We start from the raw sequence: 54,602 nt of genomic DNA, 5'->3' as shown, positions 1-54,602 counted from the left end.
CGCGGAAGCCCTGGTGTCTCAAGTGTCTTCCAATCACGAGGTCTTCGGCAAAGCCAGTCAAATTCTTTCCGAAGCGGGCGTCCATCGGGTTTTGGTGGGCCCATTCACCAGCATCGATCAGGCCAATGAGGCCGCCATCGAACTCAGTGCCTTCGTTCAGGTTCAGCCGGTCATCAAACAAGACTTGATCTTGCCCTGATTGTCCCCATATCGGGAAATCGACGCACAAAGCGCAACACCCCAACCAAAGGATAGGCATGGAGCAATATCACGGCACCACCATATTGTCAGTACGCAGAGGTCAGCATGTCGCGCTGGGAGGCGACGGGCAGGTTACTCTCGGTCATATTGTGGTCAAAGGGTCAGCCCGCAAAGTCAGGCGTCTTCACCACAACAAAATTCTTGCAGGCTTCGCTGGCGGTACGGCCGATGCGTTCACCCTGTTCGAGCATTTTGAAGCCCAACTCGAGAAGCACCAGGGCCACCTTTTGCGCGCGGCCGTGGAGCTGGCCAAAGAATGGCGTACCGATCGCATGCTTCGCAGGCTTGAGGCCATGCTGGCCGTGGCCGATGAAAATCATTCCCTGATCATTACCGGCAATGGCGATGTACTGGAGCCCGAGCAAGGTTTGGTGGCAATCGGTAGTGGCGGTGCGTATGCGCATTCCGCGGCAAAGGCTTTGCTCGAAAACACCGAACTGTTACCAGAAGAGATCGTCAAGAAATCGCTGACCATTGCCGGCGAATTGTGTATTTACACCAATCAACATCACACCATTGAAGTGTTGGGTGCCCCCGAAGCATCTGGCAGCAAAGGTTAACGCCATGACTCAACTTACACCCTCAAATATTGTTGAAGAACTCAACAAGAACATTGTTGGCCAGGATGCTGCCAAGCGTGCTGTGGCGGTTGCACTTCGCAACCGCTGGCGTCGCATGCAGGTGCCCATGCCATTGCGCCAGGAAATTACGCCCAAAAATATTCTTATGATCGGCCCAACTGGCGTGGGTAAAACCGAAATCGCCCGTCGATTGGCCAAGCTGGCCAATGCGCCATTTATCAAGATCGAAGCCACCAAGTTCACCGAGGTCGGCTACGTGGGGCGCGATGTGGACACCATTATTCGTGATTTGATTGAAATCGCTTTGAAGCAGGTGCGCGAAGAAGCCCAACTTGGCGTGATCGAAGAGGCTAAAACTGCTGCCTTCGATCGTGTACTGGATGCTTTGCTACCGCCTGCCCGTGATTTTGGCTTCACCGAGAAAGCGCCAGAGCCCGATGAAAATCGAACCCGCATTCGTTTTCGCGAAAAGCTTTTTGCTGGCGAGCTCGATGACAAGGAAATCGAGATCGAAGTCGCTGCGGCCTCTCCGTCGCTGGATGTGGTCGGTCCTCCCGGCATGGAAGAGCTCACCGGGCAGTTGCAGTCCATGTTCCAGAACATGTCCGGTGGCAAGAAAAAGCTGCGCAAAATGAAAGTGTCCGAGGCGCTCAAGGCAATTCAGGACGAAGAAGCCGCCAAGCGTGTGAACGAAGAGGAAGTTCGAGCCAAAGCGATTTCAAGGGTCGAGCAAGACGGTATTGTGTTTCTTGATGAAATCGACAAAATTGCCACGAAAGCCGATGGGCGCGGCACCGATGTATCCCGGCAGGGGGTTCAACGTGATTTGCTCCCACTGGTCGAGGGCACAACCGTCAACACCAAATACGGCATGATTAAAACAGATCACATTCTGTTTGTGGCCAGCGGCGCTTTCCATTTGTCCCGTCCTTCCGACCTCATTCCTGAGTTACAGGGGCGTTTCCCCATTCGGGTTGAACTGGAATCGCTGACCGTTGAAGATTTCACGCGAATTCTGACCAGCACCGATGCCTGTCTTACCGAGCAGTACAAAGCCTTGCTGGTCACCGATGGTGTCGAGCTGGAATTCACGGACGAAGGGGTGCGCAGGCTGGCGGAAATCGCATTCACGGTGAATGAGAAAACCGAGAACATCGGCGCTCGCCGCTTGTACACCGTCATGGAGCGTCTGCTCGAAGAGGTGGCATTCGAGGCCAATGGTCAGGCCAGGCAGGTCAAAGTCACGGCAGAGTTTGTGGACTCCAGGCTGGGTGAAGCAGCCAAATCCGAGGATCTGGCCCAATTCATCCTCTAGAATCCGTCGATCGGCATTCTTGTCGTCTTTGTCCGGGTAGATTCGCTTTAAAATGCACTTTGTGCCCAGTTTCTACCCGGACAACTCATGACGACCGACATTCTTACCTCTGCAATCAAAGCCAAAGTTCTGTCCGAGGCTCTGCCCTACATTCGCCGTTTTCACGGCAAAACCGTGGTGGTCAAATACGGCGGCAACGCCATGACCGATGTCAATCTGCAAAAATCCTTCGCACACGACGTTGTATTGCTCAAGCTGGTGGGTATCAACCCAATCGTTGTTCACGGCGGCGGCCCACAAATTGACGAGGCATTGCGCCGCATTGGCAAGCAGGGAACTTTCATTCAAGGCATGCGCGTCACCGACGAGGAAACCATGGAAGTGGTTGAATGGGTATTGGGTGGACAGGTACAGCAAGACATCGTCATGATGATCAATGAGCATGGCGGCAAGGCGGTTGGTCTAACCGGCAAGGACGGCGGGCTGATTCAGGCCCGCAAAATGAAACTTGCTGACAAAAGCGAGCCGGGAAAATTGCACGACATCGGCTTTGTGGGCGAAATTGCGTCCATCGATCCGGCCATTGTGAAAGCCCTGCAAGACGATGCCTTCATCCCCGTTATTTCTCCGATTGGTTTTGGTGAAGACGGCATGGCCTACAACATCAACGCAGATCTTGTCGCCGGGAAAATTGCCGAAATCCTGAAGGCTGAAAAACTCATCATGATGACAAACACCCCCGGGGTGTTGGACAAAGATGGCAAGCTGCTCACCGGCCTTACTGCCAAGCGGATTGACGAACTGTTTGAAGATGGCACCATTTCAGGCGGAATGCTGCCCAAGTTGTCTTCCGCGATTGAGGCGGCAAAAAGCGGAGTAAACTCAGTTCACGTGGTAGACGGTCGTGTTCCTCACTGCCTTCTGCTTGAAATTCTGACAGACCAAGGCGTGGGAACCATGATTCGCAGTCACTGAAAAACTCAGCAGGGCAATCCGCGTCAAACGCAGGAGGAAGCATGTCGAACAAAAGAATACCCAATTTATCGGTTACCGATGGATTTGATTTCGTAAAGAAAATCTGGGGAAGTTTGCCGATCCCCAGCGTCATGAATCCGACCACCGATCTCGATGAGCTCGATAAGCGAATCTCCGATCTCAAAGCCGTCGAGCAATGGCTGAATGTCAACCTCAGCATGCTCCGCGCCACCATACAAGGGCTGGAGGTGCAGCGTGGCACCATCGCCACCATCAAGTCTTTCAGTTCAAATCTGGGTTTGGGTGGTGATCGCGCAAGCGACGTCAATCAGGCAGTCAACGAGGAGATTATCCGGAATGCCATGCAGGCCGCGGTGGCACCGCCGCCCGTTCCGCGTGTCGAGCCGGTAGCGCCGAAAACTCCAGCCCCCGAGCCTGCCGCTGCACCGTCTGCAAGCGACGCAGCCGCTCAGGAATCCTCGAAGGCCATGGTGACCAACGCCACAGCCTGGTGGGGTTTACTGCAGGATCAGTTCAACAAGGTGGTGGCCACAGCAGCCATGGCCGGCGCTGGCTCCGAAGCCAGTCCGGACGAGGCTGAGCCCGCCAAAAAGCCCGTTAAACCCAAAGCAAAGCGTGCAGCGACGCCTCGCAAAAAAACAGCAAGTAGCACCCGCCCCGCGCGCACAAGGACCTAGATGTTTCGTTTTGGCCATGCCACACACCCCAACTGGAGAGAAGCACTTGAACTCGTGTTGGTGCAGCTCGAAGGCCAAATGCAACTGGAGCAGTTCGCAAGCGACATCTCCCGACCTCAGAAATTGGGTTTGATTTATGCCACCGAGGCATTTGCTGACAACATGCCGCAAATTCTTCAGGGTTTGCGCCAGCGAACCGGCATCAAGGAATGGGTTGGTGGGCTGGCGCCTGGTGTGTGCAGTAGTGGGGTTGAGTACTATCAGGAACCTGCGCTGGCTGTCATGTTGATGGAATTTCCTGCAGATTCTGCCCGAGTGTTTTCTGGCAAATTGCCTTTGCCAAAGCCGGGTACTGTCACAGCCTCGGGGCGTGATGCAATGTACTCTGCGCTGATCCACATCGATCCGCTGACCGAGGACATCGATGACCTGCTTGATGATTTATCGCTTAAAGTCAGCACGCGTCAAATTTTCGGTGGTTTGGTGTGCGCAGGTGCCGCCAACACCCATATCGCGCTCGAGCCCTTGTCGGGTGGGGTCTCTGGTGTGGTGTTTGCCAGTGGTTTGCCGATCGAAGTCCGCATGACACAAGGTGTCCAAGTAGTCGGTGTCGAGCATGAAATCACCGGGCTGCGCGGTAATTTTGTTGAAGAGCTCGACGGGATGCCCGCGCTCGACGTGCTGCTTGCCGACTTGGGTCTGCAGCCCGATTCAGACGAAGGTGACCCGGCAAGTCAGGCCGCCGAGGTGCTGGCCAAGCGTTTCGCCCATGGCTTGTTTGTGGGTTTAACCGACCGAGCCCTGGCGGAGTCAATCGCACTAAAAGGTCTTACGGCGGGTCGCTCTGAAGCGCATCAGTTGAAAGTTCGCCCGGTAGTTGGCATGGATCCCAATAAAAAGTCCCTTGCTGTGGCAGAAGATTTCAAGCTGGGCGATCGTTTGGCATTTTGTACCCGCGATGAAAATTCTGCGCGGGTTGATCTCACCCGCATGTGTGCTGAATTGCGTGAAGACCTTGATGCACCTGCACCCAAATTAAACGAGCTACAGGCAGCCGGTTTTTCTGGAATCCATTCTCAGCGCAAACCGCGCGGCGCAGTGTACATTGCATGCAATGGACGGGGTGCAGCATTGTTCGGCCTTCAAGGCGTTGAGCAGCAAATCGTGCGTGAACAGTTGGGCGATATTCCCCTCATCGGTTTTTCGGCCAACGGTGAAATTTTCCGCGGTGCGTTGTACGGTTACACCGGTGTGCTGGCTTTGTTTTTCTAAATTTGAATACTGACATGAATATTTTGATACTTGCAGCGGGCAAAGGCACCCGCATGAAGTCCGCCTTGCCCAAGGTGTTGCACCCGGTGGGCGGACAATCCATGCTGGGGCGTGTGGCCAGCACGGCTTTCCAGTTTGACAATCCACATGTGGTGGTGGTGGTTGGGCACGGCGCCGAAGCGGTTCAAAGTCATTTGTCCGCACAGCCCCGCATTCAATTCGCCACTCAGTCAGAGCAACTGGGCACGGGCCACGCCGTTCAGTGCGCCAGTTCGGCACTGGTCGACCACGCAGTCACTTTGATTTTGTACGGGGATGTACCCCTTATTCAATTCGAATCCTTGCAACCTTTGGTTCAGGCCGCGCAGGCCGGGCAATTGGGTTTGATGACATTGAACATGCCCAATCCGCAAGGTTATGGCCGAATTCTTCGCGACATCGAAGGGGCGGTGGTTGGAATTGTTGAGCAAAAAGACGCTACGCCTGCACAACAGGCCATCACAGAGGTCAATACCGGCATTTTTGCCTGTCCCACTGCCCAATTGAAAAGCTGGGTCGGCAAACTAAGCAACAACAATGCGCAGGGCGAGTATTACCTCACCGACATCGTCGCGATGGCGCATGCAGAAGGCCTCTTGGTGCGCACTTGCCAACCAGGGCAAAGCTGGGAAGTGTCAGGTGTTAATTCCCGTGCTCAGCAGGCTGAGCTTGAGCGAATCTGGCAACAGCATCAGGCAGAAAAGCTCATGCTTGAAGGTGTTCAGCTACTCGATCCAGCCCGATTCGATTTGCGCGGCACGTTGCGTTGTGGCACGGATGTGTCCATCGACATCGGCTGTGTATTTCATGGCGAAGTCACTTTGGGCAATGGCGTATCCATCGGCCCCTATTGCATACTCAATAACGTCAACATCGCGGCAGGTACCCGCATCGAGGCTTATTCCCATCTCACTGATGCAACAGTGGGAGAAAATGCAGTCATCGGCCCCTATGCACGTTTGCGCCCCGGCGCCCGGCTGGGCAACGAAGTACACATCGGCAACTTTGTCGAGGTCAAAAATGCCAGCATTGCCAACCAGTCCAAAGCAAATCATCTCGCCTACATTGGCGATGCGCAAATTGGTGAAAGGGTAAATGTGGGTGCAGGAACCATCACCTGCAATTATGATGGTGCCAACAAACACCTCACCATCATTGAAGATGACGTTTTTATCGGTTCAGACACGCAGTTGGTTGCACCCGTTACCGTGAAGAAAGGGGCCACGCTTGGTGCGGGCACCACCCTCACCAAAGACGCACCTGAGAACGCACTCACCGTGTCACGTGCCAAACAAATCACGATCACGGGCTGGAAGCGCCCGGTCAAATCAACCAAAAAATAAAGGAATACCTCACACCATGTGCGGAATCGTCGGCGTACTTTCTAAAACCAACAGCGTGCCAGTGTTGATCGATGGCCTGAAAAAACTTGAATATCGCGGATATGACTCGGCCGGGTTGGCCATTCAGTCGGATACCGATCAATCCATTCACCGCGCACGCAGTGTCGGTCGCGTGGTTGAGCTCGATTCCAGCACCAAAACACTGAGTGCGCGTATGGGCATCGCTCACACCCGTTGGGCCACACATGGTGTGCCCAGCGAGCGCAATGCACACCCTCACATCAGTGAAGGGCAGGGAGTGTCAGTCAGTGTTGTGCACAATGGCATTATTGAAAATCACGAAGAAATTCGAAAGGCGCTCACCGCTGAAGGCTACGTGTTTCAATCCGACACGGATACCGAAGTGATTGCCCACCTTACCCACAAACACTTGGTGCAAGGGCTCGCGTTGCGGGCAGCTGTGCAGGCCACCGTGAAAAAGCTTCAAGGTGCTTTTGCCATTGCGGTGATTTGCAACACTGCGCCACTGACCTTGCTTGCGTCCAAGAAAGGTGCGCCACTGTTGGTTGGGCACGGAGATGGAGAATATTTTCTCGCCTCCGATGCGTCTGCATTGGTGACCTATACCAAACAAATTACTTATCTCGAAGAAAATGACGTGGTTCAGTTGCAAGCAGCGGGAGTCTCGTTTTTTGACGGCGCAGGCCAACAGGTTGAGCGTTCGATCATCGAGAGTCAGTTGTCTGCCGATGCCGTAGAGCTTGGCCCTTATGCCCACTACATGCAGAAGGAGATTTATGAGCAGCCTGGCGCAATAGCGGCAACGCTGGAGATGGTCAGCAATGCCTCCGCGGTAAAGCCCGAGTTATTCGGCGCTGAGGCAGGCCATATTCTCCCTGGTATTCAGCAAGTACTCATTCTTGCGTGTGGCACCAGCTATCACGCTGCATCGGTTGCTCGTTATTGGCTCGAATCGATTGCTGGTCTGCCAACCAACGTTGAAATCGCAAGCGAATATCGCTATCGCACCAGTGTCAGTCTTCCCAATACTTTGGTGATCACCATTTCACAGTCCGGAGAAACAGCCGATACTCTTGCCGCGCTTGAACACGCCAAGTCACAAGGCATGGTGAACGCGCTCTCCATTTGCAATGTTCCAGAATCTGCGCTGATTCGCGCCAGTAATTTGAAATTCCTGACTCGGGCGGGTCCGGAAATCGGTGTGGCGTCAACGAAAGCGTTCACCACGCAGCTTGCGGCGCTCTTTACCTTCACGTTGGTCATGGCCAAATTGCGCGGCAAACTCGATGTTGAGCAGGAAAAAACCCTGTTGACCCAACTGCGTCACTTGCCTTCCGCCATGCAAAACATCTTGGCACTCGAGCCAGAAATCAAGGCTTTGGCGGCCAGTTTTGCAGAAAAGCGCCACGCACTGTTTTTGGGACGTGGTGTGCATTACCCCATTGCCATGGAAGGTGCATTGAAGCTGAAGGAAATCAGCTACATTCACGCCGAGGCTTATGCGGCAGGGGAATTGAAACACGGTCCGCTGGCCTTGGTCGATGCAGACATGCCCGTGGTGGCGGTCGCACCCAAAGACACACTGATCGAAAAGCTGAAATCGAACCTGCAGGAAGTTCGTGCGCGCGGTGGCGAACTTTACATTTTTGCAGATCGTGACACCAAAATCGAGAAAGCCGACGGCGTGCACGTGATCAACCTGCTTGACCACGCTGGGCATTTGTCCCCGATTTTGCACACCTTGCCATTGCAATTGTTGTCCTATCATGTGGCACTGGTAAAAGGCACCGATGTGGACAAGCCCCGCAATCTCGCCAAGTCAGTTACCGTCGAGTAAGCGACTCCGCTTCTTCTGCCTTGAATTTTTTCAAGGCTTTTTCCGAGCCCTGCAACCTGCTCAGGCCCTCTGCCACCCGGTGAAATAAACCGGGTGCCAATATCAGGGGTGCAATGGTTCTGGGCGCAATAATTTTTCTTTGGCGCTTTTCAATGCCACGGAACATGGCATTAATCACCTGCTCGGGCTCCACTGCGCCAAATGCACCTTTGTGGCCACCCCACAGCACGCCTGCATTCACCTCTTGAATCATGGCGGTGTTGGTAAACGTCGGGTGTACACAGCCCACGTCAATGCCGTCCAGTGCAAGCTCCTGGCGCGCAACATCCGCCAGTGCCTCAACCGCCGCCTTCGATGCAGCGTAATGCCCCATCAGTGGTGTGTGAATTGCAGCAGCCAGGGACGAAATAACCTGTAGGTAACCCTTGGTCTCGCGCAGGTAAGGAATGCCAGCGCGAATGGTGTTGAATGCACCATTTACATTCACCTGCATCACGGCATCAAAATCAGCCGGGTTCATGTGTTCAATCGAACCCATTTTCAAAATACCCGCATTCACAACCACCACATCAATCCGGCCAAAACGTTCTTTGCACTCCGCCATCGCAAGCTCAAGGTCAGCAGGCTTGCACACATTGGCCTGGCAGCCGGCTATTGCCTCGCCGCCCAATGTTTCCACTTGCTCGAACACGGCTTCGGTATTCAAATCCACAATAAAAGCCTTGCCACCCTTGCTGACCACTTTCGCTGCCAGTCCTGCCCCAAGTCCGCGGGCGCCACCTGTAATAAAAACCACCTTGTTCTTCATGTTGTTTTCCGTCAATTTCGTTAAAGTGATTCAATAAAAGAAATGCAATCCGCCGCAAAACGATCAGGTGTTTCTTCCATCGGAATATGGCCCACTTCGCGATACACCTTCAATTCCGAATTTGGGATGTCCCGGTTGAATCGTCCCGCCATCTCGATACTGACCCATCGATCATTCCCTCCCCACACAATCAGCGTTTTGCACTGTATTTCGGATAGTCGCTCCGAACCCAGTTCACCATCGGTAAACACGCCCACCATCTTGCCCACAGCGCTTCGGTTTGGCTTGTGCATAAACAACTCAAGGTACCTTTCCAGCACTTCTTTTTTCAGTTTGCTTTTGTCGCCATACACATCCCGTACCGCCATCCGCAGCAAAAATGCCGGCACCGTATATCGCGTCAGCCAAGCGATTGGCTTAATCGTGAACAGGGTAATGTAGATTGGTAAAGGTTGCTGGTATCCCACCGCATCCGAAATAATCAATCCACGAACCCGCTCCGGGTGTCTTTGGGCTTGGTCCCAGCTCAAAAATCCACCAAACGAATTGCCGATCATCACGCATTTTTTAATCTGCAACTCGTTTAACACAGCGTCCACAAACTGCTGATAAAAGGCCACATCCATTTTGCGAATGTTTCCTCGTTCATCGAGTGCAGGTCCGGTCAGGCCGAAGGGGGGCAAATCGAAGCGAATGATCCGAAACTGTTTGCTCATGTGCGCGCAAACATCACTCCAAGTGTGCAAGTTCGCCGCAAAGCCATGAATCATGACCACATCGGGGCCGCTGCCCTCAATGCTCACATGCACTTTCATGCCCATGCAATCCAGAAAAATTGATGTGGGCAACGCATGTTTTTCAATCAGTGTTTTCTTGTCCGGGCCAGCCCATCCAAACTCATTCAGTAATCGATTCAAGCAACGTCTCCCGTGGTTTTGTTCCATGACAGTGTAGAAGCCACACACTCTGTTCGAACTTGATTACAATCAATGATGATTGATATTTCCGGACAAAACCCATTTCTCTATGCCAGCTCGCCGAACCGTTGTTAGCGTGAAAATTCTGAGTGAGCTGGGTGTGCGGCTGGGCTCCACCCGCAGCGCGCTCCTCACCGGCTCTTCCATATTGCCAGCCCAGCTTGACGATCCCCACGTTGAAATCGATCCGGATCAGGAATTGCAGGTGATCCACAACCTGGTGCGTCTGCACGGCAAGGTTCCTGGTTTGGGGCTTATGGCAGGCTCTGAGTATCATCTCACGACCTATGGAATATGGGGCTATGCCTTAATCACCAGCCCCACCTTCCGGCAGGCTGTTGAACTTGGCTTGCGCTATCTCGATCTCACTTTCGCGTTCTCAAAAGTTGAGTTGGCTTTGGGCAATGGCCTCGCATCCATGGTCTTGACAGTCGATCATTTGCCGCCCGCGGTGCGTTCATTTGTGGCCGAACGGGACTGCTCTGCGATTCAGGTTTTACAGCGCGAATTATTTGGTGTCAGCCTGCCTTTGCGCGCAGTTGAATTTGCTTTTGCGCCGAATGCGCCCATGGCTCAATACGAAGCCATGTTTGGCTGTATTCCGCAGTTCAACGCAGCGGTCAACAGGGCCACATTTGACGAGCAATGGCTGAATTTGCCGCTGCCCAAAGCCAACGAGCACAGTGCCAGGTTCTGTGAAACCCAATTGGAAAATCTGCTCTCCCGCAGAATGCAAAGGGGGGGAGTCTCCGCGTGGTTGCGCAACAAGTTGCTGGCTGACTTGTCCTCTTCCCCAAGTCTGGCGCGAATTGCCACCGACCACTTCATGACTGAGCGCACTTTGCGCCGGCGATTAACCGATGAGGGCACCAGCTATCGCGATTTGTTGGCAGAGGTTCGTCAAACCATGGCCGAAGAATTACTCGGTTCTACGGGGCTGAGCGTGTCAGAGGTCTCCGCCCGGCTTGGCTATTCCTCTCCATCGGCTTTTATTCACGCTTTCCAGAAATGGCACAGTTGCTCACCGCGCCAATTTCTGGATGCTCGATCGGAGCAAATAAAGCGCGATTAGGCCCGGTATGGCCGCCAGGGTTGAAAACACGAAAAAATCACTCCACCCATAGGCGTCCACTACATAACCTGCAGGGGCTGCCAGGTAAACACGCCCCATGGCGGCAAGCGACGAAAGAAGCGCGTATTGTGTAGCCGAAAACTCCTTGCTGCACAGGCTTGTCAGCAAGCCCACAAAGGCTGCTGTGCCCATTCCCCCGCACAGGTTTTCAACAAATACAGCACCCCCCATCGCCCAAATATTCGGTTCAATAACCGATAAAACCCAAAACGACAAATTGGACACAGCTTGAAAAATACCGAACAACATCAGTGAGCCATACAAGCCCATTCGAGTCATCAAGGCGCCACCAAGAAATGCACCTAACAGGGTAGCGATCAGGCTGACAGTCTTGTTCACCGCGCCCACTTCGGTCAGGGTAAAGCCAAGGCCCTTGAGTAAAAATGCAGTGGTCAGTGATCCAGCAAATGCATCGCCCACCTTGTAAAGCACAATCAGTACCAAAATCCAGATAGCGGCTTCCTTGTTCATGAAGTTGCGCGTTGACTCCTTCACAATTCCAAACAGGTTTCGTTTGCTCTCCCTTCGGGCCAAATCTTCAGCCGTATCAGCTGTCGGGCTTAAAGCCGTAATCACGGCGCAGGCAGCAAGCAGTCCCGCCATCAGCAGGTAGGTGCCAGTCCAGCCCAGGTACTCGCCCGCCAAAATCAGTGCCAATCCGCCAGACACCAACATGGCCACACGATAGCCCGTCACGTAATACGCAGCGCCAAGACCACGTTCCTGGGCGGGCAGCAAGTCAGTCCGATAGGCGTCAATTGCCATGTCCTGGGTCGAGGAGCAAAAGGCAATGGCGACTGCCACCGCAGCGACAGTCCACGCGGAATGGGCATCCACAAATGCCATGGCCGCGATTAATCCGGCGCAGGCCAATTGCATCAGCGCGATCCAGCCGCGTCGCTGATCAAAAAAACCGGGTTTCAAATAATCCAGAAAGGGCGACCACAAAAACTTGTACGTGTAAGGAAATCCAACCACCGCATACAAGCCGATGGTTTTGATGTCCACATTTTCGACAGCAAGCCACGCTTGAAGCGTACTTCCCGTCAAGGCAAGGGGCAGACCACTGGAAAAACCGAGAATTAATATACAAATAAGGCGGAAAGGGGGCATGGGGTGTTGACGGTAATTAAAAAAGCATACATAATCCGGGGTTCTCTTTTGGAGAGATGTCCGAGTGGCTAAAGGAGGCAGACTGTAAATCTGTTGGCGTATGCCTACGCTGGTTCGAATCCAGCTCTCTCCACCAAGAATTCAAGCAGTTTAACCGAGTGTGTCCTTGAAAAGGGGTTCACAAGGTGTGCGGGTGTAGCTCAATGGTAGAGCTGAAGCCTTCCAAGCTTAAGACGAGGGTTCGATTCCCTTCACCCGCTCCAGGCTTTAATAGAAAGTTGCTCATGTGGCTCAGTGGTAGAGCACTCCCTTGGTAAGGGAGAGGTCGGCAGTTCGATCCTGCCCATGAGCACCATACCGTTATAACCGCACTCGCATTGTTGGGTGCCCGCACCGAGGTCGTCATGGCAAAAGAAAAGTTTGAGCGTAAGAAGCCACACGTAAACGTTGGAACGATTGGTCACGTGGACCATGGCAAGACAACATTGACGGCGGCGATCACAACAGTATTGGCGCGACTGAGCGGCCATGGTGAAGCCAAGGGCTACGACCAGATCGATGCGGCTCCGGAAGAAAAGGCGCGCGGCATTACGATTAACACAGCCCACGTTGAGTACGAGACAGAAACACGTCACTACGCACACGTGGATTGCCCGGGTCACGCCGACTACGTCAAGAACATGATTACTGGTGCAGCGCAGATGGACGGCGCAATTCTGGTGTGTTCAGCAGCCGACGGCCCCATGCCACAAACGCGTGAGCACATCTTGTTGGCTCGCCAGGTTGGCGTACCTTACATCATCGTTTTCCTGAACAAGTGCGACATGGTGGATGACGAAGAGTTGCTGGAGTTGGTTGAAATGGAAGTGCGCGAGCTACTTTCCAAGTACGACTTCCCAGGCGACGACGTGCCAATCGTAAAGGGTTCAGCCAAGCTGGCCCTGGAAGGTGACACAGGCGATTTGGGCGAAGGCGCAATCAAGCAGTTGGCAGCAGCGCTTGACAACTACATTCCAACACCCGAGCGCGCAATCGACGGCACCTTCCTGATGCCAATCGAAGACGTGTTCTCCATCTCTGGTCGTGGCACTGTAGTAACAGGCCGTATCGAGCGTGGTGTGGTGAAGGTTGGCGAAGAAATTGAAATCGTGGGTATCAAAGACACGGTCAAGACAATTTGCACGGGCGTGGAAATGTTCCGCAAGTTGTTGGATCAGGGTCAGGCGGGCGACAACGTTGGTGTGTTGCTGCGTGGTACCAAGCGTGAAGACGTGGAGCGTGGTCAAGTGTTGGCCAAGCCAGGTTCAATCAAGCCGCACACAGGGTTCAGCGCAGAGATTTACGTGTTGAGCAAAGAAGAGGGTGGTCGTCACACGCCATTCTTTAACAATTACCGTCCACAGTTCTATTTCCGTACAACCGACGTAACAGGCTCAATCAGCCTGCCCGAAGGCAAGGAAATGGTTCTTCCTGGCGACAACGTGTCGATCAATGTTGAATTGATCGCACCAATCGCGATGGAAGAAGGTCTGCGTTTCGCGATTCGCGAAGGTGGCCGTACGGTAGGTGCTGGCGTAGTTGCCAAAATTACCAAGTAATATTCGAGTTTTTTAGGGCAATAGCTCAATTGGCAGAGCGTCGGTCTCCAAAACCGAAGGTTGTGGGTTCGATTCCCTCTTGCCCTGCCAAATTTGGTAGGATCGTCGCCGCTGAAGCGATTCAGCGGCGGCTTACATTTTGAGAATATGGCACAAAACGACATTCAAACAGTATCTACAGGTCAAGACAAGCTGATGCTTGCGCTTGCGGTTGCATTTGCAATCGGAGGCGCTGTGGCTTTTCAGATTTTGTCAGCAGAAGATTTCTTCATTCGCCTTGGCGTTGTCTTGTTGGGTGTTGTGCTGGCGGTTGGCAGCTTTCTGCTCTCGCAAACCGGTAAGCGGTTTGTGGGTTTCGCCAAAGATTCTGTGAACGAAGCCAAGCGTGTGGTTTGGCCCACCCGAAAAGAAGGTATGCAAATGACCGGTGTGGTCTTTGTGTTTGTGTTGATCATGTCGATCTATCTTCTTCTGGTGGACAAAACACTTGAGTGGGTGTTCTACGATCTGATTTTAGGGTGGACAATATAATGTCAAAACGCTGGTACGTGGTGCACGCTTACTCGGGACTCGAGAAGAGTGTGCAGCGAGCACTGCAGGAGCGCATTGACCGTTCCGAGTTTTCGGACTTGTTTGGCCAAATCCTGGTTCCCTCTGAAGAAGTGGTTGAGATCAAGGGTGGTCAAAAATCAATTTCAGAGCGCCGTTTCTTTCCAGGCTACGTGCTGGTTGAAATGGAAATGACTGACGACTCTTGGCACTTGGTCAAGAACACGCCCAAGGTCACCGGTTTTGTTGGTGGAACGGGTAATCGTCCAACGCCGATTTCTCAAAAAGAAGTCGATAAAATCATGCAGCAGATGCAAGAGGGTGCGGAAAAGCCGCGTCCGAAGGTGTTGTATGAGGTTGGCGAAATGGTTCGAGTCAAAGAGGGCCCCTTCGCGGACTTTAACGGCAACGTTGAAGAAATTAATTATGAGAAAAGCAAGCTTCGTGTGTCGGTGACCATTTTCGGTCGCGCCACACCCGTAGAGCTTGATTTTCATCAGGTCGAAAAAGTTTGATCTGAGCGTAGCAAGTTTTCCCGCCGCCTGTATTTGATTGCTGACAGGGTGCACGGTAATTCAAGCAACAGAGGAGCGGCGATACGCTGCGTTTGAACTCACGGAGAAATTTCAATGGCCAAGAAAATCATTGGCTTTATCAAGCTGCAAGTACCGGCTGGTAAAGCAAACCCATCCCCACCCATCGGTCCAGCACTGGGTCAGCGTGGTCTGAATATCATGGAATTCTGTAAAGCGTTCAATGCCCAAACACAGGGTGTAGAGCCAGGCTTGCCAATTCCAGTGGTAATCACCGCATTCGCAGACAAGTCTTTCACGTTCATCATGAAGACTCCTCCTGCAACCGTGCTGATCAAGAAGGCTGCAAAAATCACGAAAGGTTCGCCACGTCCTCATTTGGACAAAGTGGGCAAGATCACTCGTGAACAAGCAGAAGAAATTGCAAAAACAAAAATGCCTGACCTGACCGCTGCTGACATGGATGCTGCTGTACGCACCATCGCTGGCTCAGCTCGCAGCATGGGCATTGTGGTGGAGGGTCTATAAATGGCTAAGTTGTCTAAACGCACTCAAGCATTGCGCGCGAAAATCGATCGCAATGCCGTATACCCCGTAGAGCAGGCTTTGGGCCTGATCAAGGAAACAGCAACCGCCAAGTTTGACGAGTCAGTTGACGCAGCCATTCAGTTGGGTGTTGATGCACGCAAATCAGACCAGGTTGTCCGCGGTTCAGTTGTTCTTCCTGCCGGCACTGGTAAAACAGTTCGTGTAGCTGTGTTTGCTCAAGGCGCAAAGGCTGAAGAAGCCAAGGCAGCCGGCGCAGACATCGTGGGCATGGATGATCTTGCTGCTGAAGTTAAAGCGGGCAACATGAACTTTGACGTGGTGATTGCATCCCCTGACACCATGCGTATCGTAGGTACTTTGGGTCAAATTTTGGGCCCACGTGGCCTGATGCCAAACCCAAAAGTAGGTACTGTTACTCCTGACGTGGCCACTGCGGTTAAAAACGCCAAGGCTGGTCAAGTGCAGTTCCGTACTGACAAGGCAGGTATCATCCATTGCACAATCGGTCGCGCTTCGTTCGATGTTGAAAAGCTGAAGTCCAATCTGTCCGCCCTGTTGGACGCATTGAACAAATCCAAGCCAGCATCGTCCAAGGGTGTGTACCTGAGAAAGATTGCCGTATCCAGCACCATGGGTGGTGGTGTACGCGTTGACCAAACTTCAGTGTTGGGTCAGTAAGAACTTTGGGCTGTGAATACTGATTAATTGGTATTCACAGGTTGTCAAAGACCGTTGGAAATTGAAGGCTTGTTTTCAAACCTGATTTTTTAAAAAACCATCCAACCTAGATGGCGGTCCCGAGTAAAAGTAATGAATGAATGTTCAAAGCTTGATTTCGGTCGCCTGTTTTAAACAGTGCAATAAGCGCTTCTTTTTGGAGAAAGACCGTGGCATTAAATCGCCAAGAAAAAGCAGCAGTCATTGAAGAGATCACAGGTCAATTGGCCGGTGCTCAAGCAGTGGTTGTTGCTGAATATCGTGGTCTGTCTGTAGAAAGTGTGACGCAGCTCCGCAAGGATGCTCGTGCAGCAGGTGTTTATTTGCGTGTTCTGAAGAACACCTTGGCAAAGCGAGCCATTGCCGGTACAGCCTTTGAAGGCCTGTCCAGCAAAATGGTTGGCCCGCTGATTTACGGTATCAGTACTGATCCCGTAGCAGCAGCCAAAGTGTTGGTTAATTTCGCGAAGACAAACGACAAACTTGTTCTGACCGGCGGTGCGCTGCCCGGTCAGGTGATGGGTGTAGACGGTGTGAAGGCCTTGGCCACCATGCCTAGTCGTGACGAGCTTCTGTCGAAATTGCTGGGCACGATGCAAGCACCTATCGCGACATTCGTACGTACGCTTAACGAAGTACCTACGAAATTTGTTCGCGGTGTTGCTGCCGTTCGTGATCAGAAAGAATCGCAAGCTGCTTAACTTTTTTCAAGATAGCCGAATCAAACTTTTAACTGGAGAATACTCACATGGCCACTAAAGCCGAAATCCTAGATGCCATCGCTGGCATGACCGTACTCGAATTGTCCGAACTGATCAAAGAAATGGAAGAGAAGTTTGGCGTTTCTGCTGCCGCTGCTGCTGTTGCCGTAGCCGCTGCTCCTGCTGCTGGCGCTGCTGCTGCTGAAGAAAAGACAGAATTCGACGTAATTCTGACTGCTGCTGGTGAAAGCAAAGTTAACGTAATTAAGGTTGTTCGCGCACTGACAGGTCTTGGCCTGAAAGAAGCGAAAGACCTGGTTGACGGCGCACCGAAAGCTGTTAAAGAAGGCGTTTCCAAAGCTGAAGCTGACGACGTCAAGAAGCAACTTGAAGAAGCTGGTGCAAAAGTCGACGTTAAGTAACGTCGGTTTTTGAAATGCCCGGGGGTTTTTGCCTCCGGGCTTTTTGCGCTTGAAAAAGCGATTACAAACTAGAGTGTGTTAAGCCATGTGTAGAACACATGCATATCGCTTAATCCGCTCGACATCAGGACAGAAAATATGTCTTACTCTGCCACCGAGAAAAAACGCATACGCAAAAGCTTTGCGAAACGGCCTCCAGTTTTGGATGTACCGTATCTTCTCACCACTCAACTTGACTCTTACACTGACTTTCTTCAATTGGGTGTTTCCGTTGAAAAACGTGTGGAACAAGGGTTACAGGCAGCATTCCAGTCTGTATTTCCAATTGTTTCGCACAACGGTTACGCTCGCTTGGAGTTTGTGCAGTACGCACTGGGCGAACCCGCATTTGACGTCAAAGAATGTCAACAGCGTGGTCTGACCTTCTGCTCGCCACTGCGCGCTCGTGTGCGCTTGGTGCTTTTGGATCGTGAGGCCAGCAAGCCCACTGTGAAAGAAGTAAAAGAGCAGGAAGTGTATATGGGCGAATTGCCGCTCATGACACAAAACGGTTCTTTCGTGATTAACGGTACCGAGCGCGTGATCGTGTCTCAGTTGCACCGTTCCCCGGGCGTGTTCTTTGAGCACGATCGTGGCAAAACCCACAGTTCCGGCAAATTGCTGTTCTCGGCGCGAATTATTCCTTATCGCGGTTCATGGCTCGATTTCGAATTTGATCCGAAAGACGTGCTCTATTTCCGTGTCGACCGTCGTCGCAAGATGCCTGTCACGATTCTGCTCAAAGCCATTGGCATGAACAACGAGCAGATTCTCTCCTCCTTCTTTGACTTCGATCAGTTTGAAATCAAATCCGAAGGCGCGTCGATGGAGTTGATCACCTCCCGTTTGAAGGGTGAAGTGGCCAAGTTCGACATCGTTGACAAAGCTGGCAAGGCGCTGGTTCAGAAAGACAAGCGTATCAATGCCAAACACATTCGCGACATTGAAGCGGCTGGCCTGAAGAAAATTTCTGTGCCGGAAGATTTCCTGATTGGTCGCACTTTGGCCAAGAATATTGTTGATGGTAGTACTGGTGAAGTTGTTGCATCTGCCAACGACGAAATCACTGAAGAAATCATGGGCAAAATCCGTGACGCAGGTGTGAAAGTGGTCGAGACCATTTTCACCAACGAACTGGATCACGGTGCTTACATTTCGCAAACACTGCGCACTGATGAAACAGCGGATCAAACTGCTGCACGCGTCGCTATTTATCGCATGATGCGCCCAGGCGAGCCGCCCACAGAAGAAGCCGTTGAAATGTTGTTCAACCGTTTGTTCTACAGCGAAGACTCTTACGATTTGTCGCGCGTTGGTCGCATGAAGTTCAACCGTCGCGTGGGCCGTCCAGAAGTGGAAGGCGCCATGGTGCTGCAAGACAGTGACATCCTGGCTGTAATCAAGATTCTGGTTGATCTGCGCAACGGCAATGGCGAAATCGACGACATCGATCACCTGGGTAACCGCCGTGTTCGCTGTGTTGGTGAATTGGCTGAAAACCAGTTCCGTGCCGGTTTGGTGCGTGTTGAGCGAGCAGTGAAAGAGCGTCTGGGTCAGGCTGAAGCCGAAAACCTGATGCCGCACGACTTGATCAACTCCAAGCCAATTTCTGCTGCAATCAAAGAATTCTTTGGTTCCTCTCAGCTGTCGCAGTTTATGGACCAAACCAACCCGTTGTCCGAAATCACGCACAAGCGTCGTGTTTCAGCTTTGGGCCCTGGTGGTTTGACCCGTGAACGCGCTGGTTTTGAAGTTCGTGACGTACACACCACCCACTATGGCCGTGTGTGCCCGATCGAAACGCCGGAAGGTCCAAACATCGGTTTGATCAACTCCATGGCCATGTTTGCTCGTTTGAACGAGTACGGTTTCCTGGAAACACCTTACCGCAAGGTTGAAGGTGGCGTGGTATCCGATGAAATCGTGTACCTGTCAGCCATTGAAGAAGGGCGCTTCGTAATCGCTCAGGCCAACGCGGAAATCGACGAGAAGAAGCGTTTGGTCGGCGACCTGGTTTCCTGTCGGGTTGCAGGCGAATTTGAATTGATGGATCCATCCGGCGTTGAGCTGATGGACGTTGCACCAGGCCAAATCGTGTCTGTTGCTGCATCACTCATTCCGTTCCTGGAGCACGACGATGCGAACCGCGCCTTGATGGGTGCCAACATGCAGCGTCAGGCTGTTCCATGTCTGCGTCCTGAAAAGCCGTTTGCAGGTACAGGCATCGAGCGCACTGTGGCCGTCGATTCGGGCACAGTAATCGTGGCCGACCACGGTGGTGTGGTCGACTATGTGGATGCAAACCGTATCGTGATTCGTGTGAACGACAACGAAGTCGAATCTGGCTCAGTGGGTGTAGATATTTACAACCTGACCAAGTACACACGATCAAACCAAAACACCAACATCAACCAGCGTCCGATCGTCAACAAGGGCGATATCATCGCCAAGGGTGATGTTATCGCTGACGGCGCGTCGACTGACCTTGGCGAGTTGGCCTTGGGTCAAAACATGCTGGTGGCGTTCATGCCCTGGAACGGTTACAACTTCGAAGATTCAATCTTGATCTCCGAGCGCGTGGTTGCCGAAGACCGCTATACATCGATTCACATCGAAGAGCTGTCAGTGGTTGCACGTGACACCAAGTTGGGTTCCGAAGAAATTACACGTGACATTTCCAACCTGTCTGAAGCCCAATTGTCTCGCCTCGATGAGTCAGGCATTGTGTACATTGGCGCAGAAGTTCAGGCTGGCGACGTGATGGTCGGTAAGGTAACGCCAAAAGGCGAAACCCAGCTGACCCCGGAAGAAAAATTGCTGCGTGCCATTTTCGGTGAAAAAGCCTCTGACGTGAAAGACACGTCCCTGCGCGTGCCTTCCGGCATGACAGGTACCGTGATCGACGTTCAGGTCTTCACACGTGAAGGCATTGTGCGCGACAAGCGTGCCCAATCCATCATTGACGACGAATTGAAGCGCTATCGCCTCGATTTGAACGATCAAATGCGCATCGTTGAGGCGGATGCGTTCAGCCGTATCGAACGTTTCCTGATCGGCAAGGTTGCCAACGGTGGCCCAGCCAAGCTGGCCAAGGGCAGCAAAATTTCAGCGGAATACCTGAAAGAAGTGGATCACCATCACTGGTTCGATATTCGTCTTGCGGAAGAAGAAGCCGCAGGTCAGCTCGAAACACTGAAAAAGTCCATTGAAGACAAGCGTCATCAGTTCGATTTGGCTTTTGAAGAGAAGCGCAAGAAATTGACACAAGGTGACGAATTGCCACCAGGCGTTCTGAAAATGGTCAAGGTTTACCTGGCAGTCAAGCGTCGCTTGCAGCCCGGTGACAAAATGGCGGGCCGTCACGGTAACAAGGGTGTGGTCTCCAAGATCGTTCCCGTGGAAGACTTGCCGCACATGGCCGATGGCCGTCCCGTGGACATCGTGTTGAACCCCTTGGGTGTGCCTTCACGTATGAACGTGGGTCAAATTCTGGAAACTCACTTGGGCTGGGCAGCGAAAGGCATTGGTGATCGCATCAATGAAATGCTGCGTGAACAAAATGCCGTGGCACGCCTGCGTGAATATCTGCACAAGGTATACAACGGCACTGGCACCACAGTTGATCTTGATTCCCTGACCGATATCGAAATCATCAACATGGGCAAGAATCTGACCAAAGGTATGCCATTCGCCACACCAGTATTTGACGGTGCGAACGAAGAAGACATTCTGGAAATGCTTCGTTTGGCTTACCCCGATGAAGATTCACGCGTACAGGCGCTGGGCCTGAATGAGTCCAAGACCCAAGTGACCTTGTACGACGGCCGCACCGGTGATGCCTTCGACCGCAAGGTGACTGTAGGTTACAAGCACGTGCTGAAATTGCACCACTTGGTCGACGACAAGATGCACGCCCGTTCAACCGGACCTTACTCGCTGGTTACACAGCAGCCATTGGGCGGTAAAGCCCAGTTTGGTGGTCAGCGTTTCGGTGAGATGGAAGTGTGGGCTTTGGAAGCATATGGCGCATCGTACGTTCTGCAGGAAATGCTGACTGTGAAGTCAGACGATGTGAATGGTCGTACGAAGGTGTATGAGAATTTGGTCAAAGGTGATCACACGATCGATGCCGGTATGCCGGAATCTTTCAACGTACTCGTGAAAGAAATCCGCTCACTCGGTATTGATATTGATCTGGACCGTAATTGATCGGTCGCGACGGAGGTATTTAAATGAAAGCTTTATTAGATCTGTTTAAACAGGTCCAGCAAGACGAGCAGTTCGACGCAATCAAGATTGCGATCGCATCGCCCGACAAAATCCGTTCGTGGTCTTTCGGTGAAGTTAAAAAGCCAGAAACCATCAACTACCGCACCTTCAAGCCTGAGCGCGACGGTCTGTTTTGTGCCAAGATTTTTGGCCCAATCAAAGACTATGAATGCTTGTGCGGCAAGTACAAGCGACTGAAGCACCGTGGCGTGATCTGCGAAAAGTGTGGCGTTGAGGTTACATTGGCCAAAGTGCGTCGCGAACGCATGGGCCACATCGATCTGGCGTCACCCGTTGCACACATCTGGTTCCTGAAGTCCCTGCCGTCCCGTTTGGGTATGGTGCTGGACATGACCCTGCGGGACATCGAGCGCGTACTGTACTTCGAAGGTTTCGTGGTTGTTGAACCGGGCATGACTCCATTGAAGCGCGCCCAGTTGTTGACCGAAGAAGATTACCTGGCCAAGCAAGAAGAATACGGCGACGATTTCGTGGCATTCATGGGTGCCGAAGGCATCAAGGAACTGTTGAAGTCAATTGACATTGACCGCGAAGTCACAACACTGCGCGAAGAATTGGGTACCACCAACTCTGAAGCCAAAATCAAGAAAATCGCCAAGCGCCTGAAGGTGCTGGAAGGTTTCCAGAAATCCGGTATCAAGCCTGAGTGGATGATTCTGGAAGTGTTGCCAGTGTTGCCACCTGAGTTGCGTCCATTGGTTCCTCTGGATGGTGGTCGTTTTGCGACTTCCGACCTGAACGATTTGTATCGTCGCGTGATCAACCGTAACAACCGCTTGAAGCGTCTGCTCGAATTGAACGCACCCGATATCATCGTGCGAAACGAAAAGCGCATGCTGCAGGAAGCGGTTGATTCGTTGCTCGACAACGGTCGTCGCGGAAAAGCCATGACAGGCGCCAACAAGCGTCCATTGAAGTCGTTGGCCGACATGATCAAAGGCAAGGGCGGTCGTTTCCGTCAAAACTTGCTGGGCAAGCGCGTGGACTACTCTGGTCGTTCCGTGATTGTGGTGGGTCCACAGCTGAAACTGCACCAGTGCGGTTTGCCCAAGCTGATGGCACTCGAGTTGTTCAAGCCCTTCATTTTCAATCGTTTGGAAGTGATGGGTATTGCAACCACCATCAAGCAGGCCAAGAAATTCGTTGAAAATCAGGAGCCCATCGTTTGGGACATCCTGGAAGAAGTAATTCGCGAGCATCCGGTCATGCTGAACCGTGCGCCAACGCTGCACCGCTTGGGTATTCAGGCATTTGAGCCTGTGTTGATTGAAGGCAAGGCCATTCAATTGCACCCATTGGTATGTGCTGCGTTTAACGCCGACTTTGACGGTGACCAAATGGCGGTTCACGTGCCTTTGTCTCTGGAAGCCCAGATCGAAGCACGTACCCTGATGCTGGCCTCCAACAACGTGCTGTTCCCAGCCAACGGTGATCCTTCAATTGTTCCTTCACAAGATATCGTGTTGGGTTTGTATTACACGACCCGCGACAAAGTGAACGGCAAGAACGAGGGCATCATGTTCTCTGACGTGGGCGAAGTAAACCGTGCCTACGACAACAAAGAAGTTGAGTTGGCCACTCGCGTGACTGTTCGCATCACCGAATACGACGTCAACAGGGAAACCGGCGAAAAGACATCCAAGCGCACACGCTACGAAACAACCGTGGGCCGTGCTTTGCTGTCTGAAATTCTGCCCCCAGGTCTGCCGTTCTCCTTCATCGACCGTCCTTTGAAGAAGAAAGAAATTTCCCGCTTGATCAACGCCTCTTTCCGTCGTTGTGGTCTGCGTGAAACCGTGATTTTTGCTGACAAATTGATGCAGTTCGGTTTCCGCATGGCAACTCGCGGCGGCATTTCGATTGCCATGGGCGACATGGTCGTTCCAGCGCAAAAGCAAGTGATCATCGCTGCGGCTGAAGCCGAAGTGAAAGAAATTCAGTCCCAGTACACCTCGGGTTTGGTAACTCAGGGCGAGCGTTACAACAAGGTCGTTGACATTTGGGGCCGTGCAGGCGACCAAGTGGGCAAGGCCATGATGGAACAGCTGGCGACCGAGCCAGTGATTGACCGCAACGGCAATGAAGTGCGTCAGGAATCGTTCAATGCGATTTACATGATGGCCGACTCCGGTGCCCGTGGTTCTGCTGCGCAGATTCGCCAGTTGGCGGGTATGCGTGGCCTGATGGCCAAACCTGACGGCTCCATTATTGAAACACCGATCATCGCGAACTTCCGCGAAGGTCTGAACGTGTTGCAGTATTTCATTTCAACCCACGGTGCGCGTAAGGGTCTGGCCGATACGGCATTGAAGACAGCGAACTCCGGTTACTTGACACGTCGTTTGGTTGACGTGACGCAAGACCTGGTTGTAGTCGAAGACGATTGCGGCACCACCAATGGCGTGGCCATGAAGGCCTTGGTTGAAGGCGGTGAAGTCATTGAAGCCCTGCGCGATCGTATTTTGGGTCGTGTTGTGGTGTCCGATGTGGTCAATCCTGAAACTCAGGAAACTGTGTTTGAAGTGGGCAAGTTGCTCGACGAAGACGCAGTTGAATTGATTGATCACTTGGGTATTGACGAAGTTCGCGTTCGCACTCCCTTGTCTTGCGACACGCGTTACGGTCTTTGTGCGAAGTGTTATGGCCGCGATCTGGGTCGTGGTTACCTGGTCAACAATGGTGAAGCTGTGGGTGTAATCGCCGCGCAGTCCATCGGTGAGCCCGGTACTCAGTTGACCATGCGTACGTTCCACATCGGTGGCGCTGCTTCTCGCGCAGCCGTGGTGTCCAGCATTGAAGCCAAGTCAAACGGCGTGATCCGTTTCACGGCTACCATGCGCTACGTGACCAACGGCAAAGGCGAGCAAATCGTGATTTCCCGTTCAGGCGAAGTGTTGATCACCGATGACTTCGGTCGTGAGCGTGAACGTCACAAAGTACCTTACGGTGCCACGCTGGCCGTGCTCGACGGAAATCAGGTTAAGGCTGGCGCGATGTTGGCAACCTGGGATCCTTTGACCCGTCCGATCGTGACTGAATACGCAGGCAAGATCCGCTTCGAGAACATCGAGGAAGGCGCAACTGTTGCCAAACAGATCGACGATGTAACTGGTTTGTCCACTTTGGTGGTAATTGATGCCAAGCGTCGTACTGCTGGCAGCAAAGGTGAGCGTCCACAGGTTAAGTTGATTGATCCACAAGGCAATGAAGTGAAGATTGCCGGTTCCGATCATTCAGTGAATATCAGCTTCCCGGTAGGTGCACTGATTACCGTGCGCGACAATCAGGACGTGTTTGTGGGTGAAGTGCTGGCTCGTATTCCTCAGGAAAGCCAGAAGACTCGTGACATCACTGGTGGTCTCCCGCGTGTGGCTGAACTGTTTGAAGCCCGCTCGCCCAAAGATGCAGGCATGCTGGCCGAAGTCACGGGTACGGTTTCCTTCGGTAAGGACACCAAGGGCAAGCAGCGTTTGGTCATTACAGACCTCGACGGTGTATCACATGAATTCCTGATCCCCAAGGACAAGCACGTTCTGGTGCACGACGGCCAGGTGGTGAACAAGGGCGAAAGCATCGTTGACGGCCCAGCCGATCCTCACGACATTTTGCGTTTGTTGGGTATCGAAGCCTTGGCCCGATACATCGTGGACGAAGTTCAGGATGTGTATCGCTTGCAAGGTGTGAAGATCAACGACAAGCACATTGAAGTGATTGTTCGTCAAATGTTGCGTCGCGTCATTGTGAGCGATGCGGGTGAAACTGGCTTCATCCCTGGTGAGCAGGTTGAGCGTTCCGAACTGTTGGATGCAAACGACAAAATGCGTAGCGAAAACAAACGCGAAGCTACCTACCAAAACATCTTGTTGGGTATTACCAAAGCGTCCTTGTCAACCGATTCGTTCATTTCGGCTGCTTCCTTCCAGGAAACAACCCGGGTATTGACCGAAGCGGCCATTATGGGCAAACGCGACGAATTGCGTGGTTTGAAAGAAAACGTGATTGTAGGTCGCTTGATCCCAGCCGGTACTGGTATGGCCTTCCACAAGGCACGCAAGGACAAAGAAGGGCGTGAGGCTGAAGAGCTGCGCCAGATGGAAGCCGAACATGACCCACGTGCGCAAGCCGAGGCCTTGTTCAATCTGCCAGCTTCAGAGGGTTCTGACGAAGCCTAAGTTGTTGACGGAAATATGAAAGGTGATGTTAAAACTTCACCTTCCTCATTGACCCGCGCTTGTGTTTTGGAATACAATCGCGGGCTAAATTGGCTGCGGGCACGCCCGTAGCCCTTTTGTTTTTTTTAACCGGAACTGGAACTATGCCAACCATTAATCAACTAGTGCGTAAACCACGCACCAGTGTGACCATGAAGAGCAAAAGCCCCGCGCTTGAGGATTGCCCTCAAAAACGTGGCGTGTGTACTCGTGTTTACACAACAACTCCAAAAAAACCAAACTCTGCGCTGCGTAAAGTAGCCAAAGTTCGCCTGACCAATGGCTTCGAAGTGATTTCCTACATTGGTGGTGAAGGCCACAACCTGCAGGAACACTCAGTTGTGTTGATCCGTGGCGGTCGTGTGAAAGACTTGCCTGGTGTGCGTTATCACATCGTGCGTGGCTCACTTGACTTGCAAGGCGTTAAAGACCGTAAGCAGGCTCGCTCCAAGTATGGTTCGAAGCGTCCAAAAGCTGCTAAGGCCAAGTAAGTTTTTACATTGGTCAATTTAAAACCGCATTCCGTGCGGCACACATTTGGTGTGTCGAGTAAGCAGATGCATAAGTGGGATTGCCCACGCTGAAGATAAAGGAATAGTCAAGATGCCACGTCGTCGCGAAGTGCAGCGCAGAGAAGTGCTGCCAGATCCAAAGTTTCAAAGCACAGAAGTAGCCAAGTTCATGAACGTCATCATGTTGTCTGGCAAGAAAGCTGTTGCAGAACGTATTATTTATGGTGCTTTTGACAGCATCTCAACGAAAGCTGGTAAAGACCCACTCGAGGTGTTCAACGCCGCGATCAACAACGTAAAGCCTGTTGTTGAAGTGAAGTCTCGCCGCGTCGGTGGTGCGAACTACCAAGTTCCGGTGGAAGTTCGTCCCTCACGTCGTTTGGCCCTGGCCATGCGTTGGGTGCGTGAAGCAGCCAAGAAGCGTAGTGAAAAGTCGATGGACCTTCGCCTTGCAGGTGAACTGCTCGAGGCTGCTGAAGGTCGCGGTGGTGCGATGAAGAAGCGTGATGAAGTGCACCGCATGGCTGAAGCCAACAAAGCCTTCTCGCATTTCCGATTCTAAATTTAACTGGAGTAGCAAATGGCTCGTAAGACGCCCATTGAGCGATATCGCAACATTGGTATTTCCGCGCACATTGATGCCGGTAAAACCACAACGACTGAACGTATCCTGTTTTATACAGGCGTAAGTCACAAAATTGGTGAAGTGCACGATGGTGCAGCTACCATGGACTGGATGGAGCAGGAGCAAGAGCGTGGTATTACCATTACCTCTGCGGCTACTACCTGTTTCTGGAAGGGTATGGACAATTCCTACCCAGAACACCGCTTTAACATCATTGATACACCGGGGCACGTAGACTTCACGATTGAAGTTGAGCGGTCCATGCGTGTTCTGGATGGTGCTTGCATGGTGTACTGTGCGGTGGGTGGCGTTCAGCCCCAGTCCGAAACTGTTTGGCGTCAGGCCAATAAGTACAAGGTGCCTCGTTTGGCTTTCGTGAACAAGATGGACCGCACTGGCGCCAACTTCTTCAAGGTGGTTGAACAAATGCGTCTGCGCTTGCGCGCAAACCCAGTGCCAATCGTGATTCCAATCGGCTCGGAAGAAAAATTCCAGGGCGTGGTTGATCTGATCAAGATGAAGGCAATTTACTGGGATGAAGCATCCCAGGGCATGAAGTTTGATTACCGTGAAATTCCGGCAGAACTGAAAGCCGAAGCTGACAAATGGCGCGAGCAGATGGTGGAAGCTGCGGCTGAAGCTTCTGAAGAGCTGATGAACAAGTACCTCGAAGGTGGTGACTTGTCAGAAGCTGAAATTATTCTGGGCATTCGCACCCGCACCATTTCGACTGAAATTCAGCCGATGTTGTGTGGTACGGCGTTCAAGAACAAGGGTGTTCAGCGCATGCTCGACGCCGTGATCGATTTCCTGCCATCACCAGTGGACATTCCACCAGTGTCTGGCACAGATGAAGATGAAGAGCCAATCGTTCGCCACGCCAACGACGAAGAAAAGCTGTCAGCCTTGGCATTTAAGCTGATGACTGACCCCTTCGTGGGCCAGCTGACATTCGTTCGAGTGTATTCCGGTGTGTTGAACAAGGGCGATTCTGTATACAACCCTGTGCGCGGCAAGAAAGAGCGTATTGGTCGTATTGTTCAGATGCATGCCAACAACCGCTTGGAAGTTGAAGAAATTCGCGCGGGTGACATTGCCGCTTGCGTAGGCTTGAAAGACGTGACGACCGGTGAAACCCTTTGTGACCCTTCGGCCATTATTACGCTGGAGCGCATGGTGTTCCCAGAGCCAGTGATTGCGCAGGCTGTGGAACCAAAAACCAAGACAGACCAAGAGAAAATGGGTATTGCCTTGGGTCGTTTGGCCGCAGAAGATCCTTCATTCCGTGTGCGCACCGATGAAGAGTCAGGTCAGACCATTATTGCTGGTATGGGCGAATTGCACCTCGAAATTATCGTGGACCGCATGAAGCGCGAATTCGGCGTGGAAGCCAACGTTGGCAAGCCTCAGGTTGCGTACCGCGAGACAATTCGCAACGTGGTCAAAGAAGTTGAGGGCAAGTTTGTTCGTCAGTCTGGCGGTCGCGGTCAGTACGGTCACGTTGTGTTGCGTGTTGAGCCAAACGAAGCAGGCAAAGGTTTCGAGTTCCTCGATGAGATCAAGGGTGGTGTGGTTCCTCGCGAATACATTCCTGCGGTTCAAAAAGGTATTGAAGAGTCTTTGAGCAATGGTGTGTTGGCTGGGTATCCGGTCGTTGACATCAAAGTTGCTTTGCACTTTGGTTCATACCACGATGTTGACTCGAACGAAACAGCGTTCAAGATCGCAGCTTCCATGGGTTTCAAGGAAGGTATGCGTCGTGCCAGCCCTGTATTGCTAGAGCCTATGATGGCTGTTGAGGTTGAGTCGCCAGAGGATTACGCCGGCACAGTGATGGGCGACTTGTCCTCACGTCGTGGTGTGGTTCAAGGTATGGACGATATTCCTGGTGGCGGCAAGGCAATCAAGGCGGAAGTGCCATTGGCTGAGATGTTTGGTTATTCCACTACACTGCGTTCTTTGACACAGGGTCGCGCAACGTACAGCATGGAATTCAAGCACTACAGTGAAGCACCGAAAAACGTAGCGGAAGCTGTGATCAGCGCCCGCGCCAAATAATTGAAATTAAAGAACTGAAAAGAGGTATTTGCAATGGCAAAAGAAAAGTTTGAGCGTAAGAAGCCACACGTAAACGTTGGAACGATTGGTCACGTGGACCATGGCAAGACAACATTGACGGCGGCGATCACAACCGTATTGGCGCGACTGAGCGGCCATGGTGAAGCCAAGGGCTACGACCAGATCGATGCGGCTCCGGAAGAAAAGGCGCGCGGCATTACGATTAACACGGCCCACGTTGAGTACGAGACAGAAACACGTCACTACGCACACGTGGATTGCCCAGGTCACGCCGACTACGTCAAGAACATGATTACTGGTGCAGCGCAGATGGACGGCGCAATTCTGGTGTGTTCAGCAGCCGACGGCCCCATGCCACAAACGCGTGAGCACATCTTGTTGGCTCGCCAGGTTGGCGTACCTTACATCATCGTTTTCCTGAACAAGTGCGACATGGTGGATGACGAAGAGTTGCTGGAGTTGGTTGAAATGGAAGTGCGCGAGCTACTTTCCAAGTACGACTTCCCAGGCGACGACGTGCCAATCGTAAAGGGTTCAGCCAAGCTGGCCCTGGAAGGTGACACAGGCGATTTGGGCGAAGGCGCAATCAAGCAGTTGGCAGCAGCGCTTGACAACTACATTCCAACACCCGAGCGCGCAATCGACGGCACCTTCCTGATGCCAATCGAAGACGTGTTCTCCATCTCTGGTCGTGGCACTGTAGTAACAGGCCGTATCGAGCGTGGTGTGGTGAAGGTTGGCGAAGAAATTGAAATCGTGGGTATCAAAGACACGGTCAAGACAATTTGCACGGGCGTGGAAATGTTCCGCAAGTTGTTGGATCAGGGTCAGGCGGGCGACAACGTTGGTGTGTTGCTGCGTGGTACCAAGCGTGAAGACGTGGAGCGTGGTCAAGTGTTGGCCAAGCCAGGTTCAATCAAGCCGCACACAGGGTTCAGCGCAGAAATTTACGTGTTGAGCAAAGAAGAGGGTGGTCGTCACACGCCATTCTTTAACAACTACCGTCCACAGTTCTATTTCCGTACAACCGACGTAACAGGCTCAATCAGCCTGCCCGAAGGCAAGGAAATGGTTCTTCCTGGCGACAACGTGTCGATCAATGTTGAGTTGATTGCACCAATCGCGATGGAAGAAGGTCTGCGTTTCGCGATTCGCGAAGGTGGCCGTACGGTAGGTGCTGGCGTAGTTGCCAAAATTACCAAGTAATACTTGGAATGCGCCCGCATCAGTTAACTGGTGCGGGCAATTTTGAGGTGAGCCGAAAGTAATGTTTGGTCACACTCATTTAGCTCTTTAGGAAAAACCATGAACAACCAAAAAATTCGTATTCGCTTGAAAGCCTTCGATTACAAACTGATTGATCAGTCTGCATTGGAAATTGTTGAAACAGCCAAGCGCACCGGTGCTGTCGTAAAGGGCCCCGTTCCTTTGCCTACCCGTATCAAGCGATTCGATATTCTGCGTTCGCCTCACGTGAACAAGTCTTCACGTGACCAGTTTGAAATCCGTACTCATCAGCGTTTGATGGACATCGTGGATCCTACAGACAAAACTGTAGACGCCTTGATGAAGCTGGATCTGCCGGCTGGTGTGGATGTTGAAATCAAGTTGCAATAAATTTAATTAACGCATATAATCTTTGGCTAACCTTTTCAAAAGGTTAGCTTTAGATAGAATTTAATCATTCGGCCAATCGTAGCCGAAATTGGAGAAATCATGAGTCTAGGCCTTATTGGTCGCAAGATCGGCATGATGCGCATCTTTACAGACGCGGGTGTTTCTATTCCTGTGACTGTTGTGGATGTGTCTTCTAACCGTGTTGCGCAGCTCAAAACACTCGAACAAGACGGCTACACAGCCGTTCAGCTTGCCTACGGGTCCAAGCGAGCCTCCCGCGTTGTCAAGGCGCAGGCTGGTCACTTTGCAGCAGCTTCTATTGAGGCGGCATCTTCCCTTGTTGAATTCCGTGTTGATACGGCCAAGCTTGCTGAATTGCAAGTCGGTTCTGCTGTGTCTGCTGAAATTTTCGCGCCAGGTCAAAAAGTTGACGTTAGTGGCGTAACGCAGGGTAAGGGCTTTAGTGGCGCTATTAAGCGTCACCACTTCAGCTCGCAGCGCGCGTCTCACGGTAACTCGATCTCGCACAATGCCCCTGGTTCAATCGGTATGGCTCAAGATCCGGGTCGAGTATTTCCTGGTAAGCGCATGGCCGGCCAGTTGGGTAACGTAAATCGCACCACCCAGAATCTGGAAGTGGTTCGTGTAGACGCCGAGCGTGGTCTGCTTTTGATTAAGGGCGCTGTGCCTGGATCAAAGGGTGGCCAATTGTTGGTTAAGCCAGCTGTCAAGGCAAAGGCGTAAGGGGAACCAGATGGAATTGAAAGTCATTAGTGATTCTGGGCAGGCCTCTCAAACTGTTCAGGTTTCCGATGTTGTGTTTGGTCGTGAGTACAACGAACCGCTGATTCATCAGTTGGTTGTTGCATACCAAGCCAACGCGCGTCAGGGTACGCGTCAACAAAAAGATCGTTCGGAAGTACGTGCTTCAACGCGTAAGCCATGGAAGCAAAAAGGTACCGGCCGCGCGCGTGCTGGTGCGGTGTCCAGCCCATTGTGGCGTGGAGGCGGCAAGACCTTTCCGAACTCTCCCGATGAGAATTTCACCCAAAAGCTGAACAAGAAAATGTTCCGTGCTGGTGTTTGTTCCATCCTGTCTCAGTTGAGTCGCGAAGGTCGGTTGGTTGTGGTCGAGTCCTTGGACTTGGAAGCACCGAAGACCAAGTTGCTTGATCAAAAATTGAAAGGCATGGGTCTCGATTCAGTCCTGATGATTGTTGATTCAGTGGACGAAAACTTGTACCTGGCATCCAGAAATCTGCCCAATGTGGCAGTGGTCGAGCCACGTTACGCCGATCCCCTTTCCTTGATTTATTTCAAGAAGGTGGTTGCGACTCGTGCTGCAATCGACAAACTGCAGGAGATGTACGCATGAACACCCAGCGTTTAATGAAAATTTTGTTGGCGCCCATCGTCTCTGAAAAGAGCACCATGTTGGCCGACAAGCATGAGCAAATTGCTTTCAAGGTTTGCACCACTGCAACTAAACATGAGATCAAGGCGGCCGTGGAGCTGCTGTTCAAAGTTGAGGTTGAGGCTGTGCGTGTGGTTAACATTGCTGGCAAGCAAAAGCGCTTTGGCCGCACCATGGGGCGTCGCTCCGATGTGCGCAAAGCCTATGTTGCGCTGAAAGCTGGTCAAGAAATTAATTTCTCGGAGGCTGCGTAACATGCCATTAGTTAAATTAAAGCCAACGTCACCAGGCCGCCGTGCCATGGTGAAAGTGGTTCACCCGCATTTGCACAAGGGTGAGCCTTACGCGCCGCTGCTTGAGAAGAAGTCCAAGACTGCTGGCCGCAATAACAACGGTCGTATTACAACCCGTCACATGGGTGGTGGTCACAAGCAGCACTACCGCATGGTTGATTTCAAGCGCAACAAAGACGGTGTGCCTGCGAAAGTTGAAACGATTGAGTACGATCCAAACCGTACGGCGCACATTGCCCTGATCTGCTATGCAGACGGTGAGCGCGCTTACATCATTGCTCCTCGTGGTTTGCAATTGGGTCAAACTGTTGTGAATGGATCTGAGGCGCCAATCAAGATCGGTAATACATTGCCGATTCGGAACATTCCCGTAGGTACTACTGTGCACTGCGTTGAAATGTTGCCTGGCAAGGGTGCTCAAATTGCGCGTTCCGCGGGTGGCTCTGCCATGTTGCTGGCTCGTGATGGCACGTACGCCCAGATGCGTTTGCGCTCCGGTGAAATTCGTCGCGTTCATATTGAATGCCGCGCCACCATCGGTGAGGTTAGTAACGAAGAAAACAGCTTGAAGAAAGTGGGTAAGGCTGGTGCAACACGCTGGAAGGGTATTCGTCCAACAGTGCGCGGTACTGCGATGAACCCGGTAGACCACCCACACGGTGGTGGTGAAGGCAAGACCGGCGAAGGCCGTGTGCCAGTTAGCCCATGGGGCCAACCAGCCAAGGGCTACCGCACTCGCAATAACAAGCGTACCAATTCGATGATTGTTCAGCGTCGTCACAAGCGTTAAGTGGGGTAAACAGATATGTCTCGTTCATTAAAAAAAGGTCCTTTCTGCGACGCCCACTTGATCAAAAAAGTGGAGACTGCTGCAGCATCCAAGGACAAGCGTCCAATTAAAACTTGGTCCCGTCGCTCGACTGTACTCCCTGAGTTCATCGGTCTGACAATCGCTGTTCACAATGGCAAGCAACATGTGCCTGTGTACATCAACGAAAACATGGTTGGTCACAAACTCGGTGAATTTGCGTTGACTCGCACATTCAAGGGTCACGCGGCCGACAAGAAGGCCAAGCGATAAGGGGTAGGAAATGGAAACTCGTGCAATTTTGAAGGGTGTTCGCTTGTCTCCTCAGCGTGGCCGTATGGTCGCTGACTTGATTCGCGGTAAAAAGGTTGATCAAGCCTTGAACATTCTTGCTTTCTCACCACAGAAAGCGGCATTGATTGTGAAGAAAGTGTTGGAAAGTGCAATCGCCAACGCCGAGCACAACGATGGCGCCGACGTTGATGAACTGAAAGTAAAAACCATTTACGTGGAAGAGGGACCTGTGTTGAAGCGCTTTACAGCGCGCGCCAAGGGTCGTGGCAATCGTATCACTAAGAAGACCAGTCACATTTATGTGACGGTTGGAAACTAAGGGGGTTACATGGGTCAGAAGATTAACCCTACGGGCTTTCGCCTCGCGGTATCACGCAACTGGGCTTCTCGCTGGTACGCATCGAATCGTGATTTCTCCAAGATGCTTCTTGAGGACATCCAGGTTCGTGATTTCTTGAAGAAGAAGTTGAAGAATGCGTCAGTTGGTCGTGTTCTTATCGAGCGTCCCGCCAAGAATGCGCGCGTCACAATCTATTCGGCACGTCCGGGCGTTGTGATCGGCAAGAAAGGCGAAGACATCGAATTGTTGAAGGCCAGTTTGCAGAAATTGGTTGGCGTGCCTGTTCACGTGAATATCGAAGAAGTTCGCAAGCCTGAAATTGACGCGCAGTTGATTGCTGATGGTATTTCCCAGCAGCTTGAGCGCCGTATCATGTTCCGTCGTGCAATGAAGCGCGCGATGCAAAACGCGATGCGCATGGGTGCCCAGGGCATCAAGATCATGTCTTCAGGCCGACTGAACGGTATCGAAATCGCGCGTACTGAATGGTACCGTGAAGGTCGTGTGCCTTTGCATACACTGCGCGCTGATATTGATTACGCTACAAGCGAAGCCGCAACAACCTACGGCATTATCGGTATCAAGGTCTGGGTATACAAAGGCGATACATTGGGTCGCGGTGATGTTGCCGCTGCACCAGTTGAAGCCGAAAAGGAAGAGCGTCGTCCTCGTCGTCCTTCCACACGTCCAGCCGGGGCCGGTGCGCGCAAGGCGCGTAAACCCGAAGGTGCTAGCGCAGCAGCTAGTGGTTCAAACAAAGAGGAAGGCGCTGCCAGCACTTCCTCAGAACAGTAATCTAGGAGCGCATGATGTTACAGCCATCACGTCGCAAATATAGAAAAGAACACAAAGGCCGCAATACTGGTCTGGCCACTCGTGGCGCAAGTGTTTCTTTTGGTGTTTACGGTCTGAAGTCTACTGGTCGCGGTCGTTTGACGGCACGCCAGATCGAATCAGCTCGTCGAGCCATGGTTCGTCACATTAAACGTGGCGGTAAGATTTGGATTCGCGTGTTTCCGGACAAGCCAATTACCAACAAGCCTGCGGAAGTTCGTATGGGTAACGGTAAAGGTAGCGTTGAGTTTTACGTGGCTGAAATTCAGCCCGGTAAGGTGCTCTACGAGATGGACGGTGTGAGTGAAGAGTTGGCGCGTGAGGCTTTCCGCCTGGCGGCTGCCAAGTTGCCTCTTCCTTGCGTGTTCGTTACACGTCAAATTGGGAGTTAAGCAATGAAAGCTTCTGAATTGCGCGGCAAAAGCGCTGCAGAATTGACTAAAGAGTTGGAAGAGTTGTTGCGTGCACAGTTTTCGCTGCGCATGCAGGCTGCTACGCAGCAGCTGACCAACAACTCCCAGTTGGCAAAAGTACGTAAAGACATCGCTCGTGTTAAAACAGTGATGACTCAATCGAAGAGGTCCGCATGAGCACCGAAGCGAAAGTTAGTTTGAAACGTACCCTGGTGGGGCGCGTTGTAAGTGACAAGATGACCAAGTCAGTAGTTGTGATGGTTGAAAATCGTATCAAGCATCCAATTTATGGCAAGTACATCGTTAAGTCACACAAATACACTGCTCACGATGAAAGCAATGAAGTCGGAGAGGGTGATTTGGTTGAGATCTGCGAAGGTCGTCCAATTTCCAAGACAAAATCTTGGAGTGTGACCAAAGTGTTGGAGAAAGCGAAAATCATTTGATTTTTGTCTTGCTCAAGTAATTCAAGCCTGCTAATATAGCAGGCTATCTTTTCAACCCTTGCGGGACCAAAACTGGTTGCGAAAGCGATTAAGTTGGTTTGACAATCCATGATACAAATGCAATCACGGCTAGATGTGGCCGACAACACGGGTGCGCGTTCTGTAATGTGCATCAAGGTCCTTGGTGGTTCCAAGCGCCGCTATGCGGGCATTGGTGACATCATCAAGGTGTCCATTAAAGATGCGGCCCCACGCGGTCGCGTCAAGAAAGGCGAGATTTACAACGCTGTGGTCGTACGCACGGCCAAGGGTGTTCGTCGCCCGGATGGTGCGTTGATTAAGTTCGACGGCAACGCAGCGGTTTTGTTGAATGCAAAACTTGAACCCATCGGTACCCGTATTTTTGGCCCAGTGACACGCGAACTTCGTAATGAAAAGTTCATGAAAATCGTGTCGTTGGCACCAGAAGTTCTGTGAGGTAAATATGAACAAAATTCGCAAAGGCGATGAAGTGCTGGTTCTTAACGGCAAGTTCAAGGGAAAGAAAGGCGTTGTGCTTTCCCGTGTGAATGACGAGTACCTCTTGGTAGAGGGTGTCAATATCGTTAAGAAGCATCAAAAGCCAAATCCTATGAAGGGAGATGTTGGTGGTGTTGTTGACAAGACAATGCCCATTCACCAGTCCAATGTCAGCTTGTTTGACAAAGAGACAGGTAAGCCATCTCGTGTAGCCATCAAGCAGATGGATGGCAAGTCCGTGCGAGTACTGGTGAAAACCGGCGCTCAGTTGGCAAACTAAGGGGGCCGTCGTGTCACGTTTTCAAGAGTTTTATAGAAGCGAAGTGGTTGGTCAGTTGACCAAGCAGTTTGGTTACAAGTCGGTAATGGAAGTGCCTCGCATCACCAAAATCACGCTGAACATGGGCGTTGGTGAGGCGGTCAATGACAAGAAAATCATTGAGCACGCCGTTGGTGATCTGACAAAAATCGCTGGCCAGAAGCCAGTGGTTACAAAAGCCAAGAAGGCGATTGCGGGTTTCAAGATTCGTGAGGGTTATCCAGTTGGTTGTATGGTGACTTTGCGTGGCGACCGCATGTATGAATTCCTGGATCGTTTGGTAACGATCGCGTTCCCTCGTGTGCGCGATTTCCGTGGTGTGTCCGGCAAGTCGTTTGATGGGCGCGGTAACTACAACATCGGTATCAAAGAGCAAATTATTTTCCCTGAGATTGAGTACGACAAAATCGACGCACTTCGGGGTCTCAACATCAGCGTAACTACGACAGCGCGTACCAACGACGAAGCCAAGGCTTTGTTGACCGCTTTCAAGTTCCCGTTCCGTAACTGAGGTGTGACGTGGCAAAACTAGCTTTGATTAATCGTGAGAAAAAGCGCGCAGCCCTGGTCAAGAAGTATTCGGCCAAGCGTGAGGCTTTGAACAAGATTGTAAAAGATCAGTCGGTCAGTGAAGCAGACCGCTATGAGGCACGTCTTAAGTTGCAGGCGCTGCCAAGAAACGCGAACCCAACTCGTCAGCGTAACCGCTGCGAATTGACTGGTCGTCCCCGCGGCACATTCCGTTTGTTCGGTTTGGCCCGTAACAAGATCCGTGAAATTGCCATGCGTGGTGAGATTCCTGGAATCACTAAGGCAAGTTGGTAAGGGGTTCTAATTATGAGTATGAGTGATCCAATCGCCGACATGTTGACCCGCATTCGCAATGCTCAGGGTGTTGACAAGGTTTCGGTTGAGATGCCTTCCTCAAAAGTGAAGGTAGCTATTGCGCAGGTTCTTAAAGATGAAGGTTACATTGAGAGTTTCTCAATTGTAGGTGAGTCGGCAAAGCCTGTATTGAAAATCGAGTTGAAATATTATGCTGGTCGCCCTGTGATTGAAAAAATCGAGCGCGTTTCAAAGCCAGGTTTGCGTATTTACAAAGGTAAAGACGACATTCCTCAGGTGATGAATGGCTTGGGCGTGGCAATCGTTTCAACTTCCAAAGGCGTGATGACTGATCGCAAAGCCCGTACCACTGGTATCGGCGGCGAAGTTATCTGCTACGTGGCTTAAAAGGGGTAGTGAAATGTCAAGAGTAGCAAAAGCTCCCATTTCTGTACCTTCAAGTGTGCAGGTTACTGTGAATGGACAGGTTGTATCAGTGAAAGGCGGTAGTGCCGAGTTGAAGCTGAATGTCAATTCTCTGGTGATGCCAGTGTTTGAAAATGGTGTGCTGTCTGTGAAGCCAGTTGTGGATACAACTGACGCGAATGCACAGGCGGGTACTGCCCGCGCATTGTTGGCGAATATGGTCAACGGTGTTAGCAAAGGTTTTGAACGCAAATTGCAACTGGTTGGCGTGGGTTACAAAGCTGCAGTTCAGGGTGATTCAATCAACCTGGCGCTCGGTTTCTCTCACCCGGTTGTTCACAAGCTGCCCGCCGGCGTGAAGGCTGAAACGCCAACGCCTACAGAGATCATCTTGAAGGGTGCCGACAAACAAGTGATTGGTCAAACTGCCGCTGAAATCCGCGCATATCGTCCACCAGAGCCTTACAAGGGCAAGGGTGTACGTTATTCGGATGAGCGTGTGGTTATCAAAGAGACCAAGAAGAAATAAGGCGCCAAGAGGTAAATCATGGAAACTAAACAAGAAGCACGTGCCCGTCGTGCAAAACAAACCAGACGTCGTATCGCACTTGCTCGTGCGACCCGTTTGTGTGTGTTCCGTACCAACTCCCACATTTATGCAGCGGTTCACTCTGCAGATGGTGGCAAAGTGTTGGCAGCTGCGTCTACCAATGACAAAGATCTGCGCGCTGAATTGGGCGGCAAGTCCGGTTCCAACAAGGCCGCTGCTGCATTGGTTGGGGCTGCTATCGCCAAGCGCGCTTTAGCCGCAGGTGTCAGCGAAGTTGCTTTTGACCGTTCAGGCTTTGCCTACCATGGTCGCGTTAAAGAACTGGCTGACGCTGCGCGTGAAGCTGGCTTGAAATTCTAAGGAGTGATCATGGCAAGAATGCAAGGTAAAAATGCCGCGCCTGAAGCGCGTGATGACGGCCTGAAAGAAAAAATGATCGCGGTAAACCGCGTGACCAAGGTTGTTAAGGGTGGTCGTATCCTCGGCTTCGCAGCATTGACCGTAGTGGGCGATGGTGATGGTAGCGTGGGTATGGGTAAAGGCAAGTCTCGTGAGGTTCCTGTAGCTGTTCAGAAGGCTATGGAACAGGCTCGCCGCCAAATGGAAAAAGTATCACTACGTGATGGTTCCATCCACCACATTGTGTACGGTCAGCATGGCGCCTCCAAGGTGTTCCTGGCTCCAGCGCAAGAAGGTACCGGTATTATCGCGGGTGGCCCAATGCGTGCCGTTCTTGAAGTTGTGGGCGTTCGTAATATTGTGGCGAAAAGCCACGGTTCATCGAACCCGTACAACCTGGTACGTGCAACCCTGGATGCTTTGGGCAAGTTGCAAACCCCAGCTGAGATTGCCGCCAAGCGCGGTTTGTCAGTTGAAAAGTTATTTGAGGCTTAATCATGAGCGGATCTGTAAAAGTTACGTTGGTTAAGAGCATTATCGGGACCAAAGAAACTCATCGCGCAACCGTGCGTGGTTTGGGTCTGCGTCGTATAAACCATAGCCGAGTGCTGGTTGATACACCCGAAGTGCGTGGAATGATTAACAAGGTGTCCTACCTGTTGAAAGTTGAGGCTGCATAATGGAACTGAATACACTTGCACCTGCACCAGGCAGTAAGTTCAACCGCAAGCGTGTGGGCCGTGGTATTGGCTCTGGCTGGGGTAAAACTGCTGGCCGTGGTCACAAAGGTCAGAAGTCACGCAGTGGTGGTTTTCACAAGGTCGGTTTTGAAGGCGGTCAGATGCCGATGCACCGTCGCTTGCCCAAGCGTGGTTTCTCTTCACGTACTGCAGCGTTCAATGCTCAAATTCGTTTGACAGACTTGGATACATTGGCTGTTGATACCGTGGATATCCTGACGTTGAAGCAGGCTGGTCTTGTGCCAGCCCAGACTTTGGCTGTGAAGGTGATTCTGGCTGGAGAGATCAAGCGTGCTGTTGTACTCAACGGCATTAAGGCAACGAAAGGCGCAGCAGAGGCCATCGCGGCAGCTGGCGGCACCATTAACGCTTAAGAGAGCATCGCGTGGCCTTTAATCCATCTACATTGGCGTCATCCAACAAATTTGCTGATCTGCGCAAGCGCTTGGTATTTTTGTTGTTGGCTCTGATTGTGTATCGTATTGGCGCACACATTCCAGTACCTGGGATTGATCCTACTCAACTAAAGCAGTTGTTTGATAGCCAGCAAGGCGGAATCTTGGGCATGTTCAACATGTTCTCAGGTGGTGCGCTTTCGCGTTTCACAGTTTTCGCTCTGGGTATCATGCCGTACATTTCGGCTTCGATTGTCATGCAGCTTGCCAGCGTGGTTGTACCTCAGCTAGAGGCTTTGAAAAAGGAAGGTGAAGCGGGTCGTCGCAAGATTACCCAATACACACGCTACGGCACCTTTTTCCTTGCCACTTTCCAGGCGATCGGTATTTCGGTGGCCTTGGAGTCTCAGGCTGGGTTGGTAATTGATCCAGGAATGGCATTTCGCTTTACAACTGCTGTTTCTTTGGTCACTGGCACCATGTTTTTGATGTGGTTGGGTGAGCAGATCACCGAACGCGGATTGGGTAACGGAATTTCAATCTTGATCTTTGCGGGTATTGCGGCGGGCTTGCCTGGTGCAATTGGCGGTTTGTTCGAGCTGGTTAGAACTGGTGCGATGAACTCCTTGATTGCCTTGATGATTGTTGTGCTGGCAGTTGCCGTGACCTACCTGGTTGTGTTCGTAGAACGTGGTCAGCGAAAAATCACAGTCAACTACGCAAAACGACAGGTCGGTAACAAGATCTATCAGGGGCAAACTTCACATCTGCCATTGAAGTTGAATATGGCTGGTGTTATTCCTCCGATTTTTGCGTCAAGCATTATCTTGTTGCCTGCAACGTTGACTAGCTGGTTTGGTTCAGGTGACGGTGCTGTGGTTGGTATCCTTAAAGAAGTGTCTCAGACATTGTCTCCAGGCCATCCTCTGTACATGCTGTTGTACGCGGCTGCGATCATTTTCTTCTGCTTTTTTTACACGGCATTGGTGTTTAACAGCAGGGAAACTGCGGACAACTTGAAGAAAAGCGGTGCATTTTTGCCGGGAATTCGTCCTGGGGAACAGACGTCACGATACATCGACAAGGTGTTGACACGTTTGACCTTGATTGGCGCGGCCTATATCACTTTGGTGTGTTTGCTGCCTGAGTTCCTGGTTTTGGGATTGAGTGTTCCGTTCTATTTTGGCGGTACATCTCTATTGATTATTGTAGTGGTTGCGATGGATTTCATGGCTCAGGTTCAGGCCTACGTGATGTCCCAGCAATACGACAGCCTCTTGAAGAAATCAAGCTTCAAGGGCTCTGGATTAACGAGGTAGTGATTGTCTAAAGACGACGTTATCCAAATGCAGGGAGAGGTAGTAGAAAACCTCCCTAACGCCACTTTTCGAGTGAAATTGGAAAATGGTCACGTGGTGCTTGGTCACATATCGGGCAAGATGCGCATGAACTATATTCGCATTCTTCCTGGTGACAAGGTGACGGTTGAGTTAACACCGTACGACTTGTCCAGAGCACGAATTGTTTTTCGAGCCAAATGAATTGGTTCTTTTTGGAGTTTCGCCATGAAAGTTCAGGCATCTGTAAAAAAGATTTGTAGAAAATGCAAAGTGATCAAGCGCAAAGGCGTTGTTCGCGTGATTTGTTCTGAGCCGCGCCACAAGCAGCGTCAAGGTTAATAAAAGGGGATTTAAATGGCTCGTATTGCCGGCATTAACATTCCAAGCCACCAGCATACCGTTATCGGTCTGACTGCTATTTTCGGCATTGGTCGTTCCACCGCCAAGAAAATTTGTGCAGTGACCTCAATTCCAGAGTCCAAGAAGGTTAAAGACCTCGACGACGCGGATTTGGAAAAGCTGCGTGACGAAGTGGGCAAGTACCTTACAGAAGGTGATCTGCGCCGTGAAGTAACCATGAACATCAAGCGTTTGATGGATTTGGGTTGCTATCGTGGTTTCCGTCACCGCAAGGGTCTGCCTGTACGTGGTCAGCGTACCCGCACGAACTCGCGTACTCGCAAGGGTCCGAAGCGTGCTGGTATCGCACTGAAGAAATAATCAGGTAATCATAGGAAGGTTAGCCAAATGGCCAAAGGAACAGCGAATAACCGCGTACGCAAGAAAGTCAAAAAGAATATTTCTGACGGTATTGCGCACGTACACGCCTCATTCAACAACACCATCATCACCATCACGGATCGTCAGGGCAATGCGCTGGCTTGGTCTACATCCGGTGCTCAGGGTTTTAAGGGCTCACGCAAGTCCACTCCCTTTGCTGCCCAGGTGGCTGCTGAAGTTGCTGGCAAGGCTGCACAGGAATGCGGTATCAAGACAGTTGAAGTGCTTATCAAAGGACCAGGCCCAGGCCGTGAGTCTAGCGTACGTGCTTTGAATGCATTGGGTATCAAAGTGACCAGTATTTCTGACATCACTCCGATCCCGCACAACGGATGTCGTCCTCCCAAGCGTCGTCGCATCTAATTTTTTAAGACCATTGTTCGTCAGATCGTTTGACGAACTGAAGCGATTTACATCGCGTAATGAAAGAGGTTTCAAGTGGCTAGATATACAGGTCCAAAATGTAAGTTGTCTCGTCGTGAAGGCACAGACTTAAGTCTGAAAAGCGCACGTCGTAGTCTCGATTCCAAGTGCAAACTTGATTCAAAGCCAGGTCAGCATGGTCGCACCTCGGGTGCTCGTACCTCTGATTACGGTCAACAATTGCGTGAAAAGCAAAAAGTGAAACGTATGTACGGTGTGCTGGAAAAGCAGTTCCGTCGTTATTTCGCAGAGGCTTCACGTCGCAAAGGCAACACTGGCGAAACATTGCTGCAGTTGCTGGAATCTCGTTTGGATAACGTGGTTTATCGCATGGGTTTTGGCTCCACTCGCGCCGAAGCACGTCAGCTGGTAAGTCACAAGGCAATTTTGGTGAATGGCAAGGCCGTAAACATTCCTTCATATGCTGTGAAGTTGAATGATGTGGTTTCCATTCGCGAAAAGTCGAAGACACAGGCGCGCATTGTTGAGTCTGTTACTTTGGCCGAACAGATGGGTTTCCCGCTGTGGGTTAATGTGGATGCCAAGAAAATGGAAGGCTCTTTCAAGAGTATTCCCGATCGCGCAGATCTCTCCCAAGAGATCAATGAAAGCTTGATCGTCGAATTGTACTCACGTTAATTTTTTAACTGATCCCAGGGATCCCCAGCCTTATCGGTGTAACGAGCCGAGGGTATTGAAAAGGATTTTGAATGTTTAATGCTAGCTTGCTGAAGCCACGTATTGTTGAGGTCGAAACAGTCGCCCCCAATAGTGCAAAAGTTGTAATGGAGCCGTTTGAGCGTGGTTATGGCCACACTCTAGGCAACGCTCTGCGTCGCGTATTGCTGTCATCCATGATCGGTTATGCACCCACTGAGGTGTCAATTGCTGGTGTGGTTCACGAATACTCGACCCTGGATGGTGTGCAGGAAGATGTAGTTGACCTGTTGTTGAACCTGAAGGGTATCGTGTTCAAGCTTGAGTCACGCGACGTTGTGACCGTGACTTTGAAGCGCGAAGTTGAGGGCGTTGTGACAGCGGGCGATATTGAGCTGCCCCATGATGTTGAAATCATCAATCCGGATCACGTGATTGCTCATTTGTCGCAAGGCGGCAAGCTGGACATGCAAATCAAAGTGGAAAAGGGTCGCGGTTACGTGCCAGGTTCAGTTCGTCGTTTTCCTGATGAGCCAAGCAAGGCAATTGGTCGCATCGTGTTGGATGCTTCATTCAGCCCGGTTAAACGTGTTTCATACGCAGTGGAAAGCGCGCGTGTAGAACAGCGTACTGATCTTGACCGTTTGGTTATGTCCATTGAAACCAATGGTGTGTTGTCGCCTGAAGAATCCATTCGTCTGGCAGCCCGCATTTTGGTGGAGCAGTTGTCTGTGTTTGCTGCGCTGGAAAATACGGCTGAGCCTGAGGTTTCTCAGCGTGCACCACAGGTTGATCCAATTCTGTTGCGCCCAGTCGATGATCTGGAACTGACAGTACGTTCAGCTAACTGCTTGAAAGCAGAAAACATTTATTACATCGGCGATCTGATTCAGCGCACGGAAAACGAGTTGTTGAAGACTCCTAACCTGGGTCGCAAATCGTTGAACGAAATCAAGGAGGTGTTGGCCGCACGCGGTTTGACACTCGGTATGAAATTGGAAAACTGGCCACCAGCCGGTCTCGATAAGCCCTGAGCTTAGCGTTTGTTAGATTGAAGGATATTTAAAATGCGTCACCGTCATGGATTGCGTAAACTAAATCGCACCAGCAGCCACCGCCTTGCAATGTTTAGAAACATGACCAACGCTTTGTTGCGTCACGAAGTGATCAAAACAACGCTGCCAAAGGCCAAAGAACTGCGCAAAATTGCAGAACCTATTATCACGATGGGTAAGTCGCCTACACTGGCCAACAAGCGTCTGGCATTCAGCCGTTTGCGTGACCGTGAAATGGTTGTGAAGCTGTTCGACGAGATTGGTCCTCGTTACGCAGCTCGTCCAGGTGGTTACATGCGCGTTCTGAAGTTTGGTTTCCGCAAGGGCGACAATGCACCAATGGCTCTTGTTGAGCTGGTGGATCGTCCAGAAACAGCGGAAATCGTAGAAATCGCTGAAGAGCAGGCCTGATTATTCAATACGGCTTGATGGGGCAACTGTGTTGCTCCGTCAAGTTCTGTTGAATATGCTTACGCTACAATCAGTTGCAAGAAAGCCGTGTTAGCTTATGCTGGCGCGGCTTTTTTGTTTTCCATGCTGGAACAGCGCGATTGTTACAGTTGTTAAGGATGTCGGTAAGTGACTGGTTCTACTGTATTGAATTTAAGCGGCGTGCGGAAAACCTATGGTGGACGCACAGTACTGAACGGGTTGGATTTTTCGCTGAGTGCTGGTGAGTGCGTTGCCTTGTTGGGCCCTAACGGCGCTGGAAAGTCGACTACGATCGCCTTGGCATTGGGCTTGGCTGAGGCCGATGTTGGTACTGTCAGTTTGCTGGGCCAGGGGCTGCCACAGAAAGGGCATATCGCTCGGCAGGAAGTGGGTGTCGTGCCGCAGTACGATGCGCTGGACCCTGACTTCACAGTGTTTGAGAACCTGTTGGTTTTTGGCCGTTACTTCGGTTTGCACGGAAGCAGATTAAGGGAGCGTGCCGAAGCTTTGTTGAGTTTTGCGCAGCTGGTTAATCGCAGAAATGATTCAGTGGCGACCTTGTCGGGTGGAATGCGCAGGCGTTTAATGCTGGCTCGTGCCCTGATTAATCAGCCCAAGGTTCTGTTTCTGGATGAACCGACCACCGGACTGGATCCGCAGGCCAAGCATGTCATTTGGGATCGTTTGGTCGATTTAAAGCGTCAGGGCATGGCAATGTTTTTGACGACCCATTATATGGATGAGGCACAGCGTCTTGCCGATCGGGTGGCGGTGCTGGACCACGGCAATATTGTTGCCTGTGACAAACCACTCACCTTGATTCGCAATGTAGTAGGGCACGCTGTACTGGAGTTGTGGGGCACGGGCGCTGCGCGTTGTGTTTCCCAGATTATGGGGTCTCACGATGCGCCGATTGAACAACGTGGTGAAACTTTTTATTTTAGAAATGAAAAGGCAGACGAGATGCTGGAGGCACTCAAGCATTCCCCACAGGCCGATGTGGATTATATTTATCGTCCGGGAAATCTGGAAGACGTGTTCTTTAGTTTGACTGGCAGGGCCTTGCGTGATGATTAATTTTCATGCGGTTTTTCATGTGTGGCGTCGAAACTTTATGGTTTGGCGAAAGCTTGCGCTTCCATCGTTGCTGGGCAATGTGGTCGACCCGGTGATGGCATTGATGGCCTTTGGTTTGGGTTTGGGCTCAATGCTGCCCGACGTCGGCGGTATGCCGTATCTTAATTATTTGGCTGTGGGGGCTGTTTGTATCAGCGCCATGAATGCACCCACATTCGAGGCTTTGTATTCTGCCTTTTCCCGTATGCACACCCAGAAAACCTGGCAAGTCATTATGAACACGCCAGTGCGTCTGCGTGAGGTGGTTTTGGGCGAGTGTACCTGGGCCGCCAGCAAAGGCTTGATTAGTACTGGTGCGATGCTTTTGATTGTGGCGCTATTGGGTATTGGCGATCTGCAGTTTTGGGTGTTGTCCTGGCTGGTGCTGATCCTGGCCTGCTTGATGTTCGCGGGATTTGGGCTTTGTATTAATGCAAGGGCACCCAGTTATGACTTCTTCATGTTCTATTTCACCCTGGTGGTCACGCCCATGACTTTTTTATCGGGTGCATTCTTTCCCAGGGCGCAGTTGCCCGAATGGTTAAGGGTGGTGGCGGACTTCATGCCTTTGTCTGTCGTGGTGGATGCCCTGAGGGGTATTTACGCTCGCGATTTCAGTTTGTTGCCGGCACTTTTGGCCCAAATGACTGTCTATGCCATGTTGGGTGTTGGGTTGGCCATGTTTTTGACTGAACGCCGGTTTAAGCGGAAAGGCGCATGAAAAATCAAGCGAAACGCTGTTGGGTGGCTTACACGACGACGGACTCAAAAGAGCGTGCGTCTTTAATGGCGCGTAGTTTGGTGGAAAAACAGTTGGTAGTTTGCGTGAATATTGTGGGGCCGGTGGAATCCGTGTACTCCTGGCAAGGCAAGGTCGAACAGACCACGGAATGGATTTTGATGATGAAGTGTTCTGAATCACAGTGTGAAGAATTGAAGATGGCTTTGCCGCGTTTGCACAGCTATGAAGTGCCGGAATTGATCATGTTTCCGATTGCTGATGGACATTCAGCTTACCTGGACTGGATTGCTGCCAGTGGAGCGGGAGTAGGGCATGAGTGAGCGAGCAATGCGTTTCATATCAATGGCGTTTTTGCTGTGCGCTGTTGTGTGGATAGGGCTTAGCCAAGCCCGAGCCAATGATTTCTTGCCTCCTGAGGAGGCTTTTCAATTCACACTGACTGTGCACGATCCTGCGTGTGTGGAAAACTGCCTGCTTGATGTTCGTGCCAAAGTGGCACCGGAGTACTACTTGTATCGGGAGCGATTTGCGCTTGAAAACCCGATGAATTTGCCTGTATTTGAATTTGTGGAGTTGCCACGTGGTGATCGCAAGTTTGATGAGTTTCTGAATCAGGAAATTGAGGCGCTTCGCGGTGAGATGGCGTTTCAGATTCGATACGGATTGGGCGATAACCCTGTGGATATGGCCAAGGCTGTAATGATTTCGCAGGGTTGTGCTGACGCTGGCTTGTGCTACCCGCCCATGACTACCCCCGTGGTTTTTCAGGAGCGAGGGTTGCTGGGTGGGGTCTTGGGTGGTGGTGTTGGTGCGTTTTTTGGCCAGAAACCTGATTCGCCGGCCGGCAACAGCAGTCAGTCGAGAGTCGGTTTGCCGGCGGATGAGGCGGGTGACTTGGCGAGCAGGCTGGCGGCACAGTCGTGGCTGGTTGTGCTCCCGGTATTTTTTGGTTTGGGTTTGTTGTTGGCATTTACACCCTGCACCTTGCCGATGTTGCCGATAGTGAGCAGCCTGGTGGTTGGACAACAGGCGGGTGGTAACAGCGAGGGCAAGGCCAGGCCGATGGCCTTGGCGTTGGTGTATGTGCTGGGTATGGCACTGACCTATGCCTTGTTGGGCGTGCTGGCTGGTCTGACTGGGCAAAGCCTGGTGATGGCCATGCAACAGCCGCCTGTGCTTTGGGCATTTGGTGGCGTGTTGGCTTTGCTGGGTGTTGCCTTGTTGATGGGTTATTCATTGCAACTGCCCGCCAGTTTTCAGGGGTGGTTACAAGAGAAAACCGGTCGCCTGAAGGGCGGGCAATTCATTCCGGTTTTGGTCATGGGTGTGTTGTCGGCATTGTTGTTGGGCCCGTGTGTAGCACCGCCATTGGCTGGGGCATTGTTGTATATCGGTCAAACCGGTGATGCGGTATTGGGTGGTGCGGCTTTGTTTCTGCTGGCCTTGGGTATGGGTTTGCCATTGGTGTTGTTTGCCGCTGGTGCAGGTGCTGCCTTGCCCAAAGCGGGTGCCTGGATGAGTTGGGTGTCGGCGGCTTTCGGTTTTGTGTTGCTGGCAGTTGCGGTGTGGACGATTACGCCGGTGACGCCGGTGTGGTTGGTGATGGCCATGTGGGCTTTGCTGGCTTGCATGACCGCCGCGGCCTTGTTTCATGGTGCAAGTAGTATGGCGACCATGGGTTCACGAGGCAAAGTAATCAGCAAGACGTTCGGCTTGTTGTTCACGCTTTTGGCTTTGATTTATCTGATGGGACTGTTTTCCGGGTCTGGAAGCTTGCTTCAGCCCCTGGCAGGCTTGAATGGGCAGCCAAGAGGGGCTGCCGAGAGCGCAGTGAGTAATTCAATCGCTGGCAAACCCGCCTTTGAAAAGGTGGCCAGTGAAGACGTTGTGACCTTGATATCCACGAGTCCGCAACCGGTCATGCTCGATTTTTACGCAGACTGGTGTGTGAGTTGTAAAGAGTTTGAGTTGTTCACCTTGACTGACGCGACGGTGAAAGAAAAGTTGAAAGGTATTCGTTTGGTTCAGGTGGATGTGACAGACAACACTGCAGGTGATCAGACTTTGTTGAAGCGATACAGTCTGTTTGGACCGCCCGCAATTTTGTTTTTTCCGGCCGGAAAGACGGAGTCAATTCACCAAGTGATTGGCTTTCAGAATGCGAAGCGATTTGACGAAACCTTGAGTCAGATCCGACCCAACCTGGGTTTGTAATTCCGACTGGGGTTTCAGGGCTTTCCGAGGTGATTTCGTCCTTTGATCCATAAAATCAGTGCGATGGATATGACGCTGGACAATGCCATGAGTCCTACGCTGATCCAGAATCCATTTGGGTTTTTCAGAAGGGGAGTCTCATCGAAGTTCATGCCAAAAATGCCGCTGATCAAAGTAAGTGGCATGAACAAGGCCGTCAACATGGTCAGCACGGTGACAATTTCATTGGTTTTGTGAGCGGTGGCTGAAAAGTGCAACTGCACCGCTGTCTCTGTGTTGGAGCCCAGCCGCCGCGTAAGGCTGACCACTCGTTCAAGGTGTTCAAGTGTATCCCGGGCGTTTACTTGCAAAGAGGCGGCCATCGGTCCCTCCCGTTCCTGTTCATCCTGCCAGTCTGTGAGTGCATCACGCTGGTCTTGTGCCACAGACTCTAGTCGGTTCATTTCGTTGCGTGCAGCCAGCAGGGCATTCCAGTCCTGAAAACGCTTACGCGGGTTCAACAAATCCCGTTGCCAGCGATCCAGTTGTTCTGAAATTTCAATTCGTGTTTCCATAAAACGGTCGACAAGGTTGCTCACCAATTGGATCATCAACTCATCTGTGCTGGCTGGGGCGCGTTTGAACTTCAGGAAAATCTCTATTTCATCGAGCGTTTTCTTGGGTGTGCTGTCCACAAACTGGCGAGCCATCGCGAAAGTACGGCTGTCTTTTGGACGGTACGTGATCAATAGTTTTGGGGTGATCACGAAAAACACCGGACGGGTTTTGATGCTGAGCCGATTGTGTTCGTCAAACAGGGGTTTGCTGGACAGGGATCGAATAATCAGGATGTTGTAGCCGTCTCCGATGTCGAAATGGCTGGGGTGAAAAATGTTGCCCAGGTCTTCGAGGTGCAGTTCGTCTAGTTTGAAGCCGAGCAAGGGTTCTACTGACGGCAGCCAGGCAAGTTCCTCGTCAAGTTGCGTGTCGAGCCACAGAAATCCGGATTCGGGCAGCCTGCTGGGCGCATCACTTAACTTTTTGATTGTGTCTTGAGTCAGATGCGTCCAGATTCCCATGTGCTTTACCCTTTTTTAAGCAGCTGTGCGGCGTCGAGTGCGAAGTAGGTGAGTATGCCATCGGCGCCAGCGCGCTTGAAGGCGAGCAAAGATTCGAGCATGACCGCCTTTTCATCGAGCCAGCCATTTTGCGCGGCTGCTTTGATCATGGCGTACTCGCCACTGACTTGATAGGCAAAGGTTGGGCGTGCGAATTTTTCTTTCACGCGCCACAGAATGTCGAGGTAGGGCATGCCGGGTTTGACCATGACCATGTCGGCACCTTCGTCCAGATCCATTCCCACTTCCAACAGTGCTTCGTTGCTGTTGGCCGGGTTCATTTGATACACCTTTTTGTTGCCTTTGCCCAGGTTGCTGCTGGAGCCCACTGCATCGCGGAAGGGGCCGTAAAAAGCAGACGCATATTTTGCTGAGTAGGCCATGATGCTGGTGTGTATGCACCGGTTCGCTTCAAGCGTTTCACGAATTGCGCCAATGCGACCGTCCATCATGTCACTGGGAGCGACGATGTCGACACCAGCTTGCGCTTGCACCAAGGCTTGCATCTGGAGTACTTCGACAGTTTCGTCGTTCAGCACATAGCCGTTGTCGTCAATCAGGCCATCCTGGCCGTGACTGGTGAAAGGGTCGAGTGCAACATCCGTGAGCAACATCAGTTCAGGAAACCGCTTTTTCAGTTCACGCACGGCATGTGGCACCAAACCTTCGGGGTTGGTGGCTTCAAAGCCGTCGGCGGTTTTTTTCTCGGTTTCAATCACCGGAAACAGGGCCATGACTGGAACACCCAATTCCAGGCATTGTTCGGCTTTGGCAAACAACAGGTCGAGCGAAAGGCGTTCTACGCCGGGCATGGAGGCCACGACTTCGCGTTTGTTGTTTCCGGGTATCACGAACACGGGATAAATAAAATCAGCTGCGCTTAGCGTATGTTCAGAGACCAGACGACGCAGTGCATCGGTTCTGCGCAGGCGACGAGGGCGGTGATAAAGGTGTTGGGTCATGGCGTGGGTGTTTCTGTTTCGGGTTTTGCTTCGGGTGGGCGGACCCAGTTCGATAGTTGCGTTTCCAGTTCAACCATACCGATTTTTTTCAGTGCGGACCAAAGTTGAACAGTGATTTCGTGGCCATTGACCCGATAAGGGTCAAGTGCCTTTTGGGTTGCGCGCAAGGCAAGCACTTGTTCTTGGCGGTTGAATTTGTCAGCTTTGGACAGCAGGATGTGCACCGGTAACTGGCGATGTCCTACCCATTTGATTAGCGCATAGTCAAGCTCAAGCAGACCGCGACGGCAGTCTACGATCAGTACCGTGCCCACCAAACTTGGCCGGTCAGCCAGGTAGCTACCCAGTTCTTTGTCCCACACGCTTTGACTTGTTTGTGCCAGTTGGGCAAAGCCATAGCCCGGTAGGTCAACCAGCCTGGCGATGGGTTCCGCCTGCTCGATAACATGGAAAAAGTTGAGAAGCTGCGTGCGGCCGGGCATTTTACTGGCATAGGCCAGTTGACGTTGCTTGCACAGAGTATTGATGGCCGTGGACTTGCCGGCGTTGGAACGCCCTGCAAATACGATCTCGGGGACGCTGGCGCCCGGGCATTCGACCATGCGAGATGCGGAGATCTCGAAATGCGTGTTGTGGAAATTGATTGTCATGCGCACATTTTAGATGCAAGACAGCCGCTTGAGTGGTTATAATCTAGGGTTTGTGAAAACTTTGCTGTGGTTGCGCGCCTTTGTTTGTTGGGGCAATGCTTTTGTTGACTTGCGCCGAGCGAAGTTTTTGAGATCACCGCACTATTTTTTGATGCACTTTTTGATGGGTTTGACCATGCTGAACAAGCTGACGACGCTTAAACTGAGTTCTCTGTTTGCCGCTTTGATGTTTTCAATGTCTGTGACCCAGGCTGCCGGCCCTGTAAAAGTGTTCAAGCCCGACTTGGCCAAAGGCAAGGAAATCATGCAACAGTGCGTGGCCTGCCACGGTGCTGACGGCAACGCTTCCGCGCCGATCTATCCCAAAATTGCCGGTCAGCATGCGGAGTACCTGTACAAGCAACTTGTGAACTTTAAATCTGGCAAGGATGGCGAGAAGCCCTTGCGCGAAAACGCGATCATGGCTGGTTTTGCTGCAGGCTTGTCCGATGACGACATGAAAAACGTGTCCGCGTACCTGGAGGCGCAAAAGCAGACTCTGGGTTCAGCAAAGAACAAAGACACCTTGGCCTTGGGTGAACAGATTTACCGTGGCGGAATTGCCGAGAAAAAGATTCCTGCTTGTGCGGGATGTCACAGCCCCAACGGTGCTGGTATTCCTGCGCAGTATCCTCGCTTGGGCGGCCAGCATGCGCAATACACCGAGAGCCAGTTGGTGGCTTTCCGTGATGGTGTACGCAACAACAGCGAGCAAATGAGTGCAATTGCAACCAAAATGTCAGATAAAGAAATGAAAGCCGTGTCTGACTATATTGCAGGTTTGCGTTGAACATTTGATGCAATCGTCGGTCAAAAAAGGGGCTAAAGGTAGCCCCTTTTTTTTCGACATGGGCAAGAGTCAAAGAAGTGCAGAGAGTCAATAACGGGGAATCGTGTGAGTAGTTCAGGGGACATTGCAAACAATTTGAACCCACCAAAAATGGGTAAGCAGTCGTTTTGGGTCAGTGTGATGGAGCTGTTTGGTTCCATGCGCTTTGCCATCAGCCTGCTGACCCTGATATGTATCGCTTCAGCGATTGGTACGGTGGTGGGGCAGGCTGATCCCTGGGTGAATTACGTTAACCAGTTTGGACCTTTCTGGGCCTCGTTTTTCGAGCCCATGGGTTTGTTCCGCATTTACAATGCGCCTTGGTTCATCGCCGTGATGGCGTTTTTGGTGACGTCCACTTCCTTGTGCGTGTACCGCAACACGCCAAAAATGATCAAGGAAATGCGGGTTTATCGTGAGAATATTCGCGAAAACAGCCTGAAAGCATTTGCACATCGTTGGGAAGGCCGTTTTCACGAAAAGCCGGATACCCTGCCGGGCATTATCACGGAGTGGCTGGAACACAAGGGCTTCAAAGTGAAGCAGTCTGTGCGCGATAACGGCACCATGGTTGCCGCCAAAGCAGGCAGCGCGAACCGGTTTGGTTACATTGCGGCCCATTTGTCAATCATTGTGATTTGTATTGGTGGTTTGCTCGACAGCGGTGTTCCTTTGCAGGTGGCTGTATGGGCAACGGGGAAAACCCCGGTGACAGGGTCGGAGATTGCATCGGGTATTCCGGACAAGGCGCGCTTGGCGGAATCGAACCCCAGTTATCGGGCCAACTTGCTGCTGCCAGAGGGTGAAACCAGCCGGGTTGCCGTGCTGAACACCGATGATGGTTTGTTGGTGCAAGACCTGCCCTTCGAATTAACCTTGAAAGAGTTTCGAATCGATTTTTACAGCACAGGCATGCCCAAGTTGTTTGCCAGCGATGTGGAGGTTTTTGATCCTGACACCCAAGAACGTTTCGAAGCCACCATTGAAGTGAATAAACCGTTGATTTACAAAGGCGTAACGGTTTACCAGTCGAGTTTTGACGACGGCGGCACCAAGGTTCAATTGAAAGGCATTCCGCTGACTGGCGAGCGTGATTACCGCTTTGATCTGGACGGAGTGGTAGGCGGAGGCCGAGACTTGAGCCAGCTGCAGGGCGAGCCGAGCCGGGATTTGAAAGTGGAGTTCACTGCGTTCAAATCCATTAACGTAGAGGCTTTGCCTGTCGACAACGCCGACCAAGTGAGCGTGGATGATTTGGCACTGGGCAATGCCGATGCATTGTCACCATTCGAGACGAACCTGGCCAGTGTGTTGGGTCCTGGCGTGAAAGAAGACGCCAAAACCAAGTTTACGAACATTGGCCCCAGCATTACCTACAAGTTGCGTGATCAGGCTGGGCAAGCGCGCGAGTTTCACAACTACATGTTGCCGATTAATCTGGATGGTGGCCGTTACTACTTGGCAGGGGTACGTGAAACCCCCGCAGATGGGTTCAAATACCTTCGGATTCCGGTAGACGACAACGGTCAGTTAGAAGGGTTTATGCGTTTCCGTGCTGCGCTTCAGAGCGATGAGATTCGAAGAACGGCTGCACAGCGGTTTGCACAACAGGCATTTGGTGATCGACCCGACTCCGCCCCACTGGTGGCCAGTGTGACCGATAGTGCTCAACGTGCCTTGGAGCGGTTTGCTGGCTTGAACAATGCGTTGTCGGGTTTGCCTGCCATTGCCCAGTTTATTGAAAGCACGGTGCCCGAAGGTGAGCGGGAAAAGGCCAGTGATGTAATTATTCGCCTGTTGCAGGGTGCAATGTGGGAGGTTTATCAGCTTTCCCGTACAACAGCCAGCTTGCCACCCGCAGTGCCCGATGAAGTGCATGGTCGTTTTGTACAAGATGCGCAAATCGCCCTGTCCGACTTGTCGCTGTATGGCGCGCCAGTGATGTTTCAGCTGGATCAGTTTGATGAGGTGAAAGCCAGCGTGTTTCAGTTGGCCAAGGCGCCGGGGCAATGGATTGTTTATTTGGGTTGTTTGTTTTTGTGCATCGGGGTATTTTCGATGTTCTACATTCGAGAGCGCCGGGCATTTTTCTGGGTGACCCAGGATGAGATGGGCTCAAGAGTCATGATGGGCATGTCCACAACTCGAAAGACCATGGATTTTGAGAAAGAGTACGAGCAGTTTGTAAATGAATTGAACAGCAGGGCTGCGCCTAAAACAGCCCCGGCAGGAGATGCAGTATGAGTTCGACCTGGATTAACCAAACGCCTGCAGGTGGGAAGCCAAGCTTGCCCACCAAGAAAGCAGGTTGGTTTTCGAAATCATTTCATTGGAGCGATTTTGCGTTTGCAGCCTTGTTGATGGCCGCAGCGGGTTATGCCTCGCAGCAGTACCACAGTTTCATGGATGTCTATGAAATCAGCATATTGTGGAGTTG

The 54,602-nt window shown here is 51.8% G+C and carries 64 protein-coding genes and 4 tRNA genes (2 of these 68 running past the window's edge); 62 read left to right on the top strand and 6 right to left on the bottom strand.

Annotated features, from left to right (window positions below; translation table 11 throughout):
• From FRIGORI9N_RS06825 to glmS, 8 genes are all read left to right on the top strand, one after another.
• On the top strand, positions 1 to 199 hold the final stretch of the coding sequence (locus tag FRIGORI9N_RS06825; protein WP_159569052.1) for a septal ring lytic transglycosylase RlpA family protein. It extends 800 nt beyond the left edge of the window; the window shows 199 of its 999 coding nt (coding positions 801-999); its start codon lies beyond the left edge, outside the window; it ends in the stop codon at positions 197 to 199.
• Positions 200 to 257: 58 nt separating this feature from the next.
• Positions 258 to 821: an ATP-dependent protease subunit HslV gene (gene hslV, locus FRIGORI9N_RS06820; protein ID WP_159569051.1), complete on the top strand. Its 564-nt coding sequence runs from the start codon at positions 258 to 260 to the stop codon at positions 819 to 821.
• A 4-nt stretch (positions 822 to 825) separates the two neighbouring features.
• Positions 826 to 2,157, top strand: a complete 1,332-nt coding sequence (gene hslU, locus FRIGORI9N_RS06815; protein ID WP_159569050.1) for an ATP-dependent protease ATPase subunit HslU — start codon at positions 826 to 828, stop codon at positions 2,155 to 2,157.
• 87 nt (positions 2,158 to 2,244) lie between these two features.
• Positions 2,245 to 3,132 carry an acetylglutamate kinase gene (gene argB / locus FRIGORI9N_RS06810; protein WP_159569049.1) on the top strand — a complete coding sequence of 296 codons (888 nt, stop codon included), beginning with the start codon at positions 2,245 to 2,247 and terminating at the stop codon, positions 3,130 to 3,132.
• Between the two features lie 41 nt (positions 3,133 to 3,173).
• Positions 3,174 to 3,830 carry a PhaM family polyhydroxyalkanoate granule multifunctional regulatory protein gene (locus FRIGORI9N_RS06805; RefSeq protein WP_159569048.1) on the top strand — a complete coding sequence of 219 codons (657 nt, stop codon included), beginning with the start codon at positions 3,174 to 3,176 and terminating at the stop codon, positions 3,828 to 3,830.
• Positions 3,831 to 5,102 (top strand): FIST N-terminal domain-containing protein, encoded by a 1,272-nt coding sequence (locus FRIGORI9N_RS06800; RefSeq protein WP_159569047.1) that lies wholly within the window; start codon positions 3,831 to 3,833, stop codon positions 5,100 to 5,102.
• Positions 5,103 to 5,116: 14 nt separating this feature from the next.
• Positions 5,117 to 6,484: a bifunctional UDP-N-acetylglucosamine diphosphorylase/glucosamine-1-phosphate N-acetyltransferase GlmU gene (gene glmU, locus FRIGORI9N_RS06795; RefSeq protein ID WP_159569046.1), complete on the top strand. Its 1,368-nt coding sequence runs from the start codon at positions 5,117 to 5,119 to the stop codon at positions 6,482 to 6,484.
• Positions 6,485 to 6,500: 16 nt separating this feature from the next.
• A complete protein-coding gene (glmS, locus tag FRIGORI9N_RS06790; protein ID WP_159569045.1) occupies positions 6,501 to 8,342 on the top strand; it encodes a glutamine--fructose-6-phosphate transaminase (isomerizing) in 1,842 nt (613 codons plus the stop codon).
• Here the strand turns inward: glmS and FRIGORI9N_RS06785 are convergent.
• Together FRIGORI9N_RS06785 and FRIGORI9N_RS06780 are read right to left on the bottom strand one after the other, a co-directional pair.
• Positions 8,329 to 9,150, bottom strand: coding sequence for an SDR family NAD(P)-dependent oxidoreductase (locus tag FRIGORI9N_RS06785; protein WP_159569044.1), 822 nt, complete (start codon positions 9,148 to 9,150; stop codon positions 8,329 to 8,331). The two genes, glmS and FRIGORI9N_RS06785, sit on opposite strands and share 14 nt — an antisense overlap.
• Before the next feature lie 20 nt (positions 9,151 to 9,170).
• Positions 9,171 to 10,067, bottom strand: coding sequence for an alpha/beta fold hydrolase (locus FRIGORI9N_RS06780; RefSeq protein ID WP_159569043.1), 897 nt, complete (start codon positions 10,065 to 10,067; stop codon positions 9,171 to 9,173).
• Between the two features lie 109 nt (positions 10,068 to 10,176).
• On the opposite strand from FRIGORI9N_RS06780, the gene FRIGORI9N_RS06775 reads away from it, so the two are divergent.
• Entirely contained in the window at positions 10,177 to 11,199 is a 1,023-nt protein-coding gene (locus FRIGORI9N_RS06775) for an AraC family transcriptional regulator (RefSeq protein ID WP_159569042.1), read from the top strand.
• Here the strand turns inward: FRIGORI9N_RS06775 and FRIGORI9N_RS06770 are convergent.
• Positions 11,149 to 12,372, bottom strand: a complete 1,224-nt coding sequence (locus FRIGORI9N_RS06770) for an MFS transporter (RefSeq protein ID WP_159569041.1) — start codon at positions 12,370 to 12,372, stop codon at positions 11,149 to 11,151. The genes FRIGORI9N_RS06775 and FRIGORI9N_RS06770 overlap by 51 nt on opposite strands.
• Before the next feature lie 50 nt (positions 12,373 to 12,422).
• Between FRIGORI9N_RS06770 and FRIGORI9N_RS06765 the strand changes: the two genes are divergently transcribed.
• From FRIGORI9N_RS06765 to dsbD, 50 genes are all read left to right on the top strand, one after another.
• A tRNA-Tyr gene (locus FRIGORI9N_RS06765) sits at positions 12,423 to 12,508 on the top strand.
• Between the two features lie 53 nt (positions 12,509 to 12,561).
• Positions 12,562 to 12,635: transfer RNA gene (locus FRIGORI9N_RS06760), tRNA-Gly, on the top strand.
• A gap of 17 nt (positions 12,636 to 12,652) precedes the next feature.
• Positions 12,653 to 12,727 (top strand) — tRNA-Thr (locus FRIGORI9N_RS06755).
• A gap of 49 nt (positions 12,728 to 12,776) precedes the next feature.
• Positions 12,777 to 13,970: an elongation factor Tu gene (gene tuf, locus FRIGORI9N_RS06750; protein ID WP_159569032.1), complete on the top strand. Its 1,194-nt coding sequence runs from the start codon at positions 12,777 to 12,779 to the stop codon at positions 13,968 to 13,970.
• A 14-nt stretch (positions 13,971 to 13,984) separates the two neighbouring features.
• Positions 13,985 to 14,060: transfer RNA gene (locus FRIGORI9N_RS06745), tRNA-Trp, on the top strand.
• Between the two features lie 57 nt (positions 14,061 to 14,117).
• Positions 14,118 to 14,501: a preprotein translocase subunit SecE gene (gene secE / locus FRIGORI9N_RS06740; protein ID WP_159569040.1), complete on the top strand. Its 384-nt coding sequence runs from the start codon at positions 14,118 to 14,120 to the stop codon at positions 14,499 to 14,501.
• A complete protein-coding gene (nusG, locus tag FRIGORI9N_RS06735; protein ID WP_008248014.1) occupies positions 14,501 to 15,034 on the top strand; it encodes a transcription termination/antitermination protein NusG in 534 nt (177 codons plus the stop codon). The genes secE and nusG overlap by 1 nt, the downstream gene beginning before the upstream one ends.
• A 114-nt stretch (positions 15,035 to 15,148) precedes the next feature.
• Positions 15,149 to 15,580 (top strand): 50S ribosomal protein L11, encoded by a 432-nt coding sequence (gene rplK / locus FRIGORI9N_RS06730; RefSeq protein ID WP_159569039.1) that lies wholly within the window; start codon positions 15,149 to 15,151, stop codon positions 15,578 to 15,580.
• Entirely contained in the window at positions 15,581 to 16,279 is a 699-nt protein-coding gene (rplA, locus tag FRIGORI9N_RS06725) for a 50S ribosomal protein L1 (protein ID WP_159569038.1), read from the top strand. It abuts the gene before it with no gap.
• A gap of 209 nt (positions 16,280 to 16,488) precedes the next feature.
• Entirely contained in the window at positions 16,489 to 17,019 is a 531-nt protein-coding gene (gene rplJ, locus FRIGORI9N_RS06720; protein ID WP_159569037.1) for a 50S ribosomal protein L10, read from the top strand.
• 47 nt (positions 17,020 to 17,066) lie between these two features.
• A complete protein-coding gene (gene rplL, locus FRIGORI9N_RS06715) occupies positions 17,067 to 17,441 on the top strand; it encodes a 50S ribosomal protein L7/L12 (protein WP_159569036.1) in 375 nt (124 codons plus the stop codon).
• Positions 17,442 to 17,579: 138 nt separating this feature from the next.
• On the top strand, positions 17,580 to 21,689 hold the full coding sequence (gene rpoB, locus FRIGORI9N_RS06710) for a DNA-directed RNA polymerase subunit beta (RefSeq protein ID WP_159569035.1): 4,110 nt from the start codon (positions 17,580 to 17,582) through the stop codon (positions 21,687 to 21,689).
• 23 nt (positions 21,690 to 21,712) lie between these two features.
• Positions 21,713 to 25,942, top strand: coding sequence for a DNA-directed RNA polymerase subunit beta' (gene rpoC, locus FRIGORI9N_RS06705; RefSeq protein ID WP_159569034.1), 4,230 nt, complete (start codon positions 21,713 to 21,715; stop codon positions 25,940 to 25,942).
• A 143-nt stretch (positions 25,943 to 26,085) separates the two neighbouring features.
• A complete protein-coding gene (gene rpsL, locus FRIGORI9N_RS06700; RefSeq protein ID WP_105028062.1) occupies positions 26,086 to 26,472 on the top strand; it encodes a 30S ribosomal protein S12 in 387 nt (128 codons plus the stop codon).
• 112 nt (positions 26,473 to 26,584) lie between these two features.
• Positions 26,585 to 27,055, top strand: coding sequence for a 30S ribosomal protein S7 (gene rpsG, locus FRIGORI9N_RS06695; RefSeq protein WP_008253357.1), 471 nt, complete (start codon positions 26,585 to 26,587; stop codon positions 27,053 to 27,055).
• An 18-nt stretch (positions 27,056 to 27,073) separates the two neighbouring features.
• Positions 27,074 to 29,176, top strand: a complete 2,103-nt coding sequence (gene fusA / locus FRIGORI9N_RS06690) for an elongation factor G (protein ID WP_159569033.1) — start codon at positions 27,074 to 27,076, stop codon at positions 29,174 to 29,176.
• Positions 29,177 to 29,209: 33 nt separating this feature from the next.
• Positions 29,210 to 30,403: an elongation factor Tu gene (tuf, locus tag FRIGORI9N_RS06685; RefSeq protein WP_159569032.1), complete on the top strand. Its 1,194-nt coding sequence runs from the start codon at positions 29,210 to 29,212 to the stop codon at positions 30,401 to 30,403.
• A 99-nt stretch (positions 30,404 to 30,502) separates the two neighbouring features.
• Positions 30,503 to 30,814, top strand: coding sequence for a 30S ribosomal protein S10 (gene rpsJ / locus FRIGORI9N_RS06680; RefSeq protein WP_008253393.1), 312 nt, complete (start codon positions 30,503 to 30,505; stop codon positions 30,812 to 30,814).
• A 99-nt stretch (positions 30,815 to 30,913) separates the two neighbouring features.
• Positions 30,914 to 31,558 (top strand): 50S ribosomal protein L3, encoded by a 645-nt coding sequence (rplC, locus tag FRIGORI9N_RS06675; RefSeq protein ID WP_159569031.1) that lies wholly within the window; start codon positions 30,914 to 30,916, stop codon positions 31,556 to 31,558.
• A gap of 10 nt (positions 31,559 to 31,568) precedes the next feature.
• A complete protein-coding gene (gene rplD, locus FRIGORI9N_RS06670) occupies positions 31,569 to 32,189 on the top strand; it encodes a 50S ribosomal protein L4 (RefSeq protein WP_008253364.1) in 621 nt (206 codons plus the stop codon).
• Positions 32,186 to 32,482: a 50S ribosomal protein L23 gene (gene rplW, locus FRIGORI9N_RS06665; protein ID WP_008253367.1), complete on the top strand. Its 297-nt coding sequence runs from the start codon at positions 32,186 to 32,188 to the stop codon at positions 32,480 to 32,482. The genes rplD and rplW overlap by 4 nt, the downstream gene beginning before the upstream one ends.
• A gap of 1 nt (position 32,483) precedes the next feature.
• On the top strand, positions 32,484 to 33,311 hold the full coding sequence (gene rplB / locus FRIGORI9N_RS06660; RefSeq protein ID WP_105028065.1) for a 50S ribosomal protein L2: 828 nt from the start codon (positions 32,484 to 32,486) through the stop codon (positions 33,309 to 33,311).
• A 15-nt stretch (positions 33,312 to 33,326) separates the two neighbouring features.
• The gene (gene rpsS, locus FRIGORI9N_RS06655; RefSeq protein ID WP_159569030.1) at positions 33,327 to 33,602 is read left to right on the top strand and encodes a 30S ribosomal protein S19; all 276 of its coding nucleotides are present in this window, start codon (positions 33,327 to 33,329) and stop codon (positions 33,600 to 33,602) included.
• 10 nt (positions 33,603 to 33,612) lie between these two features.
• Positions 33,613 to 33,942: a 50S ribosomal protein L22 gene (gene rplV, locus FRIGORI9N_RS06650; RefSeq protein ID WP_130557584.1), complete on the top strand. Its 330-nt coding sequence runs from the start codon at positions 33,613 to 33,615 to the stop codon at positions 33,940 to 33,942.
• Positions 33,943 to 33,951: 9 nt separating this feature from the next.
• Positions 33,952 to 34,758, top strand: a complete 807-nt coding sequence (gene rpsC, locus FRIGORI9N_RS06645) for a 30S ribosomal protein S3 (RefSeq protein WP_105028068.1) — start codon at positions 33,952 to 33,954, stop codon at positions 34,756 to 34,758.
• A 14-nt stretch (positions 34,759 to 34,772) separates the two neighbouring features.
• Complete coding sequence (rplP, locus tag FRIGORI9N_RS06640; protein WP_008253343.1) at positions 34,773 to 35,189, top strand: 50S ribosomal protein L16; 417 nt, start codon at positions 34,773 to 34,775, stop codon at positions 35,187 to 35,189.
• Between the two features lie 3 nt (positions 35,190 to 35,192).
• Positions 35,193 to 35,387 carry a 50S ribosomal protein L29 gene (gene rpmC / locus FRIGORI9N_RS06635; protein ID WP_008253344.1) on the top strand — a complete coding sequence of 65 codons (195 nt, stop codon included), beginning with the start codon at positions 35,193 to 35,195 and terminating at the stop codon, positions 35,385 to 35,387.
• Positions 35,384 to 35,656: a 30S ribosomal protein S17 gene (gene rpsQ, locus FRIGORI9N_RS06630; protein WP_008253346.1), complete on the top strand. Its 273-nt coding sequence runs from the start codon at positions 35,384 to 35,386 to the stop codon at positions 35,654 to 35,656. The genes rpmC and rpsQ overlap by 4 nt, the downstream gene beginning before the upstream one ends.
• Before the next feature lie 108 nt (positions 35,657 to 35,764).
• Positions 35,765 to 36,133 carry a 50S ribosomal protein L14 gene (gene rplN / locus FRIGORI9N_RS06625; RefSeq protein ID WP_159569029.1) on the top strand — a complete coding sequence of 123 codons (369 nt, stop codon included), beginning with the start codon at positions 35,765 to 35,767 and terminating at the stop codon, positions 36,131 to 36,133.
• Positions 36,134 to 36,140: 7 nt separating this feature from the next.
• Positions 36,141 to 36,455 (top strand): 50S ribosomal protein L24, encoded by a 315-nt coding sequence (gene rplX, locus FRIGORI9N_RS06620; protein ID WP_159569028.1) that lies wholly within the window; start codon positions 36,141 to 36,143, stop codon positions 36,453 to 36,455.
• A 10-nt stretch (positions 36,456 to 36,465) separates the two neighbouring features.
• The gene (rplE, locus tag FRIGORI9N_RS06615; RefSeq protein WP_159569027.1) at positions 36,466 to 37,005 is read left to right on the top strand and encodes a 50S ribosomal protein L5; all 540 of its coding nucleotides are present in this window, start codon (positions 36,466 to 36,468) and stop codon (positions 37,003 to 37,005) included.
• 8 nt (positions 37,006 to 37,013) lie between these two features.
• Positions 37,014 to 37,319: a 30S ribosomal protein S14 gene (gene rpsN, locus FRIGORI9N_RS06610; protein WP_105028071.1), complete on the top strand. Its 306-nt coding sequence runs from the start codon at positions 37,014 to 37,016 to the stop codon at positions 37,317 to 37,319.
• A gap of 12 nt (positions 37,320 to 37,331) precedes the next feature.
• The gene (rpsH, locus tag FRIGORI9N_RS06605) at positions 37,332 to 37,727 is read left to right on the top strand and encodes a 30S ribosomal protein S8 (protein ID WP_138516976.1); all 396 of its coding nucleotides are present in this window, start codon (positions 37,332 to 37,334) and stop codon (positions 37,725 to 37,727) included.
• 13 nt (positions 37,728 to 37,740) lie between these two features.
• Positions 37,741 to 38,274 (top strand): 50S ribosomal protein L6, encoded by a 534-nt coding sequence (rplF, locus tag FRIGORI9N_RS06600; RefSeq protein WP_159569026.1) that lies wholly within the window; start codon positions 37,741 to 37,743, stop codon positions 38,272 to 38,274.
• 18 nt (positions 38,275 to 38,292) lie between these two features.
• Positions 38,293 to 38,655, top strand: a complete 363-nt coding sequence (gene rplR / locus FRIGORI9N_RS06595) for a 50S ribosomal protein L18 (protein ID WP_159569025.1) — start codon at positions 38,293 to 38,295, stop codon at positions 38,653 to 38,655.
• 9 nt (positions 38,656 to 38,664) lie between these two features.
• A complete protein-coding gene (gene rpsE, locus FRIGORI9N_RS06590) occupies positions 38,665 to 39,189 on the top strand; it encodes a 30S ribosomal protein S5 (RefSeq protein ID WP_008249411.1) in 525 nt (174 codons plus the stop codon).
• 2 nt (positions 39,190 to 39,191) lie between these two features.
• Positions 39,192 to 39,374: a 50S ribosomal protein L30 gene (gene rpmD, locus FRIGORI9N_RS06585; protein ID WP_130557594.1), complete on the top strand. Its 183-nt coding sequence runs from the start codon at positions 39,192 to 39,194 to the stop codon at positions 39,372 to 39,374.
• Entirely contained in the window at positions 39,374 to 39,808 is a 435-nt protein-coding gene (gene rplO, locus FRIGORI9N_RS06580) for a 50S ribosomal protein L15 (protein ID WP_159569024.1), read from the top strand. The genes rpmD and rplO overlap by 1 nt, the downstream gene beginning before the upstream one ends.
• 11 nt (positions 39,809 to 39,819) lie before the next feature.
• Complete coding sequence (gene secY, locus FRIGORI9N_RS06575) at positions 39,820 to 41,148, top strand: preprotein translocase subunit SecY (protein WP_159569023.1); 1,329 nt, start codon at positions 39,820 to 39,822, stop codon at positions 41,146 to 41,148.
• A gap of 3 nt (positions 41,149 to 41,151) precedes the next feature.
• Positions 41,152 to 41,370, top strand: coding sequence for a translation initiation factor IF-1 (gene infA, locus FRIGORI9N_RS06570; protein ID WP_008249415.1), 219 nt, complete (start codon positions 41,152 to 41,154; stop codon positions 41,368 to 41,370).
• A gap of 24 nt (positions 41,371 to 41,394) precedes the next feature.
• The gene (gene rpmJ / locus FRIGORI9N_RS06565) at positions 41,395 to 41,508 is read left to right on the top strand and encodes a 50S ribosomal protein L36 (RefSeq protein WP_008249416.1); all 114 of its coding nucleotides are present in this window, start codon (positions 41,395 to 41,397) and stop codon (positions 41,506 to 41,508) included.
• Positions 41,509 to 41,523: 15 nt separating this feature from the next.
• The gene (gene rpsM / locus FRIGORI9N_RS06560) at positions 41,524 to 41,889 is read left to right on the top strand and encodes a 30S ribosomal protein S13 (RefSeq protein ID WP_008249417.1); all 366 of its coding nucleotides are present in this window, start codon (positions 41,524 to 41,526) and stop codon (positions 41,887 to 41,889) included.
• Positions 41,890 to 41,916: 27 nt separating this feature from the next.
• On the top strand, positions 41,917 to 42,312 hold the full coding sequence (gene rpsK / locus FRIGORI9N_RS06555) for a 30S ribosomal protein S11 (RefSeq protein WP_159569022.1): 396 nt from the start codon (positions 41,917 to 41,919) through the stop codon (positions 42,310 to 42,312).
• Positions 42,313 to 42,387: 75 nt separating this feature from the next.
• Positions 42,388 to 43,011, top strand: coding sequence for a 30S ribosomal protein S4 (gene rpsD, locus FRIGORI9N_RS06550; protein ID WP_159569021.1), 624 nt, complete (start codon positions 42,388 to 42,390; stop codon positions 43,009 to 43,011).
• A gap of 71 nt (positions 43,012 to 43,082) precedes the next feature.
• Positions 43,083 to 44,063 carry a DNA-directed RNA polymerase subunit alpha gene (gene rpoA, locus FRIGORI9N_RS06545; RefSeq protein WP_008249422.1) on the top strand — a complete coding sequence of 327 codons (981 nt, stop codon included), beginning with the start codon at positions 43,083 to 43,085 and terminating at the stop codon, positions 44,061 to 44,063.
• A 33-nt stretch (positions 44,064 to 44,096) separates the two neighbouring features.
• Entirely contained in the window at positions 44,097 to 44,495 is a 399-nt protein-coding gene (rplQ, locus tag FRIGORI9N_RS06540; RefSeq protein WP_008249425.1) for a 50S ribosomal protein L17, read from the top strand.
• Between the two features lie 168 nt (positions 44,496 to 44,663).
• Positions 44,664 to 45,593: an ATP-binding cassette domain-containing protein gene (locus tag FRIGORI9N_RS06535; RefSeq protein WP_159569020.1), complete on the top strand. Its 930-nt coding sequence runs from the start codon at positions 44,664 to 44,666 to the stop codon at positions 45,591 to 45,593.
• Complete coding sequence (locus tag FRIGORI9N_RS06530) at positions 45,586 to 46,353, top strand: ABC transporter permease (RefSeq protein ID WP_159569019.1); 768 nt, start codon at positions 45,586 to 45,588, stop codon at positions 46,351 to 46,353. Before FRIGORI9N_RS06535 ends, FRIGORI9N_RS06530 begins: the two co-directional genes overlap by 8 nt.
• A complete protein-coding gene (gene cutA / locus FRIGORI9N_RS06525) occupies positions 46,350 to 46,694 on the top strand; it encodes a divalent-cation tolerance protein CutA (protein WP_159569018.1) in 345 nt (114 codons plus the stop codon). The genes FRIGORI9N_RS06530 and cutA overlap by 4 nt, the downstream gene beginning before the upstream one ends.
• Positions 46,687 to 48,588, top strand: a complete 1,902-nt coding sequence (gene dsbD / locus FRIGORI9N_RS06520) for a protein-disulfide reductase DsbD (protein ID WP_159569017.1) — start codon at positions 46,687 to 46,689, stop codon at positions 48,586 to 48,588. The genes cutA and dsbD overlap by 8 nt, the downstream gene beginning before the upstream one ends.
• A gap of 14 nt (positions 48,589 to 48,602) precedes the next feature.
• Here the strand turns inward: dsbD and FRIGORI9N_RS06515 are convergent, their stop codons facing one another.
• From FRIGORI9N_RS06515 to yihA, 3 genes are read right to left on the bottom strand one after another with little or no spacing between them, the layout of a single operon-like run.
• A complete protein-coding gene (locus tag FRIGORI9N_RS06515) occupies positions 48,603 to 49,646 on the bottom strand; it encodes a magnesium transporter CorA family protein (RefSeq protein WP_159569016.1) in 1,044 nt (347 codons plus the stop codon).
• Positions 49,647 to 49,651: 5 nt separating this feature from the next.
• Entirely contained in the window at positions 49,652 to 50,647 is a 996-nt protein-coding gene (gene hemB, locus FRIGORI9N_RS06510; RefSeq protein ID WP_159569015.1) for a porphobilinogen synthase, read from the bottom strand.
• Positions 50,644 to 51,297, bottom strand: a complete 654-nt coding sequence (yihA, locus tag FRIGORI9N_RS06505; RefSeq protein WP_159569014.1) for a ribosome biogenesis GTP-binding protein YihA/YsxC — start codon at positions 51,295 to 51,297, stop codon at positions 50,644 to 50,646. The genes hemB and yihA overlap by 4 nt, the downstream gene beginning before the upstream one ends.
• 151 nt (positions 51,298 to 51,448) lie before the next feature.
• Between yihA and FRIGORI9N_RS06500 the strand changes: the two genes are divergently transcribed.
• The 3 genes from FRIGORI9N_RS06500 to ccsB all read left to right on the top strand — a co-directional run.
• Positions 51,449 to 52,126 (top strand): cytochrome c, encoded by a 678-nt coding sequence (locus tag FRIGORI9N_RS06500; protein WP_236550814.1) that lies wholly within the window; start codon positions 51,449 to 51,451, stop codon positions 52,124 to 52,126.
• A gap of 105 nt (positions 52,127 to 52,231) precedes the next feature.
• Complete coding sequence (locus tag FRIGORI9N_RS06495; RefSeq protein ID WP_236550813.1) at positions 52,232 to 54,409, top strand: cytochrome c biogenesis protein ResB; 2,178 nt, start codon at positions 52,232 to 52,234, stop codon at positions 54,407 to 54,409.
• On the top strand, positions 54,406 to 54,602 hold the beginning of the coding sequence (gene ccsB, locus FRIGORI9N_RS06490) for a c-type cytochrome biogenesis protein CcsB (protein ID WP_159569013.1). The gene runs 1,144 nt beyond the window's last position; only the first 197 of its 1,341 coding nucleotides appear in the window; its start codon is at positions 54,406 to 54,408; its stop codon lies beyond the right edge, outside the window. The genes FRIGORI9N_RS06495 and ccsB overlap by 4 nt, the downstream gene beginning before the upstream one ends.

Origin of the sequence: Limnobacter sp. 130, assembly GCF_902506325.1 — a bacterium.
GTDB lineage: Bacteria > Pseudomonadota > Gammaproteobacteria > Burkholderiales > Burkholderiaceae_B > Limnobacter.
Note: the sequence above shows the minus strand (reverse complement) of the source record. Positions and strands in the feature narration are given on the sequence as shown.

What these genes read in the sequence shown, in the direction of transcription:
- hslV (WP_159569051.1), top strand. Translation starts at nt 258, where the DNA reads ATGGAGCAATATCACGGCACCACCATATTGTCAGTACGCAGAGGTCAG.
- hslU (WP_159569050.1), top strand. Translation starts at nt 826, where the DNA reads ATGACTCAACTTACACCCTCAAATATTGTTGAAGAACTCAACAAGAAC.
- argB (WP_159569049.1), top strand. Translation starts at nt 2,245, where the DNA reads ATGACGACCGACATTCTTACCTCTGCAATCAAAGCCAAAGTTCTGTCC.
- FRIGORI9N_RS06805 (WP_159569048.1), top strand. Translation starts at nt 3,174, where the DNA reads ATGTCGAACAAAAGAATACCCAATTTATCGGTTACCGATGGATTTGAT.
- FRIGORI9N_RS06800 (WP_159569047.1), top strand. Translation starts at nt 3,831, where the DNA reads ATGTTTCGTTTTGGCCATGCCACACACCCCAACTGGAGAGAAGCACTT.
- glmU (WP_159569046.1), top strand. Translation starts at nt 5,117, where the DNA reads ATGAATATTTTGATACTTGCAGCGGGCAAAGGCACCCGCATGAAGTCC.
- glmS (WP_159569045.1), top strand. Translation starts at nt 6,501, where the DNA reads ATGTGCGGAATCGTCGGCGTACTTTCTAAAACCAACAGCGTGCCAGTG.
- FRIGORI9N_RS06785 (WP_159569044.1), bottom strand. Translation starts at nt 9,150, where the DNA reads ATGAAGAACAAGGTGGTTTTTATTACAGGTGGCGCCCGCGGACTTGGG.
- FRIGORI9N_RS06775 (WP_159569042.1), top strand. Translation starts at nt 10,177, where the DNA reads ATGCCAGCTCGCCGAACCGTTGTTAGCGTGAAAATTCTGAGTGAGCTG.
- FRIGORI9N_RS06770 (WP_159569041.1), bottom strand. Translation starts at nt 12,372, where the DNA reads ATGCCCCCTTTCCGCCTTATTTGTATATTAATTCTCGGTTTTTCCAGT.
- tuf (WP_159569032.1), top strand. Translation starts at nt 12,777, where the DNA reads ATGGCAAAAGAAAAGTTTGAGCGTAAGAAGCCACACGTAAACGTTGGA.
- secE (WP_159569040.1), top strand. Translation starts at nt 14,118, where the DNA reads ATGGCACAAAACGACATTCAAACAGTATCTACAGGTCAAGACAAGCTG.
- nusG (WP_008248014.1), top strand. Translation starts at nt 14,501, where the DNA reads ATGTCAAAACGCTGGTACGTGGTGCACGCTTACTCGGGACTCGAGAAG.
- rplK (WP_159569039.1), top strand. Translation starts at nt 15,149, where the DNA reads ATGGCCAAGAAAATCATTGGCTTTATCAAGCTGCAAGTACCGGCTGGT.
- rplA (WP_159569038.1), top strand. Translation starts at nt 15,581, where the DNA reads ATGGCTAAGTTGTCTAAACGCACTCAAGCATTGCGCGCGAAAATCGAT.
- rplL (WP_159569036.1), top strand. Translation starts at nt 17,067, where the DNA reads ATGGCCACTAAAGCCGAAATCCTAGATGCCATCGCTGGCATGACCGTA.
- rpoB (WP_159569035.1), top strand. Translation starts at nt 17,580, where the DNA reads ATGTCTTACTCTGCCACCGAGAAAAAACGCATACGCAAAAGCTTTGCG.
- rpoC (WP_159569034.1), top strand. Translation starts at nt 21,713, where the DNA reads ATGAAAGCTTTATTAGATCTGTTTAAACAGGTCCAGCAAGACGAGCAG.
- rpsL (WP_105028062.1), top strand. Translation starts at nt 26,086, where the DNA reads ATGCCAACCATTAATCAACTAGTGCGTAAACCACGCACCAGTGTGACC.
- rpsG (WP_008253357.1), top strand. Translation starts at nt 26,585, where the DNA reads ATGCCACGTCGTCGCGAAGTGCAGCGCAGAGAAGTGCTGCCAGATCCA.
- fusA (WP_159569033.1), top strand. Translation starts at nt 27,074, where the DNA reads ATGGCTCGTAAGACGCCCATTGAGCGATATCGCAACATTGGTATTTCC.
- tuf (WP_159569032.1), top strand. Translation starts at nt 29,210, where the DNA reads ATGGCAAAAGAAAAGTTTGAGCGTAAGAAGCCACACGTAAACGTTGGA.
- rpsJ (WP_008253393.1), top strand. Translation starts at nt 30,503, where the DNA reads ATGAACAACCAAAAAATTCGTATTCGCTTGAAAGCCTTCGATTACAAA.
- rplC (WP_159569031.1), top strand. Translation starts at nt 30,914, where the DNA reads ATGAGTCTAGGCCTTATTGGTCGCAAGATCGGCATGATGCGCATCTTT.
- rplD (WP_008253364.1), top strand. Translation starts at nt 31,569, where the DNA reads ATGGAATTGAAAGTCATTAGTGATTCTGGGCAGGCCTCTCAAACTGTT.
- rplW (WP_008253367.1), top strand. Translation starts at nt 32,186, where the DNA reads ATGAACACCCAGCGTTTAATGAAAATTTTGTTGGCGCCCATCGTCTCT.
- rplB (WP_105028065.1), top strand. Translation starts at nt 32,484, where the DNA reads ATGCCATTAGTTAAATTAAAGCCAACGTCACCAGGCCGCCGTGCCATG.
- rpsS (WP_159569030.1), top strand. Translation starts at nt 33,327, where the DNA reads ATGTCTCGTTCATTAAAAAAAGGTCCTTTCTGCGACGCCCACTTGATC.
- rplV (WP_130557584.1), top strand. Translation starts at nt 33,613, where the DNA reads ATGGAAACTCGTGCAATTTTGAAGGGTGTTCGCTTGTCTCCTCAGCGT.
- rpsC (WP_105028068.1), top strand. Translation starts at nt 33,952, where the DNA reads ATGGGTCAGAAGATTAACCCTACGGGCTTTCGCCTCGCGGTATCACGC.
- rplP (WP_008253343.1), top strand. Translation starts at nt 34,773, where the DNA reads ATGTTACAGCCATCACGTCGCAAATATAGAAAAGAACACAAAGGCCGC.
- rpmC (WP_008253344.1), top strand. Translation starts at nt 35,193, where the DNA reads ATGAAAGCTTCTGAATTGCGCGGCAAAAGCGCTGCAGAATTGACTAAA.
- rpsQ (WP_008253346.1), top strand. Translation starts at nt 35,384, where the DNA reads ATGAGCACCGAAGCGAAAGTTAGTTTGAAACGTACCCTGGTGGGGCGC.
- rplN (WP_159569029.1), top strand. Translation starts at nt 35,765, where the DNA reads ATGATACAAATGCAATCACGGCTAGATGTGGCCGACAACACGGGTGCG.
- rplX (WP_159569028.1), top strand. Translation starts at nt 36,141, where the DNA reads ATGAACAAAATTCGCAAAGGCGATGAAGTGCTGGTTCTTAACGGCAAG.
- rpsH (WP_138516976.1), top strand. Translation starts at nt 37,332, where the DNA reads ATGAGTATGAGTGATCCAATCGCCGACATGTTGACCCGCATTCGCAAT.
- rplF (WP_159569026.1), top strand. Translation starts at nt 37,741, where the DNA reads ATGTCAAGAGTAGCAAAAGCTCCCATTTCTGTACCTTCAAGTGTGCAG.
- rplR (WP_159569025.1), top strand. Translation starts at nt 38,293, where the DNA reads ATGGAAACTAAACAAGAAGCACGTGCCCGTCGTGCAAAACAAACCAGA.
- rpsE (WP_008249411.1), top strand. Translation starts at nt 38,665, where the DNA reads ATGGCAAGAATGCAAGGTAAAAATGCCGCGCCTGAAGCGCGTGATGAC.
- rpmD (WP_130557594.1), top strand. Translation starts at nt 39,192, where the DNA reads ATGAGCGGATCTGTAAAAGTTACGTTGGTTAAGAGCATTATCGGGACC.
- rplO (WP_159569024.1), top strand. Translation starts at nt 39,374, where the DNA reads ATGGAACTGAATACACTTGCACCTGCACCAGGCAGTAAGTTCAACCGC.
- rpmJ (WP_008249416.1), top strand. Translation starts at nt 41,395, where the DNA reads ATGAAAGTTCAGGCATCTGTAAAAAAGATTTGTAGAAAATGCAAAGTG.
- rpsM (WP_008249417.1), top strand. Translation starts at nt 41,524, where the DNA reads ATGGCTCGTATTGCCGGCATTAACATTCCAAGCCACCAGCATACCGTT.
- rpsK (WP_159569022.1), top strand. Translation starts at nt 41,917, where the DNA reads ATGGCCAAAGGAACAGCGAATAACCGCGTACGCAAGAAAGTCAAAAAG.
- rpoA (WP_008249422.1), top strand. Translation starts at nt 43,083, where the DNA reads ATGTTTAATGCTAGCTTGCTGAAGCCACGTATTGTTGAGGTCGAAACA.
- rplQ (WP_008249425.1), top strand. Translation starts at nt 44,097, where the DNA reads ATGCGTCACCGTCATGGATTGCGTAAACTAAATCGCACCAGCAGCCAC.
- FRIGORI9N_RS06530 (WP_159569019.1), top strand. Translation starts at nt 45,586, where the DNA reads ATGATTAATTTTCATGCGGTTTTTCATGTGTGGCGTCGAAACTTTATG.
- cutA (WP_159569018.1), top strand. Translation starts at nt 46,350, where the DNA reads ATGAAAAATCAAGCGAAACGCTGTTGGGTGGCTTACACGACGACGGAC.
- dsbD (WP_159569017.1), top strand. Translation starts at nt 46,687, where the DNA reads ATGAGTGAGCGAGCAATGCGTTTCATATCAATGGCGTTTTTGCTGTGC.
- FRIGORI9N_RS06515 (WP_159569016.1), bottom strand. Translation starts at nt 49,646, where the DNA reads ATGGGAATCTGGACGCATCTGACTCAAGACACAATCAAAAAGTTAAGT.
- hemB (WP_159569015.1), bottom strand. Translation starts at nt 50,647, where the DNA reads ATGACCCAACACCTTTATCACCGCCCTCGTCGCCTGCGCAGAACCGAT.
- yihA (WP_159569014.1), bottom strand. Translation starts at nt 51,297, where the DNA reads ATGACAATCAATTTCCACAACACGCATTTCGAGATCTCCGCATCTCGC.
- FRIGORI9N_RS06500 (WP_236550814.1), top strand. Translation starts at nt 51,449, where the DNA reads ATGCACTTTTTGATGGGTTTGACCATGCTGAACAAGCTGACGACGCTT.